Source organism: Pseudomonas sp. MF6394, from assembly GCF_002018845.1.
In the GTDB taxonomy this organism is placed as follows: domain Bacteria; phylum Pseudomonadota; class Gammaproteobacteria; order Pseudomonadales; family Pseudomonadaceae; genus Aquipseudomonas; species Aquipseudomonas lactis.
The window spans coordinates 1-57,671 of record NZ_MVOJ01000031.1; the positions used below are offsets into that span (position 1 = coordinate 1).

Annotated in this window: 45 protein-coding genes and 3 pseudogenes (1 of these 48 running past the window's edge); 18 read left to right on the forward strand and 30 right to left on the reverse strand. The window is 62.3% G+C overall.

Annotated features, from left to right (window positions below; all coding sequences use genetic code 11):
• Positions 1–79: 79 nt before the first annotated feature.
• From MF6394_RS25345 to MF6394_RS25375, 6 genes and pseudogenes are all read right to left on the reverse strand, one after another.
• Positions 80–373, reverse strand: a pseudogene (locus tag MF6394_RS25345) (DUF2946 domain-containing protein); the annotation flags it as partial.
• 10 nt (positions 374–383) lie between these two features.
• Positions 384–866, reverse strand: coding sequence for a copper chaperone PCu(A)C (locus MF6394_RS25350; RefSeq protein WP_069558192.1), 483 nt, complete (start codon positions 864–866; stop codon positions 384–386).
• A gap of 47 nt (positions 867–913) precedes the next feature.
• Positions 914–1,306 (reverse strand): DUF2946 domain-containing protein, encoded by a 393-nt coding sequence (locus MF6394_RS25355; protein ID WP_003188156.1) that lies wholly within the window; start codon positions 1,304–1,306, stop codon positions 914–916.
• Between the two features lie 96 nt (positions 1,307–1,402).
• Positions 1,403–1,689, reverse strand: a pseudogene (locus MF6394_RS25360) (addiction module antidote protein).
• A 332-nt stretch (positions 1,690–2,021) separates the two neighbouring features.
• Positions 2,022–2,741 carry a cobalt-precorrin-6A reductase gene (locus MF6394_RS25370; protein ID WP_078467807.1) on the reverse strand — a complete coding sequence of 240 codons (720 nt, stop codon included), beginning with the start codon at positions 2,739–2,741 and terminating at the stop codon, positions 2,022–2,024.
• A complete protein-coding gene (locus MF6394_RS25375; protein WP_069558194.1) occupies positions 2,738–3,943 on the reverse strand; it encodes a bifunctional cobalt-precorrin-7 (C(5))-methyltransferase/cobalt-precorrin-6B (C(15))-methyltransferase in 1,206 nt (401 codons plus the stop codon). The genes MF6394_RS25370 and MF6394_RS25375 overlap by 4 nt, the downstream gene beginning before the upstream one ends.
• 38 nt (positions 3,944–3,981) lie before the next feature.
• On the opposite strand from MF6394_RS25375, the gene cobG reads away from it, so the two are divergent.
• From cobG to MF6394_RS25400, 5 genes are all read left to right on the forward strand, one after another.
• Complete coding sequence (gene cobG / locus MF6394_RS25380) at positions 3,982–5,328, forward strand: precorrin-3B synthase (protein ID WP_078467808.1); 1,347 nt, start codon at positions 3,982–3,984, stop codon at positions 5,326–5,328.
• Positions 5,321–5,947, forward strand: coding sequence for a precorrin-8X methylmutase (locus MF6394_RS25385; RefSeq protein ID WP_044271083.1), 627 nt, complete (start codon positions 5,321–5,323; stop codon positions 5,945–5,947). The genes cobG and MF6394_RS25385 overlap by 8 nt, the downstream gene beginning before the upstream one ends.
• Positions 5,947–6,678, forward strand: coding sequence for a precorrin-2 C(20)-methyltransferase (locus MF6394_RS25390; RefSeq protein WP_032893769.1), 732 nt, complete (start codon positions 5,947–5,949; stop codon positions 6,676–6,678). Before MF6394_RS25385 ends, MF6394_RS25390 begins: the two co-directional genes overlap by 1 nt.
• Positions 6,678–8,315, forward strand: coding sequence for a precorrin-3B C(17)-methyltransferase (gene cobJ, locus MF6394_RS25395; RefSeq protein WP_078467809.1), 1,638 nt, complete (start codon positions 6,678–6,680; stop codon positions 8,313–8,315). Before MF6394_RS25390 ends, cobJ begins: the two co-directional genes overlap by 1 nt.
• Positions 8,316–8,552: 237 nt before the next feature.
• Positions 8,553–9,332 carry a hypothetical protein gene (locus MF6394_RS25400; RefSeq protein ID WP_032893767.1) on the forward strand — a complete coding sequence of 260 codons (780 nt, stop codon included), beginning with the start codon at positions 8,553–8,555 and terminating at the stop codon, positions 9,330–9,332.
• Here MF6394_RS25400 and MF6394_RS25405 read toward each other — a convergent pair.
• From MF6394_RS25405 to MF6394_RS25470, 13 genes and pseudogenes are all read right to left on the reverse strand, one after another.
• Positions 9,329–9,925, reverse strand: coding sequence for a MarC family protein (locus MF6394_RS25405; protein ID WP_003171467.1), 597 nt, complete (start codon positions 9,923–9,925; stop codon positions 9,329–9,331). The two genes, MF6394_RS25400 and MF6394_RS25405, sit on opposite strands and share 4 nt — an antisense overlap.
• A 698-nt stretch (positions 9,926–10,623) precedes the next feature.
• Complete coding sequence (locus tag MF6394_RS25415) at positions 10,624–13,395, reverse strand: hybrid sensor histidine kinase/response regulator (RefSeq protein WP_044271090.1); 2,772 nt, start codon at positions 13,393–13,395, stop codon at positions 10,624–10,626.
• Positions 13,396–13,511: 116 nt separating this feature from the next.
• Positions 13,512–14,804 carry a phosphoribosylamine--glycine ligase gene (gene purD / locus MF6394_RS25420; protein WP_014716727.1) on the reverse strand — a complete coding sequence of 431 codons (1,293 nt, stop codon included), beginning with the start codon at positions 14,802–14,804 and terminating at the stop codon, positions 13,512–13,514.
• Positions 14,805–14,974: 170 nt separating this feature from the next.
• Positions 14,975–16,582, reverse strand: a complete 1,608-nt coding sequence (gene purH, locus MF6394_RS25425) for a bifunctional phosphoribosylaminoimidazolecarboxamide formyltransferase/IMP cyclohydrolase (protein ID WP_003188169.1) — start codon at positions 16,580–16,582, stop codon at positions 14,975–14,977.
• Positions 16,583–16,664: 82 nt separating this feature from the next.
• Positions 16,665–16,985, reverse strand: coding sequence for a DNA-binding transcriptional regulator Fis (gene fis / locus MF6394_RS25430; protein WP_002555375.1), 321 nt, complete (start codon positions 16,983–16,985; stop codon positions 16,665–16,667).
• Complete coding sequence (gene dusB / locus MF6394_RS25435; RefSeq protein ID WP_078467811.1) at positions 16,982–17,995, reverse strand: tRNA dihydrouridine synthase DusB; 1,014 nt, start codon at positions 17,993–17,995, stop codon at positions 16,982–16,984. The genes fis and dusB overlap by 4 nt, the downstream gene beginning before the upstream one ends.
• Before the next feature lie 185 nt (positions 17,996–18,180).
• Positions 18,181–19,428 (reverse strand): DUF3426 domain-containing protein, encoded by a 1,248-nt coding sequence (locus MF6394_RS25440; RefSeq protein WP_078467812.1) that lies wholly within the window; start codon positions 19,426–19,428, stop codon positions 18,181–18,183.
• A 30-nt stretch (positions 19,429–19,458) separates the two neighbouring features.
• Entirely contained in the window at positions 19,459–20,337 is an 879-nt protein-coding gene (gene prmA, locus MF6394_RS25445; RefSeq protein ID WP_044271100.1) for a 50S ribosomal protein L11 methyltransferase, read from the reverse strand.
• Positions 20,338–20,621: 284 nt separating this feature from the next.
• Positions 20,622–21,983, reverse strand: a complete 1,362-nt coding sequence (accC, locus tag MF6394_RS25450) for an acetyl-CoA carboxylase biotin carboxylase subunit (RefSeq protein ID WP_003188188.1) — start codon at positions 21,981–21,983, stop codon at positions 20,622–20,624.
• A gap of 17 nt (positions 21,984–22,000) precedes the next feature.
• A complete protein-coding gene (gene accB, locus MF6394_RS25455; RefSeq protein WP_003188191.1) occupies positions 22,001–22,465 on the reverse strand; it encodes an acetyl-CoA carboxylase biotin carboxyl carrier protein in 465 nt (154 codons plus the stop codon).
• 24 nt (positions 22,466–22,489) lie between these two features.
• Entirely contained in the window at positions 22,490–22,945 is a 456-nt protein-coding gene (aroQ, locus tag MF6394_RS25460; RefSeq protein ID WP_014716732.1) for a type II 3-dehydroquinate dehydratase, read from the reverse strand.
• 263 nt (positions 22,946–23,208) lie between these two features.
• A pseudogene (locus tag MF6394_RS35265) lies at positions 23,209–23,724 on the reverse strand (methyl-accepting chemotaxis protein); the annotation flags it as partial.
• A 1,499-nt stretch (positions 23,725–25,223) separates the two neighbouring features.
• Positions 25,224–26,894: a response regulator gene (locus MF6394_RS25470; protein ID WP_019818274.1), complete on the reverse strand. Its 1,671-nt coding sequence runs from the start codon at positions 26,892–26,894 to the stop codon at positions 25,224–25,226.
• A 298-nt stretch (positions 26,895–27,192) separates the two neighbouring features.
• On the opposite strand from MF6394_RS25470, the gene MF6394_RS25475 reads away from it, so the two are divergent.
• From MF6394_RS25475 to speA, 4 genes are all read left to right on the forward strand, one after another.
• Entirely contained in the window at positions 27,193–28,260 is a 1,068-nt protein-coding gene (locus MF6394_RS25475) for a DUF2333 family protein (RefSeq protein ID WP_032893759.1), read from the forward strand.
• A 2-nt stretch (positions 28,261–28,262) separates the two neighbouring features.
• A complete protein-coding gene (locus tag MF6394_RS25480; RefSeq protein WP_078467814.1) occupies positions 28,263–28,799 on the forward strand; it encodes an NUDIX hydrolase in 537 nt (178 codons plus the stop codon).
• A 306-nt stretch (positions 28,800–29,105) separates the two neighbouring features.
• On the forward strand, positions 29,106–29,477 hold the full coding sequence (locus tag MF6394_RS25485; protein WP_003188201.1) for a translation initiation factor Sui1: 372 nt from the start codon (positions 29,106–29,108) through the stop codon (positions 29,475–29,477).
• 143 nt (positions 29,478–29,620) lie between these two features.
• Entirely contained in the window at positions 29,621–31,534 is a 1,914-nt protein-coding gene (gene speA / locus MF6394_RS25490) for an arginine decarboxylase (protein ID WP_003188203.1), read from the forward strand.
• A gap of 111 nt (positions 31,535–31,645) precedes the next feature.
• Here the strand turns inward: speA and MF6394_RS25495 are convergent, their stop codons facing one another.
• Complete coding sequence (locus MF6394_RS25495; protein ID WP_078467815.1) at positions 31,646–32,989, reverse strand: MATE family efflux transporter; 1,344 nt, start codon at positions 32,987–32,989, stop codon at positions 31,646–31,648.
• Positions 32,990–33,695: 706 nt separating this feature from the next.
• Between MF6394_RS25495 and MF6394_RS25505 the strand changes: the two genes are divergently transcribed.
• On the forward strand, positions 33,696–38,591 hold the full coding sequence (locus MF6394_RS25505) for an alpha-2-macroglobulin family protein (RefSeq protein ID WP_078467816.1): 4,896 nt from the start codon (positions 33,696–33,698) through the stop codon (positions 38,589–38,591).
• Between the two features lie 131 nt (positions 38,592–38,722).
• Here the strand turns inward: MF6394_RS25505 and MF6394_RS25510 are convergent, their stop codons facing one another.
• Positions 38,723–39,016, reverse strand: coding sequence for a hypothetical protein (locus MF6394_RS25510; protein ID WP_003188208.1), 294 nt, complete (start codon positions 39,014–39,016; stop codon positions 38,723–38,725).
• A gap of 224 nt (positions 39,017–39,240) precedes the next feature.
• Between MF6394_RS25510 and pbpC the strand changes: the two genes are divergently transcribed.
• The 6 genes from pbpC to MF6394_RS25540 all read left to right on the forward strand — a co-directional run bounded on the left by pbpC (position 39,241) and on the right by MF6394_RS25540 (position 46,210).
• The gene (gene pbpC / locus MF6394_RS25515; RefSeq protein WP_078467817.1) at positions 39,241–41,553 is read left to right on the forward strand and encodes a peptidoglycan glycosyltransferase PbpC; all 2,313 of its coding nucleotides are present in this window, start codon (positions 39,241–39,243) and stop codon (positions 41,551–41,553) included.
• A 169-nt stretch (positions 41,554–41,722) separates the two neighbouring features.
• Positions 41,723–42,031, forward strand: coding sequence for a MazG-like family protein (locus MF6394_RS25520; RefSeq protein WP_003188211.1), 309 nt, complete (start codon positions 41,723–41,725; stop codon positions 42,029–42,031).
• Complete coding sequence (locus MF6394_RS25525) at positions 42,024–42,773, forward strand: methyltransferase (RefSeq protein WP_003188212.1); 750 nt, start codon at positions 42,024–42,026, stop codon at positions 42,771–42,773. The genes MF6394_RS25520 and MF6394_RS25525 overlap by 8 nt, the downstream gene beginning before the upstream one ends.
• Before the next feature lie 23 nt (positions 42,774–42,796).
• Positions 42,797–43,399 (forward strand): DUF4136 domain-containing protein, encoded by a 603-nt coding sequence (locus tag MF6394_RS25530; protein ID WP_078467818.1) that lies wholly within the window; start codon positions 42,797–42,799, stop codon positions 43,397–43,399.
• Between the two features lie 43 nt (positions 43,400–43,442).
• A complete protein-coding gene (locus MF6394_RS25535; protein ID WP_069558855.1) occupies positions 43,443–44,000 on the forward strand; it encodes a DUF4136 domain-containing protein in 558 nt (185 codons plus the stop codon).
• Between the two features lie 266 nt (positions 44,001–44,266).
• The gene (locus MF6394_RS25540; protein WP_078467819.1) at positions 44,267–46,210 is read left to right on the forward strand and encodes a pilus assembly protein TadG-related protein; all 1,944 of its coding nucleotides are present in this window, start codon (positions 44,267–44,269) and stop codon (positions 46,208–46,210) included.
• Between the two features lie 476 nt (positions 46,211–46,686).
• On the opposite strand, the gene MF6394_RS25545 is transcribed toward MF6394_RS25540, so the two are convergent.
• Complete coding sequence (locus MF6394_RS25545) at positions 46,687–49,428, reverse strand: PAS domain-containing sensor histidine kinase (RefSeq protein ID WP_078467820.1); 2,742 nt, start codon at positions 49,426–49,428, stop codon at positions 46,687–46,689.
• Complete coding sequence (locus tag MF6394_RS25550; RefSeq protein WP_003188217.1) at positions 49,425–49,862, reverse strand: TadE/TadG family type IV pilus assembly protein; 438 nt, start codon at positions 49,860–49,862, stop codon at positions 49,425–49,427. Before MF6394_RS25550 ends, MF6394_RS25545 begins: the two co-directional genes overlap by 4 nt.
• 71 nt (positions 49,863–49,933) lie before the next feature.
• Here MF6394_RS25550 and MF6394_RS25555 point away from each other — a divergent pair, with 71 nt between their 5' ends.
• Positions 49,934–50,437, forward strand: a complete 504-nt coding sequence (locus MF6394_RS25555; RefSeq protein WP_078467821.1) for a prepilin peptidase — start codon at positions 49,934–49,936, stop codon at positions 50,435–50,437.
• A 71-nt stretch (positions 50,438–50,508) separates the two neighbouring features.
• Positions 50,509–51,294, forward strand: coding sequence for a response regulator transcription factor (locus MF6394_RS25560; protein ID WP_078467822.1), 786 nt, complete (start codon positions 50,509–50,511; stop codon positions 51,292–51,294).
• A 115-nt stretch (positions 51,295–51,409) separates the two neighbouring features.
• Here MF6394_RS25560 and MF6394_RS25565 read toward each other — a convergent pair whose 3' ends face one another.
• The 7 genes in view from MF6394_RS25565 to MF6394_RS25595 are tightly spaced (at most 10 nt apart) and all read right to left on the reverse strand, a layout consistent with a single transcriptional unit that may run on beyond the window.
• Positions 51,410–51,679 carry a DUF3613 domain-containing protein gene (locus tag MF6394_RS25565; RefSeq protein WP_047712481.1) on the reverse strand — a complete coding sequence of 90 codons (270 nt, stop codon included), beginning with the start codon at positions 51,677–51,679 and terminating at the stop codon, positions 51,410–51,412.
• Positions 51,680–51,689: 10 nt separating this feature from the next.
• Entirely contained in the window at positions 51,690–52,415 is a 726-nt protein-coding gene (locus MF6394_RS25570; RefSeq protein ID WP_044271138.1) for a tetratricopeptide repeat protein, read from the reverse strand.
• Between the two features lie 10 nt (positions 52,416–52,425).
• The gene (locus MF6394_RS25575; protein ID WP_078467823.1) at positions 52,426–53,313 is read right to left on the reverse strand and encodes a type II secretion system F family protein; all 888 of its coding nucleotides are present in this window, start codon (positions 53,311–53,313) and stop codon (positions 52,426–52,428) included.
• Between the two features lies 1 nt (position 53,314).
• Positions 53,315–54,196 carry a type II secretion system F family protein gene (locus MF6394_RS25580; RefSeq protein WP_044271143.1) on the reverse strand — a complete coding sequence of 294 codons (882 nt, stop codon included), beginning with the start codon at positions 54,194–54,196 and terminating at the stop codon, positions 53,315–53,317.
• A gap of 9 nt (positions 54,197–54,205) precedes the next feature.
• Entirely contained in the window at positions 54,206–55,477 is a 1,272-nt protein-coding gene (locus tag MF6394_RS25585) for a CpaF family protein (protein WP_044271145.1), read from the reverse strand.
• Positions 55,474–56,667: an AAA family ATPase gene (locus MF6394_RS25590; protein WP_003188228.1), complete on the reverse strand. Its 1,194-nt coding sequence runs from the start codon at positions 56,665–56,667 to the stop codon at positions 55,474–55,476. Before MF6394_RS25590 ends, MF6394_RS25585 begins: the two co-directional genes overlap by 4 nt.
• Positions 56,664–57,671: the 3' portion of a type II and III secretion system protein family protein gene (locus tag MF6394_RS25595; RefSeq protein ID WP_044271148.1), read on the reverse strand. 198 nt of this gene lie beyond the right edge of the window; 1,008 of the gene's 1,206 nt are visible here — the last part of the coding sequence; its start codon lies off the right edge, out of view; it ends in the stop codon at positions 56,664–56,666. The genes MF6394_RS25590 and MF6394_RS25595 overlap by 4 nt, the downstream gene beginning before the upstream one ends.

Genomic DNA, 57,671 nt, shown 5'->3' on the forward strand with positions numbered 1-57,671 from the left:
ATCGGTGATGTAGTTTGATGTATGTGTGTTGACTCCTAGATCTACGGGTCTCTATTGGGCGGCAGCGTCAGAGGTGTATAAGAGACGGGAACGACACACTGCCGGGCAGGGCCGGGCAGCTGAATAGCAGGTCGCAATAGCCGCACTTGGCCCAGAGTGCGTGGTGTTCGGCGGGGGCTTTGGTGTGATGGGAGTCGCCGTGGTCGCTTGGCATCTCCATGGGCATTTCCATGGACATACCGGCGTGATGATCCATCGGCATCGCCTGGGAAATCAGCGGACCGATAAAGATCATCAGCATGGCGAACAGGCTGATCCAACTGCCGCGCTTCACGCGGTAGTGGGGAGACAACCTGGCGCGAGGGGCGCCCATCGAGGTTGGCTTACTGAGCGTGCATATGCTCGTGGCCGGCCATCGGTGGCGCTTTGTGCACTGACACTTGCACTTCGACCTTGCCGGCTTTCTCGAAGGTCAGGGTCAGTGGGAATTGCTTGCCATCGGCCAGCAGGCTGCGGTCCTTGAGGCCCAGCAACATCACGTGATAGGCCATCGGTGCGAAGGTCAGCTCACCCTTGGCCGGTACGGCGACGCTGGGCACTTGTTGCATCTTCATCAAGTCGCCCTGCATTACATGTTCATGCAGCTCGGCTTTTTCGGCGACGCTGGTTTCAACGCTGAGCAGGCGATCCGGGGTAGCCCCGGTGTTATGAATCACAAAATAGGCCGCGACGGTGGGCGCATTCGGCGGCAATTCCTGGGACCAGGGATTGCTGACCTCCAAGTCGCCGGCCTTGTAGTCCTCGGCATTGGCAGCACTGAACACCGGCAGCAGCAACGCAGCCAGAAGCAGGGAAGATTTAAGCATGGCAGTTCTCCAGAACGGTTCTAAACGCAGTTCACTTGCGAAGAAAATCAGACCGTTGGAGAGGCGCGGGGGTTAAGGCTTGGCCATTGCTGGCGCGGGGTGGGATTGCGCAATAAGCGCGGCGGCAGGCTCTGCACCGCCTCGAAGCGCGTCACATACAACTGCGGCACATGCCCCGGCAACGCCACCAACGGCGCCGAACCCGAGCAACACCAGCAATGCTGCATAGCCGAGTGATCATCCGGCGGCGCCGGGATTTCCAGCTTGCCCAGGGCAATCGCCTTGAGGCTGGCACCATTGGACGAACAGAACCCGCCCCACATCAGACGCTTGATCGGGTCGTCCGTCTGCTGCATCGCACTGGCCAACGGCATGGCAAACGCATTGAACAGCACTGCAAGGCAGGCGATCCAGGCAATTGCAAAGCGTTGACGGGCCATGGCGGATAATCCGTAGGGTTAAACGATCAGGCGGGTATTTAGCCTGATCGAGGGGGATAAGTAAAAAGGGCGGGTGTGGTTTGGTGTCGCAGTGGTTCAGACGGCCGTGGCGCGGAGCTTGAGGCCCAGAGCCTTCATGACTTTCATGATAGTCGCGAATTCGGGATTGCCCGTGCTGGAGAGGGCTTTGTACAGACTTTCTCGTCCGAGGCCGGGTCGCGGGCTATTTGGGTCATGCCTTGGGCGCGGGCGATATTGTTAAGCGCTGAGCGAATCAGCAATCCGTCACCGGCGTCCTCCTCGAAAGAGGCTTCGAGATACTCCGCCATGTCCTCTGGGGTCGTCAGATGCTCGGCTATATCGAAATCTTTAAATTGAGTCATGGGTCACTCCTTTTTCTCAAATTCATCTGCAATTTCTTTAGCACGCTCGATGTCACGTTTTTGCGTTGACGAAATGTTGAGGATCATCGCCATGGGCTGCGTGTCTCAGTAGTCAGCGGGTTCCGGTGCGTCTGTAGGTAACTTCTCGTTGAACCGTTGCGCAGTTGATTGAGCTAACGCCTTTGCTGGCTGATCCACTACCGCCGTCTGATAACGCAGTTCCAAAGTGTGGGAGCGGGCTTGCTCGCGAAAGCGGTATGTCAGTCGCTGGATGTTTTGGCCGACGCACTGCCTTCGCGAGCAAGCCCGCTCCCACATTGGATAGGTGGTGTTTAGAAAAGGGTGATTGCCTGTAGCAACGCTGGCACTGCCGTAAACTCTCGATCCACTGCCGCCAACACCGGCCGCTTCAACACCAACACCGGCACCCCCCGCTCACGCGCCACTTCCAGCTTCGGCTCGGTGGCGGTGCTGCCGCTGTTCTTGCTGATCAGCACATCAATTCGCCGTTCTTGGAATAACGCCCGCTCCTCCTCGATGAGGAACGGCCCGCGTGCGCCGATCACTTCACAGCGCTCATTGCCCGGATACACATCCAGCGCGCGCAAGGTCCAGAACTGCTCGGCGGGGATTTCGTCGAGGTGCTGCAAGGGTTCGCGACCCAAGGTGAACAGCGGGCGCTTGAAGGGTTTGAGCGCTTCGACCAACTCGGCCCAGTCGGCGACCTCTCGCCAATCATCCCCCGGCTGCGGCTGCCAGGCCGGGCGGCGTAATGCCCAGCAAGGCACATCGCTCAATCGCGACGCCTGGGCCGCGTTTTGGCTGATCTGCGCTGCATACGGATGGGTGGCGTCAAGGATCAGGCTGATACGTTCGTCACGAATAAACTGCGCTAACCCTTCAGCGCCTCCGTAACCCCCGACGCGAACCTGGCAGGTGAGGTCGGTTGGCACACGGCCCACGCCGGCCAGGCTGTAGACGTGTTCCGGCCCCAGGGTGCGGGCGATGGCCAGCGCTTCGGTGACGCCGCCCAGCAGCAGAATCCTTTTCATAACGGTTTGACCACGTCCAGCAACGTGATCGGCAGTGCCTGGCGCCAGGTATCGAACTCGCCCAAGGGCTGCGCCTGGGCGACGTGGATGCGGGTCAGTTCGCCGCCATGTTGGGCGCGCCAGTTCATCAAGGTCATTTCGCTTTGCAGGGTCACGGCATTGGCCACCAACCGCCCGCCGGGGCGCAGGTGTTGCCAGCAGGTGTCGAGCACGCCGTCGCGGGTGACACCGCCGCCGATGAAGATGGCGTGCGGTGCTTCCAGGCCGAGCAAAGCAGCCGGCGCCTTGCCGCGCACCAGTTGCAGGCCGGGCACGCCGAGGGCGTCGCGGTTGTGTTCGATCAGGCCTTGGCGGCCGGTGTCGGCTTCAATCGCCAAGGCGCGACAGCTGGGATGGGTGCGCATCCATTCAATACCGATGGAGCCACTGCCCGCGCCCACGTCCCATAACAGTTCGCCCGGCATGGGCGCGAGGCGGGCGAGGGTCATGGCGCGGACATCGCGCTTGGTCAGTTGGCCGTCGTGTTTGAAGGCCGAGTCCGGCAAGCCGGCAAGACGCGAGAGGCGCGGTGCGTTGGCATCCGCCAGGCAGTCGATGGCGACCAGGTTCAAATCGGCAACCGCAGCGTGCTCCCAGGCTTGCGCGTGCCCGTCGATGCGCCGTTCAGCCGGGCCGCCCAAGTGTTCAAACACACGGATGCGGCTGGGGCCAAAACCGCGCTCGGTCAACAACGCGGCAATCAAGGCGGGGCTGCTGCCGTCATTGCTCAATACCAACAAGCGCACGCCACTGGCCAGGTGCGCGTTGATCGCCGCCAAGGGACGCGCCACCACCGACAATGTCACCACCTCCTGCAACGGCCAGCCCAAGCGTGCCGCCGCCAGGGATACCGACGAAGGCGCGGGCAAAATCGTCAACTCCTCAGCCGCCACGTGCCGGACCAGGCTGGCGCCGACGCCATAGAACATCGGGTCGCCACTGGCCAGGACGCACACAGGCTCCCCACGCCGCGACAACACCGGCTCCAGAGAAAACGGGCTCGGCCATAGCTGGCGCTCGCCACCAATACACTGCGGCAGCAGGTCCAACTGGCGCTGAGCACCTATAATCCGCGTGGCGCGCAGCAAGGCATGCCGGGCATTCCTGCCCAGGCCTTTGAAGCCGTCTTCACCGATGCCTACAACCGTCAGCCAGGGCGACATATCAATTCCTTGAACGACATCCGACGGGCAGGCTTTTCATGCCGCCGGACAAAGCAGGCATAATACCGCGCCTTTACCCGTCAACCGGTAGCCCCGTGAACCCAACGCCCGCTGTGAATACCTTGCGCCCCTCGGCTTGTCCGGGGTTGCTGCGTATTGTCCAGGCGTTGGACGGCGGCATTTGCCGGGTCAAATTGGCGGGTGGCGCGATCACCGCCGCCCAGGCCCACGCCGTGGCAGACGCGGCCCAGGCCTATGCAGGCGGGGTGATCGAGGCGACCAACCGCGCCAACTTGCAGATTCGCGGCATCGGCGCCGAGCAGGAAGCGTTGATCGCCCGGCTGCTGGCGGCGGGCCTGGGGCCTAGCAACGCGGGCGGTGACGACGTGCGCAATCTGATGCTCAGCCCCAGCGCCGGCATCGACCCGCAGATGCTGTTCGACACCCGCCCGCTGGCCGCGCAGATCCTCGCCACCCTGGAAAACCATCCGCGTTTCCATCAACTGTCGGCCAAGTTCGCGGTGCAACTCGATGGCGGCGAAGACCTGGCGATGCTCGAACATCACCACGATCTGTGGTTGTCGGCCTTCGTACGCCATGGCGAAACCCTGCTCGCGTTCGGGCTGGCCGGCTGTCCGGGTCTGGATGCGCCCCTGGCCGCCGTGCCATTGAGCCAAGGGCTTGAGTTGGTAGTGGCTGTGCTGGAAGCCTTTCTGGACCTCGCCACCCCTGAGCAAACGCGTATGCGCCATTTGCCTGTGGATAACGTGCTGAGCCATTTGCGTGTGCCATTGCTGCCAGTCGACGGCTTCACACGCCCGCCCAGCGACGCCTCGCTGCAGGTGGGCACTTATCCACAAGCGCAAAAGAATCAGTTCTACGTTGCCGCCCTCGCGCCCTTGGGCCGCCTGGACCCAACGATGCTCAAGGGCGCCGCACAACTGGCCAGCGACTTTGGGGACGGCACCTTGCGCTTCACCCCCTGGCAAGGCGTGCTGGTGCCCAACGTCGAAAAGCCTCACGCCGTGACCGAACGCCTGGCGCAACTGGGCTTTATCTGCTCCCTCGGCCACCCGCTGGCGCGCATGATTGCCTGCACCGGTTCCAGCGGCTGCGCCAAAGGCCAGGCCGACACCAAGGCCGACGCCGTGCAACTGGCCGCTCTGCAACCGGGCATCGAGGTGCACCTGTCCGGCTGCCCGCGCTCCTGCGCCGCCGCGCACACCGCGCCCGTCACTTTGCTGGCGGTGAGCCCCGGCCACTACGACCTCTATTTTCGCGAGGCAGCCCAGCCAGGTTTTGGCCGGCTGCACGCGCGCACTCTTTCCATTGAAGCGGCGGGCGCCCTGTTGCGCGCTCGTCCACGGAGCAACACCGATGATTGATTACATCCGCGACGGTCAGGAGATCTATCGCAACTCCTTCGCCATTATTCGCGCGGAAGCCAACCTGGACCGCATCCCGGCTGATTTGGAAAAACTCGCGGTGCGGGTGATTCATGCGTGCGGCATGGTCGAGGCCATCGACGGCCTGCAATTTTCCGAAGGTGCCGGCAAGGCAGGGCGTGACGCGTTGGCCGCTGGTGCGCCGATTCTGTGCGATGCGCGGATGGTGTCCGAAGGCGTGACCCGCGCACGCCTGCCGGCCAATAACGAAGTGATCTGCACCCTGCGCGACGATAGCGTGCCGGAGTTGGCGCGGGAGCTGGGCAACACCCGTTCTGCCGCTGCCCTTGAGCTGTGGCGCCCGTATCTGGAAGGCAGCGTGGTGGTGATCGGCAACGCGCCGACCGCGTTGTTCTACCTGTTGGAAATGCTCGACGCCGGCGCGCCGAAACCGGCGTTGATCCTCGGTTTTCCGGTGGGTTTTGTTGGCGCCGCTGAATCCAAGGCGATGCTCGCCGCTGACAGCCGTGGGGTGCCATTCGTGATCATGCAAGGCCGCCTGGGTGGCAGTGCCATGGCGGCCGCCGCCGTCAATGCCCTGGCCACGGAGGTCGAATAATGCAGGTGCGCGGACGTTTGATCGGCCTGGGCGTCGGCCCCGGTGACCCGGAACTGATTACCCTCAAAGCTTTGCGCCTGCTGCGTGAATCGCCGGTGGTGGCGTACTTCGTGGCCAAGGGCAAGAAGGGCAATGCCTTCGGCATCATCGAAGACCATCTGGTACCGCAACAGACCCTGATGCCGCTGGTGTACCCGGTGACCACCGAAGTGCTGCCGGCGCCGCTGTCCTACGAGCAGGTGATCAGCGACTTCTACGACAACGCCAGCCTCGACGTGGCTGCGCACCTGGACGCAGGCCGCGACGTGGCGGTGATTTGCGAAGGTGACCCGTTCTTCTACGGCTCCTACATGTACCTGCATGATCGCCTGGCCGAGCGCTACGACGCCGAGGTGATTCCAGGCGTGTGTTCGATGCTCGGTGGCGCCTCGGTACTTGGCGCGCCGTTGGTGTACCGCAACCAGAGCTTGTCGGTGCTCTCGGGCGTATTGCCCCATGAGGACCTCAAGCGCCGCCTGGCGGATGCCGATGCCGCCGTGATCATGAAGCTGGGGCGCAACTTCCCGAAGGTGCGCCAGGTGTTGGAGGAGTTGGGTCTGGCCGAGCGGGCGCTGTATGTGGAGCGTGCGACCATGGCCAACCAGAAGATTGTGCCGCTGGACCAGGTGGAGCCGATGTCTTCGCCGTATTTCTCGCTGATCATCGTGCCCGGTGAACGGTGGCAAGGTTGATGACCCCGGCGATTGTGATTCTGGGCCAGGGCAGCCTGGCGACTGCGCGCAAGCTCCAGCAGGTTTACCCCGGCGCGTTGATCCACGGCCTGGTCACTCGGGTTGAAGGTGCAGACCGTACCTACAGCGAATTCGGCGCGACCTTGCGTCAGCTCTATCAGCAGGGCACACCACTGATTGCCCTGTGCGCCGCGGGCATTGTGATCCGCACCCTGGCGCCGTTGCTGCTGGAAAAGGGCGAAGAACCCGCCGTGCTGGCCGTGGCCGAAGACGGCAGCGCCGTGGTGCCGTTGCTCGGTGGCCTGGGCGGTGTGAATGTGATGGCACGGGATATCGCCGCGGCACTGGGCGTATCCGCGGCAATCACCACCAGTGGCGAGTTGCGTTTTGGCACCTGCCTGCTCAACCCGCCGGCGGGCTATCAACTGGCCGATATCGAGTTGGGCAAACGCTTTGTCTCCGACCTTCTGGCCGGCGAAAGCGTGCGTATCGAAGGTGCGGCGCCATGGCTGGAGGAGGCTAACCTGCCTCAGGATCAACAAGCGCGCCTGGCGATCCATGTAGGCAGTGCCGAGCGCACACCGGCAGCCAACGAGTTGCTGATTTACCCGCAGAATATCTACGTCACTTGCCGGCCGGGTGCACAGTTGGCCGAGCGTGTGCGCACAGCGTTGCAGGAGGCGGGTGTGGCCGTGCAGTCCCTGGCCTGCCTGCTAGCCAGCGACCTGCAGATGGCTGACGCGTCCTTGCATGAAGCCGCGTCGGCCCTGGGCGTACCGCTGCGTTTTGCCGCGCTGACACCCGTTGCGGATATCAGCATTACCGTGGCCGAGCAGCCCTTGGACCTGTCACAGGTGGGGCGCCCGCGCGGGCGTCTGGCGGTGATCGGCCTGGGCCCCGGCGCCGCTGAACTGATGGTGCCGGCGGTGAAGGCGGAACTGGCGCGTTGCACCGATGTTTTGGGGTATGAAACCTACGTGCGCATGGCCGGGCCGTTCCGGGACGACCAAGTGCAACACTGCACTGACAACCGCGAAGAAATGCAGCGCGCTCGCCACGCTTTCGAGTTGGCTGCGCAGGGGCGTTCGGTGGTGGTGGTGTCGTCCGGCGACCCTGGCGTATTCGCTATGGCTGCGGCAGTGATCGAAGCGCTGCACGAGTCCAGCGAGCCGGCCTGGCATCAGGTCGACCTGGAAATCCTGCCGGGGGTTTCCGCCTCGCTGGCCACCGCCGCCCAGGCGGGCGCGCCGCTGGGGCATGACTTCTGTGTGATGTCGCTGTCGGATAACCTCAAGCCCTGGTCGATCATCGAAAAACGCCTGGACCTGGCTTCCCAGGCCGACCTGGCCTTGGCGTTCTACAACCCGATCTCGCGGTCGCGGCCTTGGCAACTGGGGCGTGCTCTGGAGATCGTCGCGCTGCATCGCACGCCACTGACGCCGGTGGTGCTGGGCCGTGACATCGGTCGTCCAGGCCAGACGCTGCGCGTCACCACCTTGGGGCAACTGACCCCCGAGCAGGTGGACATGCGCACCATGGTGCTGATCGGTTCATCCACCACCTGTGTGTTCCCGCGCGCCGGTGGGGGCGAGTGGGTGTACACGCCACGTTGGTATGGCGACAAACCCAACTCCTGAAAACAGCCCCGTTGGCTGCCGGAAAGCTCCGAATAACCCAGGGATTCCCCTGGCGTTGTTCGGGGCTTTTTCTTTTTTTTGCGATGAAAACCGCATACCTGCCCGCCGCGCCTTGTTATTGCTGGGCGCTGGTTTTGGGCGGGGCAGGCCAAGGGATGTTTGTCGCATGGAAAGCGAGCAGCTGCCTGGACTAGGGTGGAGACAAGCCCCATGTGGGGTGCTTGTGGAGAACAGAAAATGGAGCGACGTCACAGAAGGATCAACAGCAAAAAAAGGCGCAAGTTGATTGCCGCCTACAAATTGCCGGGCGCCCCTGCACGGCAGGCCATTTGCGCGTTGGATCGCGAAGATGATTGCAATGCGGCCGTGGTCAACAACGGGGTGATTTCGTTTGCCGAAGGGTTATCGGCGTTGAACCGGGAATACGTGCGCAAAAGCTATTTGCTGGCCAGCAGTTATGTGAGCGATGTGCTGAACGTCCAACGGGGTAGCGAGGCGTGGTACGAGGAATTTATCAAGGTCATGGTCAGCCTGGGCTGGCTGCCGCTGCGCAGTCGCTTTGAGCGGGTCTCGCGTGCGGGCAAGGGCCTGACCGTGCAACTGGCGGCGCTGAATATCATCGCCTCGATGCTGACGTCGACGGCGCTGTCCGGCCCGTTGCTCAGTGCATTGCCAAAACTGGCCGCCGATGCGCTGGACGCACTGAAGCGCCAGCCAGCGTCTTTCGAGCTGTTCAAGCGCAATTGCGCGGTGCGCGAGGGCGGCGATTTCGGCCTGGCCTCCTGCGCTGAAACAGACGGCGAATTGATCATGGTGCTGGTGACCTACAGCACCCATGGTGTGGATAAACAGGTGGGCCTGCCGTTCCTGGAGTGGGACAGCTCCTCGTTCGAGGCCTTCAGCGGGCAGACTTGCCTTGTGCTCAATACCTCGATGGTCAACGAGAAAACCATCCAGCTGATGCGCGAAAGCGCCGGTGACAAAGTCGAAATGGCGATCGCCAAATACCGGATCTAGGGCACCAGGTAGCCGCGTACCCCGGTAAAAATGATTTGCGCGGCCAGGGCGCAGACGAACAGGCCCATCAAGCGGCTGACAATCTGCAAGCCCTGGTCGCCGAGAATGCGTTCGATACGGTTGGACAGGTACAGCACCACGCCCACCGTCAGGCTGGCCAGGGCAATACTGAGGATGGCGGTGAGCTTGTCATCCCAGTGCGGTTGGCTGACGCCCATCACCAGCAAGGCGCCGATGGTGCCGGGGCCGACGGTGAGGGGGATGGTCAGCGGCACGATGGTCACGTCCTGCTGCACGTTGTCGGTCTGCACCGCCGACTTGCCTTGGGCCATGCCCAGGGCGGAGATAAACAACACGCTGCCGGCGCCGATGCGGAACGCGTCGACGGTAATGCCGAACACACTGAAAATCACCCGGCCAAACAGGTAGAGCAGCACGCTCGATACCAGAGTGGCCAGTGCGACTTTCCACGCCAGGCGCCGACGCTCCTTGCTGGAATAGCCACGGGTCAGGCTGATAAAGCAGGACAGCACAAAGAACGGGCTGTAGAGCACCAGCATCTTCAGGTAAACGCTGAATAACACGTGGAGCATGGGGGCGGCTCGCGGGCGGGGGAAGTGGGGAGGAGTCTATCTGACAGAGATCAAATGTGGGAGCTGGCTTGCCTGCGATAGCCATAGGTATCTACGCAACTTTGTGGGCAGTAGCAACAGACGGTAACCACGATGCGAAGCGAGCCGCTCTTGATCTTGCTTTTGATCTGCTTTTGATCTTAAGTGCCCCGTTAAACCACGCTGGCCGGAATTCGACAGGGATTTGGGGGGTAAACCGGCAGGGATGCCGGTTTAGCCGCCCCGCGCCATGGATGGCGCGTGGCGGCGGCCCCCCAAATCACTGGCGGATTACGGGCACACCGAGCCTAAGCGAGGTGCCGAGTGGTGGGGCAAGAGCGTTTTGCTTACTTTTGCGCTTTTCAAAAGTGAGCCGCCGTCAGGGCGGAACCCTAAGTGGCCGTTACCGCAGCAATGGATATGTACACAATCCAACTGTGTTGACTGCCAGGCCGTCTTCGCAGGCAAGCCAGCTCCCACAGTTTGATCGCGGGGCGGCAGGTAGATAAGTGTAGGCTGTCCGGCCGTCACGGGAGCAAGCTCCCTCGCCATAGGTTTAGCGTCGTACCGAAGTTGTGTAGATACCTATGCTGCGATAGCGGTGGGTCAGTTAACACATCAGTGACTGATACATCGCTATCGCAGGCAAGCCAGCTCCCACAGGGGATGGTATTTCAGGTTCAGGATGGGGCGTGTTCCGGGCGCTGTTGGCGCTGCGCCACCCAGTAGTCCACCAGCTCGCGCAGTTGCGACAGTTCCACCGGCTTGGCCATATGCCCGTCCATGCCTGCCTGGCGTGCGCGTTCTTTGTGTTCCGAGAGAATGTGCGCCGTGAGCGCCACCACCGGCGTGCGCACGCGTTGGTGGCTGACTTCCCACGCCCGCAGTTGCTGCGTGGCAGAGAAACCATCGAGGATCGGCATCTCGCAGTCCATCAATACCAGGTCATAGCGCTGGGCTTTCATCGCTTGCAGCGCTTCTTCGCCGTTGCTGGCGGTGTCCGGGTTAAGGTTGAGCTTGCCGAGCATGCCGCGAATCACTTTGGTGGAGATGCTGTTGTCTTCGGCCACCAGGATGCGGAAATCACTGGGTACGGTGATGGCTACCGGCGCGCTGGGGGCCGGGCGGGCAACGAGGGCGCCTTTGCTGCGCTGGGTCAGTTCATCGGCCAGGGTGGTTTTGAGGGTATAGCCCGCCACCGGTTTGGCGAGGATGCGCTTGATCCCGCAGTTGCGCGCAATGATCTTGCTCGGCGCGTTACTGATGCCGGTGAGCATGATCAGCAGGATGTCGTGGTTCAGGCTCGGGTCTTCCTTGATCTTCGCCGCCAGTTGCATGCCAGTCATGCCGGGCATGTTCTGGTCCAGCAGCACCACATCGAAGTAATCACGCAGGTGCGCCTTGGTGCGCAGCAGCGCCAGGGCTTCCTTGCCCGAAGGCGCGGCGCTGACGTTCAGGCCCCAGGCCGTGCATTGCTGCACCAGCACTTTGCGGCAGGTGTCGTTGTCGTCCACCACCAGCACGCGGGCGTCCTTGAGCGGGCCGTCGAGGTCGCTGGTCGGGTGCTCCAGGCGTTCAGGGTCCAGGGGCAGGGTCAGCCACAGGGTGCTGCCCTGGTGACTGCCGCTCTTGACGCCGAACTCGCCGTTCATCAACAGGATCAGTTGGCGGGCGATGACCAGGCCCAGGTGGCCACTCAAGCGCGTCGCCGAGAGGAAGTTTTTGCTGTGCAGTTCGCTGTGCAGCAAGGCGTCGCGTTCGGCGGCTTCCATGGGGATGCCGCTGTCTTGCACGGCAATACGCAGGCGCGGCTTGGTGCTGCGCTCATCCAGGGCGACAACGATCAGCACTTCGCCTTCATCGGTTTTGTGCAGGGCGTTTTCCAGAAGGCTCAGCAACGCCTGGCGCAGCCGCGTCGGGTCACCGCTGATCACCCGTGGCACCTGGGGCTGAATAAAGCTGATCAGCTCGACATTCTGTTGCTCGGCCTTGGCGCGGAAGATGCTCAGGCAGTCGTCGATCAGTGCATTGAGATCGAACTGCACATCATCGAGTTCGATCTGGCCGGATTCGAGCTTGGAAATGTCGAGAATCTCGTTGATCAGGGTGAGCAACTCATTACCGGCGCTGTGGATGGTCTGCACATAGTCGCGTTGCTTAACCGACAACGGCGTGCCCAGCAGCAACTCGGTCATGCCCAGCACACCGTTCATGGGGGTGCGAATTTCGTGGCTGATCTTCGCCAGGAACTCGGCCTTGGCGGCGATTTCGGCGTTGCTGGCCGCCAGGTCGCGGCTGAGGCTGAAGCGGGTTTCAACAATGGCGCGCTGGCGCTCGCCGAGGGCCAGGCTCATCAGCAGGCCGCTGAGGCAGATAAAGCTCAGCAGGGTGACGATCAGGCCTTGTGGCGCCACCAGGGTGAGGCCGAGCAGCGCGGGCAGGATGATCAGCGTGCCGATGTTGAACACCACCATGGCCGCCACGAACAAGCGCGCCGGGCGGTAGCCTTTTTGCCAGTGATAGGCCGAGACAAACAGCATGCTCAGGCCCGCCAGCGCGACCAGGGCATAGGTGATGATGTTCAACGGCAAGGTATTGACGAACAACAGCAGCAGGCCACACAGGATGATCAGCAGGATGTCAGCCATCAACACCTTGTTCAGCGGATGCGGGCCCAGGGGCATGAAGAAGCGGTAGGCAAACATCAGCCCGCAGGGCGCGGTCAGCAGCAGGGCCAGGTAGGCGCCAGGGGTCTGGATCGCGTGCCAGTTCGGCAGCCACGGCCCCACCAGGTTGAGTAGCAGCGCCAGGCTGAGCATCAACAGGAACTCGCACGCGGCCAGCCACAGGCTGCTGCGCGAGCGGTGGTAGGCGAAGCGCGTGAGGTTGTGCAGGATCAACATCGACAGCACGCCAAACAGCAGGCCGTAGATCAGCGTCTGGTTCTGGTTGGCGGCGGCCAGTACCGCAGGTTCCAGGGTGATGTAAGGGCGCAGTTCGTGTTCCGAAACCAGCCGCAGGTACACCTCCAGAGGCTGTTGGCTCTGGGGCATCGGTAACATGAAGTCGCTGCTGGGCAACGGACGCTCAGCCTGGGGTTGGCGAGTGCCGGTGATTTGTTGCTCCACCAGGGTGTCGCCGTCCAGCACGTACAGGCTCAGGCTGGACAGGTCCGGGGCGAACACCCGCAGCACTTGTTCGTGCTTGCCAGGCTGCAACCTGAAACGCACCCACAACGCACCGTCCGGCTGCGCGGCAGTGATGCGGTCCAGTTCGATGGGGCTGAATTGATTGGTGTAGCGGGAGGAACGGATGTCGCTCAGTTGCAGGTCGGCCTGTTCATCAAGCAATACCGCCCAGCCACTGCCTTGCGCGGCGGCCTGGGCCGGTAGCAAGCAGAGCAAAGTCAGCAGACTGATTGTGAAACCTATGGCGATCCTGAGCCAGCGCACGGCGAAATCCCTTCGGTAGTTGGATGCACGGGTTAACTATGCGCGGGGCGACAGGGTACGGCAAGGGCCAAAGGCCCTTACCTAACCGAACGGATAGCCACTGCAAGTGTAGCTGCTCAGTTGTTCTCACCACGTTCGCGGGCAATGGCACGGTAGCCAATGTCGGTGCGGTAGAAGCAGCCCTTCCAGTCGATTTTCGCCGCCAGTTTGTACGCCTGTTGTTGCGCGGCATCGACACTGGCACCCATCGCGGTGGCGCACAATACGCGGCCACCGGCGGTTACAACTTTGCCGTCCTTGAGCGCGGTGCCGGCATGGAAGACCTTGCCTTCCAGCGCAGCGGCCGCGTCGAGGCCTTCGATCACATCGCCCTTGGCGTAGTCGGCAGGGTAGCCACCGGCCGCCAGCACGATGCCGACGCTCGGGCGTGGGTCCCATTGCGCTTCGACCTTGTCCAGGGCCTGGGCGAGGGCGGCTTCCACCAGCAGCACCAGGCTCGATTGCAGGCGCAGCATCACCGGTTGGGTTTCCGGATCGCCGAAACGGCAGTTGAACTCGATGACTTTCGGGTTACCGGCTTTATCGATCATCAGGCCGGCGTAAAGGAAACCGGTGTACACGTTGCCTTCATCGGCCATGCCACGCACGGTTGGCCAGATCACCAGGTCCATGACGCGCTGGTGCACGTCGGCGGTGACCACTGGTGCCGGGGAGTAGGCACCCATGCCGCCGGTGTTCGGGCCGCTGTCGCCGTTGCCGACGCGCTTGTGGTCCTGGCTGGTGGCCATTGGCAATACGTTCTTGCCGTCGACCATCACGATAAAGCTGGCTTCTTCGCCGTCGAGGAATTCCTCGATGACCACACGCGAACCCGCGTCACCAAAGGCATTGCCGGCGAGCATGTCGCGCACGGCGTCTTCGGCTTCCTGCAGGGTCATGGCGACGATCACGCCTTTACCGGCAGCCAGGCCATCGGCCTTGATCACGATCGGTGCGCCTTTCTCACGCAGGTAAGCCAGGGCTGGCTCAATCTCGGTGAAGTTCTGGTAATCGGCCGTCGGGATCTTGTGGCGAGCCAGGAAGTCCTTGGTGAAGGCTTTCGAACCTTCCAGCTGGGCGGCGCCCGCGGTAGGGCCGAAGCAATCCAGGCCACGGCTGCGGAACAGATCCACGACGCCAGCCACCAGCGGCACTTCCGGGCCGACGATGGTCAGGGAAACATTCTTCTCGGCAAAATCTGCCAACTGCTCCAGGGCCAGCACGTCGATGGCGACGTTTTCGCACTTGGCTTCGATGGCGGTACCGGCGTTGCCGGGGGCCACGAAGACTTTCTGCACGCGTGGGTCCTGGGCTACTTTCCAGGCCAGGGCGTGTTCACGGCCACCGCTGCCAATGATCAAAACATTCATTTCAAAAACCTCGGATGGAGCAAATTCGTGGGGGCACTGTTGGCTGTTTTCCTGTGGGCGCTGGCTTGCCTGCGATGCGGGCACCTCGGTGTGTCAGTTGCACCGAGGTGATGCCATCGCAGGCAAGCCAGCTCCCACATGAAGCCAGTGCCCGCTAAAGATCCAGTCAATCAGTGGCGGAAGTGGCGCATGCCGGTGAAGACCATCGCAATGCCCGCTTCATCAGCGGCGGCGATGACTTCTGCATCACGCATCGAGCCGCCCGGTTGGATCACGGCAGTCACGCCAGCTTTCGCGGCGTTGTCCAGGCCGTCACGGAACGGGAAGAACGCATCGGATGCCATCACCGAACCCACCACCTGCAAGCCGGCGTGTTCTGCCTTGATCGCGGCGATACGTGCCGAGTTCACACGGCTCATCTGGCCGGCGCCGACACCGATGGTCTGGCGGTTCTTGGCGTAGACGATGGCGTTGGACTTGACGTACTTGGCCACTTTCCAGGCGAAGATCAGGTCGTTGATCTCTTGCTCGGTCGGCGCACGCTTGGTCACGACTTTCAAGTCATCGCTGCCGATCATGCCGATGTCGCGGCTCTGTACCAGCAGGCCGCCATTGACGCGCTTGTAGTCCCAGGCCGCGGCGCGGTCTGCCGACCACTCGCCACAGGCCAGCAGGCGTACGTTGGCTTTGGCGGCGACGATGGCGCGGGCTTCTTCGCTGACGCTTGGGGCGATGATCACTTCGACGAACTGACGCTCGACGATGGCCTTGGCGGTCTCGGCATCCAGCTCGCGGTTGAAGGCAATGATGCCGCCGAACGCGGATTCGGTGTCGGTGGCGTAGGCCAGTTCGTAGGCCTGGCGGATACCGCCTTCAGCGTCCGGGCTCACGGCCACGCCGCACGGGTTGGCGTGCTTGACGATTACGCAGGCCGGTTTGACGAAGCTCTTCACGCATTCCAGCGCGGCGTCGGTATCGGCCACGTTGTTGTAGGAAAGTTCTTTGCCTTGCAGTTGGGTCGCGGTGGCAATGCCCACTTCGGCAGGCTTGGCTTCCACATAGAACGCCGCGCTCTGGTGCGGGTTCTCGCCGTAGCGCATTTCCTGGGCCTTGATGAACTGGCTGTTGAAGGTGCGCGGGAACTGGCTGCGGCCTTCTGTGCTCAAGGTTGGCGCCGCCTGGTTCACGGTGCCCATGTAGTTGGCGATCATGCCGTCATAGGCGGCGGTGTGTTCGAACGCCTTGAGCATCAGGTCGAAGCGCTGGGCGTAGGTCAGGCCACCGGCCTTGAGGTTTTCCAGGACGCTGGCGTAATCGCTGGCGTTGACCACGATGGCCACGTCTTTATGGTTCTTGGCCGCCGAGCGCACCATGGTCGGGCCGCCGATATCGATGTTTTCGATGGCGGTCGGCAGGTCGCAACCTGGCTTGTTGATGGTGGCTTCGAACGGGTAGAGGTTAACGGCCACCAGGTCGATCGGCTTGATGCCGTGCTCGGTCATGATGGCGTCGTCGATACCGCGACGGCCGAGGATGCCGCCGTGGATTTTCGGGTGCAGGGTCTTGACGCGACCGTCCATCATTTCTGCGAAACCGGTGTAGTCCGCGACTTCTACTGCGGCCACGCCGTTGTCCTGCAGCAGTTTGAAGGTCCCGCCCGTGGAGAGGATTTCCACACCCAGGGCTTCCAGCTCCCGGGCAAATTCGAGGATCCCGGTCTTGTCGGAAACACTGATCAAGGCGCGGCGGATCGGCAGGCGGGTGGTCTGGTCGGTCATCTCAATTTCCATCAAAAGCAAAGGAAGTCAGCAAAAAAGGCGACCGGTTTTACGCGGGCGCCTTTCTGGTTTGATTGAATGCTTACAGCAAATCGTACTGCTTGAGCTTTTTGCGCAAGGTGCCACGGTTGAGGCCCAGCAGCTCACTGGCTTTGGTCTGGTTGCCCTTGACGTAGTTCATCACGCTTTCGAGCAAGGGCGCCTCGACTTCGGAGAGCACCAGGTTGTACACATCCGTGACGGAAGCGCCCTCAAGGTGGGCGAAATAATTGTGCAGCGCCTTCTCGACACTCCCGCGAAGGGTCTGGCCTTCTTCGCTCGGCGTGTTGAGGTGCTGTTTCAAATTGACGTTGTCGCTCACGGGTGTTGTTCCACTCACTAAAGTCTCGGTCATCATCGTCATGCGGCCACCCCTTCTCCATCCCCTGTTCCCAGGCTCTTGTCGCGTCCGGCGAAGAACTCACGAACGGTGGCGACCTGTGCCTGCGTTTCATCCAAACGATTGAACTGAGCGCGGAATTCCTTGGCGCCCGGCAAGGTGGCGAGATACCAGCCGACATGCTTGCGAGCAATGCGTACTCCCATCACGTCCCCATAGAAGGCGTGCAGGGCGGCCAGATGCTCTAGCAGAATACGTTCCACCTCGACCAACTCTGGTGCCGGCAAGACTTCACCGGTACGCAGGAAATGCTCGATTTCACGAAAAATCCACGGCCGCCCCTGGGCGGCCCGGCCAATCAACAAGCCATCGGCACCGGTCGCGTGCAGCACGCGCTGGGCTTTCTCGGCACTGTCGATGTCGCCATTGGCAAAGACGGGCATCGACACGGCCTGCTTGATCGCGGCAATGGTGTCGTACTCGGCTTCACCGGTGTAAAGGTCGGCGCGGGTGCGGCCATGCACCGCCAGCGCTGTAATACCTGCCTGTTCAGCGATCTTCGCCACTGTCAGGCCATTCTTGTTGTCCCGGTCCCAACCGGTACGAATCTTCAGGGTCACCGGCACATCCACTGCGCCGACAACGGCCTGCAGGATCTCGGCGACCAACTGCTCATCTTTCAACAGTGCGGAACCGGCGGCCTTGTTGCAGACCTTCTTGGCCGGGCAGCCCATGTTGATATCGATGATCTGTGCACCCAGCTCCACGTTGGCCCGGGCTGCATCCGCCAGCATCTGCGCATCGCCACCGGCGATCTGCACCGAGCGTGGCTCGGGATCACCTTCATGGATCATGCGCATCCGCGACTTGCGGGTGTTCCACAAACTCATGTCGCTGGTAACCATTTCAGAGACTACTAGACCCGCGCCCAAACGCTTGCACAGCTGACGAAAGGGCTGGTCGGTGACACCCGCCATCGGGGCGAGGATCAAGCCGTTTTGCAATGTGTATGGGCCGATGCGTACCGCCGACATAGGACTTCCCTGTTGTGGGGCCGGATCATTAGAGTTCGAAAAAGGGTTGGCATGATACCCGCTCTCGATGACTGGTTAAAGGCTGAATTGGATAAAATCTGAACAGTTACTTTTTTATCGCCATCGGTTTGGTCGACGGCGGCCAAGTCTGTAATCCGCCGTCAAACCTCGGTGGGCACGCCGTTTCACTCGGGCGAATGGAAGCTCAGGCTGTAATTCACGGCTTTGTTGCCGGGGTCCAGGATGTCCAGGGAGATGTGGATCGGCGTCTGCGAGGGCATTTCGCTCACGCCGGCCAACTCGCCGCTCAGGTACTCGGCGGGCTTGAAGCGACGACTGGCAATCAGGCCGCCGTTCAGGTCCGCAAAGCGTAGCTCCAGCAGCGGGAAGGGCTGGGAGAAGGTCGCGCGGTTATAGAGGATGGCATCCACCACCAGCGCCCCGGCGAACTCGGGATGGCTGCGCACCACCAGGTTGCTGCTCTTGATATGGGTAATGTCGACCCGCGATGGCACGGTGCATCCCAGTTTCGGGCACAGCGCCTGGAACCACGGGCGGTAGGCGTCCTGGCGGGCCAGATCGTCGAATTGGTAAGCGATGTACTGGCCGGCCAGGCCGGCGGCGGCCATTACCACCAGCACTATCCAGGCAAGGCGGCGGCCCCAGCCTGACGGACGCTTCTGCGCATACAAGTGCAGGGGGTCGTCTTCCAGGTCCTGGAGCAGTTCGTCATGTACGCCGGCCTCCGTTCGTGCGCGCTTGCGTCGTGGCTGCGCGCGGTCTTCGGGTTCCGGCTCGTCGAGGGTGGGCGTCAGCGGCGGGTCGAGATCTTCATCCCCGGCGGTGGTGTGCAGCGCCGGTTCGTCATCGAGGTCGTCGGTGTGGGCCGACATGGACGGTTCGGTGCGCTGTTTGGACGCAGGCGCGGCCGGCTCGGGCTCTTCCGCTGGTGCCTGGGTGCGCTCTTCGGGTGGCTCACTGAACAGGCTGGCCGCCCATTTTTCTTCCTCGGCCTTGACCGTATCGCGGCTGGCGCTGAAGGACTCTTCCTTTTGCCGACGGTCGGCACCTGGCTGGCGACGTTCTGCGCCCACGGCCTGGGTGTGCTGAATCTCGCGACGTTCCAGCTTGGCCAGTTCCTTGTCCAGGTTATCCAGGTCCAGCTCTTCGGCCGTCCACTGTTTCTGGCTGATGGCCCGCGGTGGTTCGGGAGGTGCTTCGCCAGTCGGTTCGACGGCCGGCTCAGCGGTGGTCGGCACTTCAGGTTCCGGCGCAGACGCCTGGGCCCGTTGCTCCAGCAACTGGCGAGCGGCGTTGAACACTTGCAGGCACGAGCCGCAACGCACCACGCCGCGGGCCACGCTCAATTGAGCGTGGTTGACGCGAAAGCGCGATTGGCAATGTGGGCACTGGGTGACGAAACTGTCGGTCATGCGGCCATCCGATTCAGGCAAGCGCTCATTCTAGCGCCGACGACCGCTGATGCGTACCCAGCCATCACGGTTGGCGATCGGGTCCAGCTCGAAGTCCTTGGCGTAGGCCGCCGCCACGTCTTCACCTTGCTCGGCGAGGATGCCCGACAGCGCCAGGCGCCCGCCCGGCTTGACCAGGCTCGACAGTTGCGGCGCCAGCGACACCAGTGGCCCGGCGAGGATATTGGCCACCAGTACATCGGCCTGAACCTGGGGCAGATCTTCAGGCAGGTAGAGTGGGAATTTGCCTTCGGCAATGTTGTTGCGCCCGGCGTTATCGCGTGAGGCTTCCAGGGCCTGCACGTCGATATCGGTGCCCACGGCCTCCTTGGCGCCCAGCAGCAGGGCGGCGATTGCCAAAATCCCCGAACCGCAGCCGAAGTCCAGGACGTTGCTGTCGGTCAGGTCCTGGCCGTCCAGCCATTCCAGGCACAGGGCGGTGGTGGGGTGGGTGCCGGTGCCGAACGCCAGGCCCGGGTCCAGCAGCAGGTTCACCGCTTCTGGCTCGGGAGCGGCGTGCCAGCTTGGCACGATCCACAGGCGCTGGCCGAAGCGCATGGGCTGGAAGTTATCCATCCAGCTGCGTTCCCAGTCCTGGTCTTCGATGACTTCGCTGTGATGCTCGGGCAGCGGGCCGCCGGTGAGCAGTTCCATATGGGCCAGCACGGCAGCGGCGTCGGTGCCGTCTTCGAACAGGGCCAGCAAATGGGTGTGGGACCACAGCGGCGTGGTATTGAGTTCCGGTTCGAAGATCGGCTGGTCTTCGGCGTCCATGAAGGTCACCGACACGGCGCCCACTTCGAGGAACGCGTCTTCGTAGGTTTCGGCTTGTTCTGGGCTGATGGCGAGACGGACTTGCAGCCAAGGCATGGCGGGCACCTTTGAAAAAAATGAATGTGCGGCGGGCAGGCCGCGAAAGCGCGCAAGTTTACGCGAGCAGCGGGCAGAAGACGACACCACTGACTGCACCCGGTCAAAATGTGGTGCTTGTGTGGGAGCCGGGCTTGCCCGCGATGCAGGCACCTCGGTTTTTCTGCCAGACCGAGGCGATGCCATCGCAGGCAAGCCAGCTCCCACACAAGCCAGCTCCCACAGGGTTTCGGTGGCCCACAAACAACAAAACCGCCCGAAGGCGGTTTTGTTGGGTGGAGCACTTACTGGTTGGCCAGCTTGTGTTCCAGGTAGTGAATGTTCACACCACCTTCGCAGAAGCCTTCATCACGAACCAGGTCCCGATGCAGCGGGATGTTGGTTTTGATGCCGTCTACCACGATTTCGTCCAGGGCATTGCGCATACGGGCCATGGCCTCGTCGCGAGTGGCGCCCCAGGTGATCAGCTTGCCGATCAGCGAGTCGTAGTTGGACGGAACCTTGTAGCCGCTGTACAGGTGCGAATCCACACGTACGCCGTTGCCGCCGGGCGCATGGAAATGCTTGACCAGGCCAGGGCTTGGGATAAAGGTTTTCGGGTCTTCGGCGTTGATGCGGCACTCCAGGGAGTGGCCGTGCATCTTCACGTCGTCCTGGGTGAAGGACAGCACGTTACCGGCGGCGATGCTCAGCATCTCCTTGACGATGTCGATACCGGTGACCATCTCCGATACCGGGTGCTCTACCTGCACACGAGTGTTCATCTCGATGAAGTAGAAGCGGCCGTTCTCGTAGAGGAACTCGAAGGTGCCGGCGCCACGGTAGTTGATGTCGATGCACGCCTTGACGCAGCGTGCCAGCACTTCCTGGCGGGCTTTCTCGTCCAGGCCCGGAGCCGGAGCTTCTTCCAAAACCTTCTGGTGACGACGTTGCAGCGAGCAATCGCGGTCGCCCAGGTGGATGGCGTGGCCCTGGCCGTCGGACAGCACCTGGACTTCCACGTGACGTGGGTTGGTCAGGTACTTCTCCAGGTAGACCATCGGGTTGCCGAACCAGGCGCCCGCTTCGGAGCGGGTCTGCTTGGCGGCTTCGATCAGGTCTTCTTCCTTGTGCACCACGCGCATGCCGCGACCACCACCGCCACCGGCGGCCTTGATGATCACCGGGTAGCCGACTTCGCGACCAATGCGCAGAGCGGTTTCTTCGTCTTCAGGCAGCGGGCCGTCGGAGCCTGGAACGGTTGGCACGCCGGCCGCGATCATGGCGTCCTTGGCCGATACCTTGTCGCCCATCAGGCGAATGGTTTCGGCTTTGGGGCCGATGAAGGCAAACCCGGATTTTTCCACCTGTTCGGCAAAATCGGCGTTTTCCGCGAGGAAGCCGTAGCCTGGGTGGATGCCATCAGCGCCGGTCACTTCTGCCGCGGCGATGATGTTCGAGACTTTCAGGTACGAGTTCGTGGCCAGTGGCGGGCCGATGCAGATGCTTTCGTCCGCCAGTTTCACGTGCATCAATTCGGTATCGGCCGTCGAGTAAACAGCGACGGTCTTGATGCCCTCTTCCTTACAGGCGCGCAGGATACGCAGCGCGATCTCGCCGCGGTTGGCGATCAGGACTTTTTGCAGTTTCTTCGCAGGTTTCAACATCGAAGGCGCTCCGCGGTTCAAACGATGGTGAACAGCGGCTGGTCGTACTCAACCGGCTGACCGTTTTCTACCAGGATGGATTCAATGACGCCGGCTTTTTCCGCGGTGATGTGGTTCATCATTTTCATCGCTTCAACGATGCAGATGGTGTCGCCCACTTTCACGGTCTTGCCCACTTCAACGAAGGCTGGCGAGGTCGGTGCCGGGGTGCGGTAGAACGTACCGACCATTGGCGACTTGACCACGAAGCCGTTCAGCGCAGGCGCGGCTGGGGCGGCAGGCGCAGCGGCGGCGGCAGGTGCGGCAGCCGGAGCAGCAGCGGCTGGAGCCGGCGCTTGCATCTGTGGCGCGTAGAACTGTTGGGCCGGGGTCTTGCTGTGACGGCTGATCCGTACGGACTCTTCGCCTTCCTTGATTTCCAGCTCGTCGATACCGGATTCTTCCAGCAGTTCGATCAGTTTCTTAACTTTACGGATATCCATGAATCATCAACTCCCAAGGGTCGGTCAGGGGCGTTTAGCCTGTTCTTCAATGTGTTCCAGGGCGGCCTCCAGGGCCAGTCGGTAACCGCTGGCGCCAAGGCCGCAGATCACTCCTACCGCTACGTCGGAGAAGTAAGAGTGATGGCGGAAAGCTTCGCGTTTGTGCACGTTCGATAAATGCACTTCGATGAATGGGATGCTCACCGCCAGCAGCGCGTCACGTAATGCAACGCTTGTGTGCGTAAAAGCGGCGGGATTGATCAGAATAAAGTCCACGCCTTCGCCGCGCGCGGCATGGATGCGATCAATCAATTCATACTCGGCATTGCTTTGCAGGTAGAGCAAATGGTGGCCGGCTTCACGTGCCCGTCGTTCCAGGTCGAGGTTGATCTGGTCGAGGGTCACTGCCCCGTAGACGCCCGGTTCGCGGGTGCCAAGCAGGTTCAGGTTGGGTCCGTGAAGAACCAGTAAGGTCGCCATTGGCTGTTCCTTGTTATTGGTGTGGGTGTGTCAGAACCCGGCGACTATGCCGCAAAGCCTTTGTGACTGTCCAGTTCTATGCAGTAGCCGGCACGATTAGCGAGGATTGCGCAAAATTTGTGACCAAGAGCCTGCGTTCGGTCAGTGTGGGAGCTGGCTTGCCTGCGATGACGGTGTATCAGTGGGGGATGAGTTGGCTGATCCACCGCTATCGCAGGCAAGCCAGCTCCCACATTTTGGTCTTCATGGAACATCAGATCGGGTCAGACGCGAAAGGCTTGCACGGCGGTAGTCAGTTGCCCGCCCAGCACCAGCAGGTGCTCGCCCTGGCTACGGCCCTGGCCAATACGCAGCAAATTGTCCTCACCCAATTGATGTATCCGCTCACTGTTGTCGCGTATCTCGCTCACGGCTCCACTTTGTTGCGCGGTCACATCGGCAATACGTACGGCAGTGTCGGAGATGGTCTGGATCGCCCCGACGATTTCATCCAGCGCGCCATCCGCCGCCTGGGCTTGCTGGGCGGTGGCTTCGGCGTGTTCGACCTGGGCGCGCATGCCTTCTACCGACTGGTGCGCGGCGGTTTGCAGGCCGGCGATCAGGCCCTGGATTTCGGCGGTAGCACCGGCAGTACGCTGGGCCAGGGAGCGTACTTCGTCGGCCACTACGGCGAAACCACGCCCGGCCTCACCGGCGCGGGCGGCTTCGATGGCGGCATTGAGCGCCAGCAGGTTGGTCTGGTCGGCAATCGAGCGGATCACCGTGAGCACGCCGCCGATGGTGGCGGACTCTTCGGCAAGTTTCTCGATCATCTGCGCGTTTTGCTGCACTTCGCCCACCAGCGCATGCAGCCCGGTGAGGCTCAGGCCGATCACGCGCTGGCCTTGCTCCACGGCCTGGCCCGCACTGCGACTGGCGCCGGCGGCCTGGCTGGCATCGCCTGCGACTTGCTGGATGGTGGCTTCCAGCTCGCCCAGGGAATCACGGATTTGCGCGGTGTCGCCGGCCTGGCGTTCGGCGCCGTCGTGCAGGCCGCTGCTCAGTTCGGCCAGGGCGCGGCTGCTGCCCGCCACTTCTTCGGCATTGCCACGGATGGTGCCGACCAGGTCCACCAGGTAGGCGCGCAGGCGGTTGAGGGAGGCCTCGATATCGTGCAGCTCGCGGTTGGTCTTGCCCAGGGCGATCGGTTGGCTGAAGTCGCCTTCGGCCCAGGTCGACAAGGCCGGCGCCAGGTTGGTCAACACGCGCGCCAGGCGCCGTTGCAAGGTGTCGATCAGCAATGCGATCAGCAGGATCAGGCCAATCATCACGCCTTGTATCACGCGCACTTCGCCCTGAATCTTCGCATGTTGCGCGCGCACCACGGGTTCGAGGCCGGCGATGGCTTGTTGCACGTTGGTGATTTTCAGGTGGGTGCTGGCGGCAAGGTCAGTGCGTTGCTGAATCTGCTCACGGGTGCGCTGCAGCTCGGCGGGGTAGCGGGTCAACAGGCTGTTGAGCTCGCGCTTGAGGTCAACGCCGGTGTCCTGGGCTTCGGTTTTTTCGGTGTTTTCCAGGCCCATCAACGCGGAAAAATCGTCGGTGTTGGATTCTGCGCTGGCCTTTATTCCCAATAAGGGCAGTTGCACGAGCAGGTCGGCCTGGGTTCTCAGGTGGGTCACTTCGCGCTCGACATCCGCAGCCAACTCGGCGCGCCCGCTGCTCACCAGCTTGTCGCGGGCCAGGGACAGTTTGCCCAGATGCTGCGAGGCGGCGAGCAATGGCGGCATATAACGCGCAGCCTCCGCAGAATTGATGCCGCTGGCGTACTGGCTCAGTTGTTCCAGGTTCGCGCCCAGTTCACGTTCGGCTTGCAGCAACAGGGCTTGCGGGTCGCCAGCCAATTTACCGGCGGCCAACAGGTCGGTCTTGCTGAAGGTCTCCAGGTCCATAAGGCTGGGGCGCAGGTTTTGCGCCAATTCGGGCGGCAGTTGCGCTAGCTGCAGTTGCAGGCTTTCCAGGCTCTGGGTGGCACTGCTCAGGCGCAGGGCATCGCCGCTGGCCAAGTAGTCCTCGATGTTACGGGCAGCCTGGTTTTGAAAGACCTGGGACAAACCCAGGTAGCGCTCCATCAACAAGTACGGGCGCTCCAGTGCCCGTTGCGACCACCACAGCGTCGCCCCGAGCGCCAGGCACACGGCCACCAGCAGAAGGGTATTGAGATTGGTCAGCAGCTTCAGGCGCATGCGGGGTTTCAACCGACGGCAAGAGATAAGCGCCTGAATTTATTGCGTTTGTATTACAGCGTTATGACCGAATCGGTGGATTCTGGTGAAAAGATGGCACTTTGCTTTGATGTGCGAGCGGCTTGCACGCGGTTGCGTCCGGCGTCCTTGGCGCGGTACAGCGCTTCGTCAGCCTGAGCAGCCATCATCAGGCTGTCGGAATCGTCGCACAGCTCCACCAGGCCGGCGCTGAAGGTGCACCACAAATCCTGCGGTTGGGCGGGGTAGTGGATTTCTGCAAAGCGCCGGCGAATGTCGTCCAGCACCTTGCAGGCCGATTCCAGGTCGGTGTCGGGCATCACGATGGCGAACTCTTCACCGCCGTAGCGGCCGATGTAATCGGTCTTGCGCAAACGCTGCTTGAGAAACAGTGCCAGGCTCTTGATCACCCGGTCGCCCATCGGGTGGCCGTGGCTGTCATTGACGCGCTTGAAGTGGTCGATATCGAGCATGGCAAAGCTAAGAGGCTTGTTCTCGCGGCGGGCGCGGAAGCTGCAATCTTCGAGCAGTTGCAGGATATGCGTGTGGTTGTACAGCCCGGTGAGGCTGTCGCGCACCATCCGTGCCTTCAAGTTGCGCGCACGCGAGGCACGGTTACGCACAGTGGTGATCAGGTGACGCGGCTTGATCGGTTTGGTGAGGAAATCGTCACCGCCCTCGCTCATCGCATCCAGCTGTTTATCCAGGTCGTCCTCAGCCGACAGGTAGATGATCGGCACGCTGACGTAGCGGTCGTTGTGGCGAATCACCTTGGCCAGTTCGGTGCCGGTACAGGCAGGCATGTACATGTCGAGGATGATCAGGTCGGGCTGGAAATCCGCCAGCTCGGCCATGGCCTGGATCGGTTCGATCAAGGTGCGGGTGATAATCCCGGCACTGTTGAGCAGGCGTTCGGTGTGCAGCGCCTGGGCCCGCGAGTCGTCGATGATCAGCACTTTATATGGTTCGTACTGGGCCGCGCAGGTCAGCACTTCGATCTTTTCCAGCAGGCTTGAAGCTTCCAGGGTGCCGGTCAGGAACTCTTCGCCACCGGCGCGCACGGCGGCCAGGCGCGTCGGGGTGTCGGTTTCGTGCAGGCTGAAAAACAACAGCGGCAGCTTGTGCTCCAGGCCCTCTTGGGCTTCTGCGGCGAGCTTCAGGCCCAGGCCTGTGCCGCAGAAGTCCACGTCCATCACGATCGCCGACGGCAAACGCTCGGCCATGGCCGCGCGAAAGGCGGCGACGCTGTCCAGAGCGTGGGCGCTCATGCCAAAGAATTCGAGCTGCTTGGCCAGGCGCTCGGCGCGGTCATGGTCGGCGAGCATCACGTAGATCGGCTTGCGCATCGGTGGCAGGAAGGTTTGCTCAAGCTGGTCGCCCTGGCGCAGGCCGGTGCGGGACAGGCGTTGCATCAAGCGGTTGAGCTCAGTGATCAGTTGGCTGCTCAGGCGGCCACGGTTCTCGTCCACGGCTTGCAGGGATTCACTGATATGCCGTGCCAGTTGCGTGTGTTCGGGCTGTTCGAAGCGTTCGGCGAAGCGCTGCAGGCGCAGGTTGGCTTCGCTGAGTTCGGAAAAGTCGGCGTTCGACCACTCGCTGCGCTGCAGGCGCTGCCAGATCTCAAGAATTTGACGTGCCTGATGAATTACCCGCTGGGCAAAGTGCTGCTTGAGACGCTCGCGGCTGGGGTCTTCTGACTCGGTCATATCCTGACTACTGTGAGGGTGCATGCTGAGGTCGACTGATGGCGCTATGCTAGCACCTCTTTTCTGATAGATGAGTGTCATACGTCAATTAAGTCTGCATGCCAGAGATTCAGTTATTGACCGGCTGGTCGCCCAGCGTAAAAGGTGTGCATCCTTTATAGTCCAAGCGGCCCGGTGCGCCACTTTCGTGTAAAAGCCCCGCACCGATGGGCACGATGGGGTAGGGTTGTGGTCGGAATGTCTGAACGCACCCGGACAATTGACGTGCATGAACTCAAGGGATTGAAAGGATATCGCCATGCTGGACTGGAAAAACCGCGAAGGCAGTGCCAAAGGCCCCGCCCCTGAGCCCAAGTCGGCCAACCGCAGCTATTTTCGCAACCTGCTGATGAGCCGAGCTTTGCTCAGCATCATCGGCTTGTACCTGCTGGTCACCGGTGGCCTGGGTTGGTACTGGAGCCAGGAGCCGGCGCTGTTTCCGGTCCAGCAAACCGCCCAGCTTGCCGCTGAGAAGGAAGGCAAGCAGATAGTGGTGGGCTACACCACCGTCGAAACCCTCAAGACCGTGGTCGGCACCTTGCTGAACAAACCGGGCGGTTATATTTCCAACGACCGTTTCCCGCCGGGCTTGTGGATGGACAACATGCCGAGCTGGGAATATGGCGTGCTGGTGCAGGTGCGTGACCTCACCCGTGCCCTGCGTAAAGACTTTGCCCGCTCCCAGTCGCAGTCGGCTGAAGACGCGGACCTGGCCAAGGCCGAGCCGCGCTTCAACTTCGATAACAAGAGCTGGGTGCTGCCGTCCAGTGAGTCGGAATACCAGGAAGGCATCAACTCCCTGAGCCGCTACGAAGCGCGCCTGTCTGACCCGAACCAGCGCGGCGCGCTGTTTTATGCGCGTGCTGACAACCTCAACAACTGGCTGGGCGATGTGGCCACCCGTTTGGGCTCGTTGTCCCAGCGCCTGTCGGCCAGCGTGGGCCGGGTCAAGCTGAACACGGCGCTGAAAACCGAGGCGCTGGCGCCGGGTGAAGTGCCGCAGGTTGATGAAGAAGTGGTGGAAACCCCATGGATGCAAATCGACAACGTGTTCTACGAAGCGCGCGGCCAGGCGTGGGCTCTGTCCCATCTGTTGCGTGCCATCGAAGTCGACTTTGCCGACGTACTGGCCAAGAAAAACGCCACCGTCAGCGTGCGCCAGATCATTCGTGAGCTGGAGGCCTCGCAGGAACCGGTTTGGAGTCCTATGATTCTTAATGGCAGTGGCTTCGGCGTACTGGCGAACCATTCGCTGGTGATGGCCAACTACATTTCCCGGGCAAACGCTGCAGTGATCGACTTGCGTCAGCTCCTCAACCAGGGTTGATGATGGACGCTACTCAAAAGGAGGCCGCACACCGAGCGGCTTCCGATGCTGAACTGATCTGCTGGGTCGACGAGCAGGACCACCTGCTCGGCCACCTGGTCAGGTCCGACCTGCGCCAGCGCGGCTTGATTGGCCGCTGCACTTTTATCTTCCTGTTCAATTCCAGAGGCGAGCTGTGTGTGCACCGGCGCACGCTGAGTAAAGCCCTGTATCCGGGGTTCTGGGATACGGCGGCGGGCGGGATGGTGGCGGCGGGAGAAAGCTATGCCCTGTCGGCACAGCGGGAATTGGCCGAAGAGCTGGGCGTGAGTGGCGTGGAGCTGCTCGAGCACGATCATTTTTACTTTGAAGATGGCGACAGCCGTCTTTGGTGTACTTCCTACTCTGCCGTCTGGGACGGCCCGCTGTGCTTGCAGCCTGAAGAGGTCATGGAAGCGCGTTTTCTAACCATCGAAGCGGTGCTTGCAGAGGCCGAGCAAAAGCCTTATTGCCCGGACGCCCAAGAGGGCTTGCGGCGCTATCTCGACTCACGTCGCTAAAGTTGCATAAATTGGCGCCATTTGGCTCTTAGCAACTTTGCTTTTTGCCGTTACACTGCGCGCCTTTTCACCCGAACCGCTATTGTTTCACCCTGTAGGAGCGAGCTTGCTCGCGAAAAACGCCAAGACACCGCGTGCTGCCTGAATGCCCGCGTTATCGTTGACGCTCTTCGCGAGCAAGCTTGCTCCTACAGTGGATGTTACTTTGACGGTTCGGTAGCGCTGCCCCTGCCTGAGTGGGGCTTCGCGGTCGGTTACTGCCTTGTGCGGCGCCGATCAGTCTTCATCCTCCCAAGAGGATTGCCGGTGGCCAAAAAAGCCGCATCCTTCGCCGCCCTTGGTGGCCTGGTATTTTCCACCGACGCAGGTCGACACTGCCCGGACTGTCGTCAGCCCGTGGATTCGTGCACCTGCAAACAGACCCTGATCCCCGAAGGCGACGGTATTGCCCGCGTGCGTCGCGAGAGCAAAGGCCGTGGCGGCAAGACGGTGACCACCATCACCGGCGTGCCCCTGGCTGAAGAGGCCCTGAAGGAATTGGCCACCTCGCTGAAAAAGCGTTGTGGCACCGGTGGCGCGTTGAAAGACGGGGTCATCGAGATCCAGGGCGATCACGTCGAGTTGCTGTTGGCCGAGCTGATCAAGCTCGGGTACAAGGCCAAGAAGTCCGGCGGCTGAAAGCCTCTTCCCAACCTGTGGCTAAACTCTGTCCTGCCAGTGGGGTCTACTTCCCTTGCAGGCAAATCGTCATTTTCATTCTTTAGACTGCGCCAGCCTCGAACGAGAGGTGGCGCCTTCGCCTTCATTTATAGGGGACTTCGATGTCCGTACGACGCACACGCAAAGACGATGGCAGCCAATGGACAGTTGCGGACAGCCGCAGTGTTTACGGGATTCGCCATTGGGGGGCCGGGTATTTCGCGATCAATGAAGCCGGTCGCGTAGAAGTTCGTCCGAACGGCCCGAACAGCACGCCCGTCGACCTGTACGAGCAAGTCGATGAGTTGCGCAAAAGCGGCCTGTCGTTGCCGCTGCTGGTGCGCTTCCCCGATATCCTGCAAGACCGCGTGCGCCAATTGACCGGTGCCTTCGATGCCAACATCGAGCGCCTGGAATACCAGAGCAAGTACACCGCGCTGTACCCGATCAAGGTGAACCAGCAGGAAGCAGTGATCGAGAACATCATTGCTACCCAGAACGTCTCCATCGGCCTGGAAGCCGGCTCCAAGCCTGAGCTGCTGGCCGTGCTGGCCCTGGCGCCGAAGGGCGGCACCATCGTCTGCAACGGTTACAAAGACCGTGAGTTCATCCGCCTGGCGCTGATGGGCCAGAAGCTCGGCCACAACGTGTTCATCGTGATCGAGAAAGAGTCCGAGGTAGGGCTGGTGATCGAAGAGGCGGCGAGCCTCAAGGTCAAGCCGCAGGTGGGCCTGCGTGTGCGCCTGTCGTCCCTGGCATCGAGCAAGTGGGCCGACACCGGTGGCGAAAAATCAAAATTCGGTCTGTCGGCGGCGCAGCTGCTGTCGGTGGTCGAGCGCTTCCGCGCGGCCGGCCTGGACCAGGGCATCCGATTGCTGCACTTCCATATGGGCTCGCAGATCGCCAACCTGGCCGACTACCAGCACGGGTTCAAGGAAGCCATTCGTTACTACGGCGAACTGCGCAACCTCGGCCTGCCGGTGGACCACATCGACGTTGGCGGTGGCCTGGGCGTGGACTACGACGGTACCCACTCGCGCAACGCCAGTTCGATCAACTACGACATGGACGACTACGCCGGCGTGGTGGTGGGTATGCTCAAGGAATTCTGCGACGCGCAGAGCCTGCCGCACCCGAACATCTTCTCTGAAAGCGGTCGCTCCCTGACCGCTCACCACGCCATGCTGGTGGTGCAGGTGACGGACGTCGAGAAGCACAACGACGAAATCCCGACCATTGAAAACAAGGAAAGCCTGCCGGAAACCGTGCAATGGCTGGTGGACCTGCTGGGCCCGACCGACATCGAGATGGTCACCGAAACCTACTGGCGCGCCACCCACTACATGAGCGACGTGGCGGCCCAGTACGCCGATGGCAAGCTGACCCTGGCGGAAAAAGCCCTGGCCGAACAGTGCTACTTCGCGGTGTGCCGTCGCCTGCACAACTCGTTGAAAGCCCGCCAGCGCTCGCACCGCCAGGTGCTGGACGAACTCAACGACAAGCTGGCCGACAAGTACATCTGCAACTTCTCGGTATTCCAGAGCTTGCCGGACACCTGGGCTATCGGCCAGGTCCTGCCTATTCTGCCGCTGCACCGCCTCGACGAAGAGCCGCTGCGCCGCGCCGTGCTGCAAGACCTGACCTGCGACTCCGACGGCAAGATCAAGCAATACGTCGACGAGCAGAGCATCGAGACCAGCCTGCCGGTTCACGGTTTGAACGAAGGCGAAGACTACCTGCTGGGTATCTTCCTGGTCGGCGCCTATCAGGAAATCCTGGGCGACATGCACAACCTGTTCGGTGATACCGACTCGGTGAACATCTACCAGCGTGAAGACGGCTCGGTGTACAGCGCCGGGATCGAGACCCACGACACCATCGAAGACATGCTGCGCTACGTGCACTTGTCGCCGGAGGAGTTGATGACGCATTACCGTGACAAGTGCGCGAGCGCGAAGATCTCGGCGTCCGAGCGTACCCAGTTCCTGGATGCGTTGCGTCTGGGCCTGACGCGTTCTTCGTACCTGTCCTCGTAATAAAAATGTGGGAGCGGGCTTGCCCGCGATGGCGGAGTGTCAGGCAACAGTTAAGGGGCTGACACACCGCGATCGCAGGCAAGCCAGCTCCCACATTGGGTCTGCGTTCCTTCAGGTTGTTCCCAGCCACAGTCCTTGCCGATTCAGGCGCCAGGCTATCGCCCACAGCGTCAGGCTGCGCACCGCCATGAACAGCAGGAAGGTGATCCACAACCCGTGGTTGCCCAGCCCCTGCAAGGCCCAGGCAACCGGCAGTACCAGCAGCACCGTCAGCAACATTCCATTGCGCATCTCCCGCGCGCGCGTTGCGCCGATAAACAAGCCATCAAGTAGATAACTCCACACTGCAATCAACGGCAATACCGCGAGGTAAGGCAGGTAGATGTCGGCGGTTTCGCGCACGCTGGGAATATCGGTTTGCATGGCGATAAACAGATGGCCGCCGAAGGTGAACAGCAGGGCGAAGCCGACGCTGGCGATCAGTGACCAACCGCAGGCCACCACCAATGACCGCCGTAACGCTTGCCGGTCACGGGCGCCGATGGCGTGGCCGCAGAGGGCTTCGACCGCGTGGGCCAAGCCATCCAATGCGTGAGCCGTCAGTAACAGGCCGTTAAGCAGCAGCGCATTGGCTGCCACGGTGGCATCGCCCAACCGTGCGCCTTGCACCGTGATCATGAAGAACACCGACTGCAGTGCCAGGCTGCGGATGAAGATGTCGCGGTTGACCGCCAGCAATGGGCGCCAGCTTTGCCACAGTTTCAAGGCGGCCCAAGCGATATGCCCGGGGTAGGCACGCAGGGCTTTTTGCGTGAGCGCCAGGCCGAGCAGGGCGCCGGTCCACTCGGCGATTACCGAGGCGCGGGCGGAGCCGACCACGCCCCAGTCCAGGCCGAGTACAAACCACAGGTTAAGCGCGATGTTCACCAGGTTGGTGGTCAGCAAAATCGCCAACGGCGCCCGCGCGTTCTGGGTGCCGAGGAACCAGCCGACCAGTGCATAGCTGGCGAGGGCGGCGGGCAGGCCGAACAGGCGGGTGTGGAAAAACTCGCGGGTCAGTTGGTTCAGTTCGGGCGAGGGCTGCATCCATTCCAAGGCCAGGTGGCTCAGGGGAATACCCACCGTGCCCAGCAGCATTGCCAGGCCCAGCGCCAGCAACAAGCCTTGCAACAGGATCTGCCGCAACGCCGCCCCATCGTTGCGCCCGGCGGCTTGGGCGGCGAACCCGGTGGAGCCCATGCGCAGGAAGCCCATGGCCCAGGCGAGGAAGGTATACAGGCTGGCACCGACAGCCACGGCGCCCAGTTGGTGGGCGTGGGGCAGGTGGCCGATGACCATGCTGTCTACGAGGGCGACCAAGGGCACGGAGATATTCGACAGGATCATCGGCGCGGCCAGGGCCCAGACGCGGCGGTGGGTGGGGCGGTGGCGCCAATCGGTCAATAAGGTGGACATGCAGTCTCCTTCGGGGGAGCGGCATTGTACCCGGCCAATGTGGGAGCTGGCTTGCCTGCGATGGCGGCCTCCCAGCCGACGCCTATCTACCTGACACCCTTCGATCCTACTGTGGGAGCGGGCTTGCTCGCGAAGGCGGCCTGGCAGGCGACACAGTTGGATTGGGTATATATCCATTGCTGCGGTAACGGCCACTTAGGGTTCCGCCTGACGGCGGGTCACTTTGGAAAAGAGCCCCAAAGTAACCAAAGGGCTCTTGCCCCACCACTCGGCACCTCGCCTAGGCTCGGTGTGCCCGTAATCCGCCAGTGATTTGGGGGGCCGCCGCCACGCGCCATCCATGGCGCGGGGCGGCTAAACCGGCATCCCTGCCGGTTTACCCCCCAAATCCCTGTCGAATTCCGGCCAGCGTGGTTTAACGGGGCGCCTGAGATCAAAAGCAGATCAAGAGCAAGATCAAGAGCGGCTCGCTTCGCATCGTAGTTACCGTTGAGCGCTACAAATTTGTGTAGATACCGATGGCTATCGCAGGCAAGCCAACTCCCACATGTTGATCTTGATCGCCAATGGTTGTGGGATTTGGCTCGGCTTCATGCCCACCAAGAACCAACCGCCCCTCCGTCGGTCAATGTGACCGGCACCGCAGCGGCTTGGTCGGCGCTGATATATAGTTCACCCCTCGGTTCCCTCTGACTATGAGTGCCCCATGCTTAACAAAGGACTGTTCCTGGCCTGCGCGCTGGCCCTGCTGAGCGCTTGCGATTCTTCCGATAAACCCGCCGCACCGCCTGCGCACACCGTGGCGGCAGCGCCGAAGCCGGTGAAAGCCGCGGTAGATGTGGCAGCGCTCAAGCAGCGTTATGCCAGGCGTGAGCTGAGCGTGGTGGACGTGTCCGAGGTGCAGTTGGACGGGGCCAGCACCTTGTCGGTGAGTTTTTCCATCCCCTTGGACCCCGATCAGAAATTCGCCGACAAGCTGCACTTGGTAGACAGCACGTCCGGCAAGGTCGATGGCGCCTGGGAACTGTCCGATAACCTCATGGAATTGCGCCTGCGCCACCTTGAACCGCAGCGCAAACTGGTGCTGACCGTGGACGCCGGGGTGAAGGCGGTCAACGGCAACAGCCTCGCCGCCGAATACAGCGCCCGCCTGGAAACCCGCGACCTGCAAGCCACCGTTGGCTTCGCCAGCCGTGGCACGTTGTTGCCGACGCGCCTGGCCGAGGGCCTGCCGGTGATCGCGTTGAATGTCGACAAGATCGACGTGGAATTCTTCCGGATCAAACCCGAATCCCTGCCGTCGTTCCTGGCGCAGTGGGGGCGCAATACCAGCCTGCAAAGCTATGAGTCCCGTGAACTGCTGCCGATGGCCGAGCTGGTCTACGGCGGGCGTTTCGACCTGAACCCGGCGCGCAACACTCGCGAAACCCTGTTGCTGCCGATTGCTGGCCTCAAACAACTGCAGCAACCCGGCGTGTACCTGGCGGTGATGCGCGCTTCAGGCACCTACAACTATTCGCAACCGGCCACCCTGTTCACCTTGAGCGATATCGGCCTGTCGGTGCACCGCTACGCCAATCGCCTGGATGTGTTTACCCAGGCCCTGGAAGGCGGCAAGGCACTGAACGGCGTCGAACTGGAAATCCTTGATGCCGAAGGCCGCGTGCTCGGCCAAGGCAAGACCGAAGACGGCGGCCACGCCGAGTTGCCGCTGCCGAAAAAAGCCCAGGTGTTACTGGCCAAGCAGGGCGAGCAAACCAGCCTGCTGCGCCTGGACAGCGCCGCGCTGGACCTGGCCGAGTTCGATATCGGCGGGCAACCGTCCCACCCGTTGCAGTTCTTTGTGTTCGGCCCGCGTGACCTGTATCGCCCTGGCGAAACCGTGCTGCTCAACGCGCTGTTGCGTGACAAGGATGGCAAGGCGGTGAAGCCGCAACCGGTGAGCGTCGAAGTGCGGCGCCCGGATGAACAGGTGAGCCGCAAGTTCGTGTGGGAGGCCGACGCGTCCGGCCTGTATCAATACCCCTTGCAACTGTCTGGCGAAGCGCCGACCGGGCGTTGGCAGTTGGTGTTCGACCTCGGCGACGGCAAGCCGCAACTGTATGAATTTCTCGTTGAAGACTTCCTGCCCGAGCGCCTGGCGCTGGAGCTCAAGGGCAGTGACACGGCGCTGAGCCCAGAGGAAAACCCGGTCATCCAGGTCAACGGTCGTTACCTCTACGGCGCGCCCGCATCCGGTAACCGCGTCAGTGGCCAGGTGTATGTGCGCCCGCTGCGTGAGGCGGTCAAATCTCTGCCGGGCTATCAGTTCGGTTCCGTCACCGAAGAAGAGTTGAGCCAGGATTTCGAACTGGACGAAAGCGTACTCGACGCTAACGGCGAGCAAGCGCTGACCCTGGAAAGCAAGTGGGCCGAGGCCAAGTCACCGTTGCAACTGATCGTGCAAGCCAGCCTGCAAGAGTCCGGCGGGCGGCCGATCACTCGGCGCCTGGTGCAGCCGATCTGGCCGGCCGAGCAACTGCCCGGCCTGCGTGGCCTGTTTGACGGCAAGGAAACCAACGGCGATGGCCCGGTGGAATTTGAAGTGCTGGTGGCCAACCAGGAGGGTCAGAAGCTGGCCGCGCAAGACCTCAAGGTGCGCCTGGTGCGTGAGCGCCGAGACTACTACTGGAACTACTCGGAGAATGACGGCTGGAGCTACCACTTCAACGAGAAATTCCTCAACCTCGATGAGCAGAGCCTGAACATCAAGGCGGGCGACACCGCCAAGGTCAGCTTCCAGGTGGAGTGGGGCCCTTACCGTGTGGAGGTTGAAGACCCGCAGACCGGGCTGGTCAGCAGCCTGCGCTTCTGGGCCGGCTACCAGGCCCAGGACAACACCGAAGGCGGCGCCGTGCGCCCCGACCAGGTCAAGCTGGCGTTGGACAAACCCGCCTATGGCGATGGCGACACCGCCAACGTCACCGTCACGCCACCGGCGGCCGGTAAAGGCTACCTGTTGGTGGAGTCTGCCGAAGGGCCGCTGTGGTGGCAGGAAATCGACGTGCCGGCCGAAGGCAAAAGCTTTGCGGTGAAGCTCGACCCGAAATGGTCGCGCCACGATCTGTATGTGAGCGCCCTGGTCATTCGCCCCGGCGAGCGCAAAGCCAATATCACGCCTAAACGCGCCGTGGGCTTGCTGCACCTGCCGCTGGATCGCACCCAGCGCAAACTCGGCCTGACCCTTACCGCGCCAGAAAAAATGCGCCCCAAACAACCGCTGACGGTGAAGATTGCCGCCAAGAACGCCGATGGCAGTGTGCCTCAACAGGTGCACGTACTGCTGGCGGCGGTAGACGTGGGCATCCTCAATATCACTGAATACCCAACGCCCGATCCGTACGCCAGCCTGTTTGGCCGCAAAGCCTATGGCGTCGACCAATTCGACATCTACGGCCAGTTGATTGAAGCCGGCCAGGGCCGTCTGGCCAGCCTGGCATTTGGTGGCGACGCGGCGTTGGCCAAAGGCGGCAAGCGCCCGGACACCAGCGTGACCATCGTCGCCCTGCAAAGCGCGCCGGTGACCTTGAACGAGAAAGGCGAGGGTGAAGTCAGCGTCAATATCCCCGACTTCAACGGCGAACTGCGCCTGATGGCCCAAGCCTGGAGCGATGACCGCTATGGCATGGCCGAAGGCAAGACCGTGATCGCCGCCCCGCTGATTGCCGAATTGTCGGCACCGCGCTTCCTGGCAGGAGGCGACCAGACCACCTTGGCCCTGGACCTCTCCAACCTGTCGGGCAAGGCCCAGAAGCTCGATGTGCAATTGACCGCGCAAGGTCAGTTGCAGTTGGTCAACAGCGGCGCGCAGTCGGTTGAGCTCAAGCAAGGCCAGCGCACCACGTTGCGTATTCCGGTACAAGCCTGGGGCGGGCTCGGCCAGGGCAAGGTCACGGTCACCGTCAACGGCCTGGACTTGCCGGGTGAAAACCTGCCGCCGTTCAGCCGCGAATGGACCTTGGGCGTACGCCCGGCGTACCCGGCCTTGCTCAAGCATTACCGCGCCGTGCTCAAGGATCAGCCGTGGAGCTTGCCGTCGGGCGCACTGGACCAATTCGATGCCTCGGGGCGTGAGGCATTGTTGAGCCTGTCTAGCCGGCCGCCGTTGAACCTGGGCGCGCAGATCAGTGCACTCAAGGCTTACCCCTACGGTTGCCTGGAGCAAACCGCCAGTGGCTTGTACCCCTCGCTGTACGCCGACGACGCGCTGCTCAAGCGCCTGAGCATCAAGGGCGAGCCGGATGCCGAGCGCAAGCGCAAGATCGAGTTGGGCATCGAGCGCTTGCTGGGCATGCAGCGCTACAACGGCAGCTTCGGTTTGTGGGGCGCCGATGGCGAGGAAGAATATTGGCTGACTGCCTATGTCACCGACTTCCTGCTGCGCGCCCGCGACCAGGGTTTTGCCGTACCGCCTGAAGCCTTGAAGAAGGCCAGCGAGCGCCTGTTGCGGTATGTGCAGGAACGTAACCTGATCGAGGTGGGGTACAGCGACAACGCCGAACACACCCGGTTTGCCGTGCAGGCCTATGCCGGCATGGTGTTGGCGCGCAGTCAGCAGGCGCCGTTGGGTGCGTTGCGCAGCCTATTCGAACGGCGCAGCGACGCACGCTCCGGTTTGCCGCTGGTGCAGTTGGCCATTGCGCTGCAGAAAATGGGTGACCAGCCGCGTGCGGATCAGGCGTTGTTGGCCGGGTTGGCGGCGCAGCGCAATGCCAATGAGTGGCTGGCTGACTACGGCAGCCCGTTGCGCGACCAGGCGATGATCCTGGCATTGCTGGAGGAGAACGACTTGGCCAAGGGCCAGCGCGAGGAGCGTTTGTTCACCCTGTCGGACCAATTGGCGGCCAGCCCGTACCTGTCTACCCAGGAGCGTAATTCGCTGTTCCTGGCTGGGCGCCTCGGGTTCGCCAAGCCGGAAACGAACTGGCAAGTGTCGCTCACCGGCAGCGGCGGTGTGCGTGAGTTGAACAACCAGCAATCGACGTTGGAGTTGGACGGCAAGTTGTTGTCCAGCGACCTGGCCTTGAGCAATCAGGGTGAAGCGCCGGTGTACCAACAATTGACGGTTTCGGGTTACCCACAAGTGCCGCCAGCGGCCGGTGGCAACAACCTGAGTATCCGCCGCGAATATCTGGGCATGAACGGCCAGCCGTTGAACCTGCGTAACCTCAACAGCGGTGATCTGGTACTGGTGCACTTGGCGGTCAGCGCCAAGCAACGCGTACCGGATGCTCTGGTGGTTGACCTGTTGCCTGCCGGCCTGGAACTGGAAAACCAGAACCTGGCCCAAAGCGCGGCGAGCCTTGAGAACGCCAGCAGCCAAGTGAAAGAGTGGCGTGAGTCGATGCAGAATGCCTCGCTCAAGCATCAGGAGTTCAGGGATGATCGCTATGTGGCGGCGATGAATCTGGATGGCTATGGCACCACGCACTTGCTGTACCTGGCGCGTGCGGTGACACCGGGAACCTACCGCGTGCCGCCGCCGCAGGTGGAGTCGATGTATCGGCCGAACTGGCAGGCAGTGGGTGAGACGCCAGTGGATATGGTGATCAAGGGCCGCTGAAAGCCACTGTAGGAGCGAGCTTGCTCGCGAAAAACGTCAACGATAACGCGGGTTTCCTAGATTAACGCGGCGTCTGTGAGTTTTTCGCGAGCAAGCTCGCTCCTACAGAGGAGAATCGAGTGGTTGTAATGTCAGTGCACGACCCAGCTCAGCAACCACAGCCCCAGCATCAGCCAGATGATGCCCACGATGATAGAGGCCCGCATAAAGGCGCGTACCGCCGAGTAAAGGAACAACAGGCCGACGATCAGGGTGATGATGCTGATGATCGACGTGTCCATGCCCAGGGTGCGTGACAGGCCGTCGATAAAGTTGCCGCCGGCGTGGGTCAAGGCCCCGAACAAACCGCTGAGCCCGTCGACGATAAAACGGATGACGGAACCGAGCGCCTGGCCCAACCATTCGAAAAAGCTTTCTACCTGCATGTGCGTGTCCTGATGAGAAGGTGGGCGTAACTGTGCCTTTGGTTGTCGATAACGCAGGCGAGTTCCCTGCAAGCATAGAGGTTTGCCCGTTTGAGTTTTAGTTTAATCACCTGCGGATGTACTCAGTCCAATGTGGGAGCGGGCTTGCTCGCGAAGGCGGCGTGCCTGTGACATCTCTGCCAACTGACCCACCGCGTTCGCGAGCAAGCCCGCTCCCACAGTTATTGCGCTGGGCTTTGGGTGGTGTGGTGTTGGTGGTTGCCCTGCTATGGCTGGCCGATCGCATCTGGCCCTTACCCCTGCCCCAGGACGACCTGGCCCGAGTGGTGCTGGCCGAAGATGGCACGCCCCTGTGGCGATTTGCCGATGCCAATGGCGTATGGCGCTACCCGGTACACACCCGCGAAGTTTCGCCTTATTACCTCGACGCGCTGCTCACCTATGAAGACCGTTGGTTCTACCAGCACCCCGGCGTAAACCCGTTGGCGCTGGTGCGGGCAACCTGGCAAAACCTGAGCGGCGCGCGGGTGGTCTCCGGCGGCAGCACCTTGTCGATGCAAGTGGCGCGCTTGCTCGACCCGCACTCACGCACCCTGCACGGCAAGTTACGCCAGCTGTGGCGTACCGCGCAGTTGGAGTGGCACCTGTCCAAGGACGAAATCCTCAACCTGTACCTGAACCGCGCGCCTTTCGGCGGCACGCTGCAGGGCGTGGCGGCGGCGAGCTGGGCGTACCTGGGCAAGTCGCCGTCACAGCTGACCCACGCCGAAGCCGCGTTGCTCGCGGTGTTGCCCCAGGCGCCGAGCCGTTTGCGCCCGGACCGTCATCCGCAGCGCGCCCAGGAGGCCCGCGACAAAGTGCTGCGCCGCCTGGCCGAGTTTCAGGTGTGGCCACAATCGGCGGTTGATGAAGCCCTGGAGGAACCCCTGTTGCTCGCCCCACGTCTGGAGCCAAGCCTGGCGCCCTTGCTGGCACGCCGCTTGAACCGCCCCGACAGCCCGCCGCTGATCCGCACCACCCTGGATGCCACCTTGCAACGCCGTCTCGAAGACCTGCTGTTGGGCTGGCGCGCACGCCTGCCGGAACACACCTCGGCGGCCATTCTGGTGGTGGAAGAAGAAAGCATGGCGGTACGCGCCTACCTGGGGTCGGTGGATATCAATGACACCAAGCGCTTTGGCCATGTGGACATGATCAGCGCGCTGCGTTCGCCCGGATCCACCTTGAAGCCCTTCCTCTACGGCATGGCGTTGGATGACGGCCTGATCCACTCCGAATCGCTGTTACAGGACGTGCCTCGACGTTATGGCGATTACCGCCCTGGCAACTTTTCCATGGGCTTTACCGGGGCGGTGCCGGCGAGCACGGCGTTGTCCAGCTCGTTGAACCTGCCGGCGGTGCAACTGCTGGAAGCCTACGGGCCCAAGCGCTTTGCCGCACAGATGCGCATCGGTGGCATGCCGTTGGCGTTGCCGGCGTTGGCCGAGCCGAACCTGGCGCTGATCCTCGGCGGCGCGGGCAGTCGCCTGGAAGATCTGGTGAGCGGCTACAGCGCCCTGGCCCGCGATGGCAAGAGCGCCACTCTGCGGTTACAGCCGGACGATACGCTAAGGGAGCGGCCGTTGCTGTCGCCCGGCGCCGCATGGATTGTGCGGCGCATCCTCAGCGGCCAGGCGCGGCCCGACCGCGACCCGCGCGCCGAGTTGGTCCAACGCCCGGTGCTGGCGTGGAAAACCGGTACCAGTTACGGCTTTCGCGATGCCTGGGCGATTGGCGTGGGCCCGCGTTATCTGATCGGCGTATGGATCGGCCGGCCCGATGGCACGCCGGTACCGGGGCAGTTCGGCCTGGCGTCGGCAGCGCCGTTGATGTTGCAGGTGCATGACGTGCTGACCAACCGCGACAGCCAGCGCGGCATCAGCGCGCCGGTCAAACCGGTGCCGGCCAATATCGGCGTGGCGGCGATCTGTTGGCCGCTGGGCCAGCCCATGAGCCGCAGCGACCCCAATTGCCGCCGCCAGCGTTTTGCCTGGACCTTGGACAACACCACGCCGCCGACCTTGCAGGCATTGGATCAACCCTTGAGCGTGGGCTTGATGGAAAGCATCTGGGTTAACGCCAAAGGCTTGCGGGTCGATGTCCGTTGCCCTGGCGCAACCCCGCAAAACATCGCCCTCTGGCCGGCGCCGTTGGAGCCCTGGTTGCCCAGGGTCGAGCGCCGCGAAGCGCGCATCCCGGCGGCTGATCCGGACTGCCCACCACCGGCGCTGGCCGCGTCATCGCCGTTGTCCATCGTGGGGGTACGCGAAGGCGACCAACTGCGCCTGCCCGCCGCCAGTCAGCAAGCCTTGCGCCTGAAAATCTCTGCGTTGGGCGGCAGTGGCCGACGTTGGTGGTTCCTCAATGGTGCGCCGTTGGGCGACAGCGCCAATCAGGACAGCATCAATGCCAGCTTTGAACGGCTGGGCCGCTATCAGCTCAGCGTATTGGATGAAGCCGGTCAAACCGCCAGGCTCGAGTTTAACGTCGTCAACTAGCCCTCACTGTAGGTGTAGGAGCGAGCTTGCTCGCGAAAAACGTCAACGATAACGTGTGCAGCCAGAAAGCACGCGGTGTCTTGGGGTTCTTCGCGAGCAAGCTCGCTCCTACAGAGGCTTGCGTTCATCCCGCATCCCCCTGAAGCTATACCCATTCAGGAGTCCCCGCATGAACCTCGAACACCTCACCGAACGCCTGCACCGCATCCGCGATACCAACGACTGGAAGCAGTTCCACAGCCCGAAAAACCTGGCCATGGCCGCCAGCGTGGAAATGGCCGAGCTGGTGGAGATCTTCCAATGGCTCACCGAAGACCAATCCCGCCAACTGCCCGCCGATAAACTCGCGCATGCGGGCCAGGAGGTCGGCGATATCGTCTTGTACCTGCTGTTGTTGTGCAGTGAACTGGGCCTGGATATGAACGAAGTGGTGCGCGCCAAGCTGGCCGATAGCGAACGGCGGTTTGCCCATGAGTGATCGTCATTTCGACCAGTTGGCCACGCGCTTTGCCGAAAAGATCTACGGCGGGGCCAAGGGCGCGATTCGCCTGGCGGTGCTCCAGGCCGATCTGGTGGAAGCCTTGCCGCAGCGGCCTCTGCGCGTGCTGGATATCGGTGCAGGCCTGGGGCATATGTCGTTGTGGCTGGCGGAGCAGGGCCATGAGGTGACATTGGCCGAACCCGCCGCGCCGATGCTTGAAGGGGCGCGCCAGCGCTTCGCCGACGCGGGCCAAAGCGCGACTTTTATTCATGCACCGTGGCAGGACTTGCTCGGCCAACTCACCGAGCCTTACGATCTGGTGCTGTGCCACGCCGTGCTGGAGTGGTTGGCCGAGCCCCACGCCATCCTGCCGGTGCTGCACCAACTGACGCTGCCGGGTGGCTGGTTGTCCCTGGCGTTCTACAACCGTGATGCGTTGATTTACCGTAACTTGCTCAAAGGCCACTTCCGCAAAATGCGCAAGAACGACATGGCCGGCGAAAAGCAGAGCCTGACGCCGCAACAACCCCTGGACCCACGGGAGTTGGCGGCGCAACTCGAAGGGTTGTGGCAGGTCGAAAGCCAAAGTGGCGTGCGAGTGTTCCACGACTATATGCCGGTGGAATTCCAGGCGCGCGCCAACTTGCAGGACTTGTTGGAGATGGAGCTCGCTCACCGTCGTCACCCAAGCTTTGCCGGGCTTGGGCGATATTTGCACTGGATCTGCCGCCCGGTTTAAGCGGCCCAGCGTGGGAGGTCGACATGCGTCGTCTCGGTTTAATCCTGTTGTCTTTAGCGCTTGGGGCGTGCTCGAGCCCCAACCCTTACGTGGCCAGTTCGGCACCGATGCCACCGGCGCCCGCCCAGGCGGCCACCACCTTTGATGCCAGCGCCTACCCCGCGCCGGTGCGCGACTATGGCGCCTACCGCAGTTGGGGCTGGCTCAACGGCCAGTTGCCGGCGGGCACGGCCTGGGCCGATTCGGCGCAGATTGCCGAGGCGGTCAGCGGCGCTCTCGACCAGCGTGGCTTGCGCCCCTTGCATGACAAGCGTGCGCCTGACCTGCTGGTGAGCGCCGATGTACGCCTGGAAAAACGCCTGCGCCAGGTCCAGGACGATTATGGTTACGGTTACGGCGGCTATAACCGCTATGGCAACGGTTACGGCATGTACAACAGCGTGCCGGTGGTGCGCACCTATGAGGTGACCGTGGCCGTGGCGCGTATCAGCCTGTTCGATGCGCGCACCCGCCAGCCGGTGTGGAGCACCAGCGCCGAAACCACCAGCCAGGGCAGCCTGAGCGAACGCGCCGATAGTTTGCGCAAGGCGATGCAGAAGGCAATGGCTGCCTATCCGCCCAGTTAGCAGCTATTCTCATTACAAGCCCACGTTGTTTTTGGAGAACACCATGCTTCGTCGCATCGCTGCACTTGCTGTTGTCATGTTGCTGGGCGGTTGCCAGAGCAACCAGGTCAACCACGATTTCGACGCCAGCCGAGACTTCGGCGCCTACCGCAATTGGGCTTGGAAAGACCCGGCGTTGCAGTATCGCCCCGATGACCCGCGAATCAAGAGCGACCTCACCGAGCAACGCATCCGCCAGGCCGTGGGCGAACAGCTGGATCAGCGCGGTTTGCGTCCTGCGGCGACGGGTACCAAGGCTGACCTGAATGTACAGGCCTACCTGATCGTCGAAGACCGCCAGCAGCAAGTCACCACCAACTATGGCGGTGCCTGGGGCGGCCCGTGGAATGGTTACTGGGGCGCGCCGATGTACAACGAAACGCGCAACATCACCTACAAAGTGGCGACCATCCAGATCGACCTGCTCGACGGCAAGGACGGCAAGCTGGTGTGGCGCGGCAGCGACGAGCAAATGATGGCCAGCACGCCGAACCCCGAGGATCGCAACAAGGCCATCCGCAGCACTGTGACCAAGATCCTCTCCAACTACCCGCCGCGCTGATCACCCCCTCTCACCCCTGTGCGGGCTTGCTCGCGAAAGCGGTGTGTCAGTCACTGCCTCAGTGACTGCCCTACCGCTTTCGCAGGCAAGCCAGCTCCCACATTTGATCTTCAGTGTGTTGAGCATAGCGTTCGCTTAGCTGAGTTGTATTAGGGGGCCGACATTTACGGCGCCTCCGCCAGTCGCCAATGTGGCGAGTTGCCAGCAACCTGCCGAAGCCTTGTCTACACTCCAGTGCAACGGAGAGTTAGCGCAGGAGTGCTTCGATGTCTCCCCGATTCGGCTCCAGGCAGCGTGGTGCAATTGGCTTGATGGCGGCAGGCACCTTGGCCTTGGCCCTGGTGTTTACGTTGCTGGCGGTCGATAGCGGGCGCTTGTATTTGGAAAAGCGCAAGTTGCAGTCCGTCGCCGACACCTCGGCGTTGGAGGCGGCAGGTCTGGGTGGCCAGTGCGGTACCAACACCACGGCCAACGCCTATGCCACGCAAAATGCCGCGCGCAACGGGTTTGTGGTCGGTAATGGCAACACCCTGGCGGTGACGTGCGGCACCCTGGCAACCAATGCCCTCAACACCCGCGTATTTAGCGCCGATGCCACTAAGAGCGACGCGATCCGCGTGGTGGCCTCGCGCACCGTCCTGACCAGTATTGCCAATGGCCTGTGGAACCTGTTCAGCGGCGCGCCGATCACCCCGCAAATCAACTTGAGCGCCACCGCCGTCGCCGCGACACCGCCGCCCGTGGCGCAGCTGTCGATCCGCAGCAGCCTGGCCAGCGTTGATTCAAGCAAATCCCCGCTGCTTAACCTGGTGATCGGCAACCTGCTCGGCGGTAACCTGTCGCTCACGGCGGCGGGTTGGAACGGTTTGCTGCAGACCAACGTCAACCTGCTCAGTTACCTGGACCAACTGGCGATCAACCTGAACGTGAAGGCCGGTGACTATGACGCCTTGCTCAGTACCGCGGTCTCGGCGACTCAACTGATCGACGCTGCGGTGAAGGTCTTGCAGAAAAACGGTGCGGCGGCCACGGCGGTCATCAATGACGTGATATCGATTCAAGCGATTGCGCCGAACAGCAAGCTGTTGACGGTGGGAGACCTGGTCGACATCGCCACCGGCACGCCGACAGCGGCGCTGAATAGCAACGTGCAGTTGTTTCAACTGCTGGAAGCGGTGGCGCAGTTGTCCAGTAGCAAGAATGCGGTGAGTGCGGCGGCGCAGGTCGCGATTCCGTTGGTGGGCAATGTGTCGATCCAGACCAAGGTCATCGAACCGCCGCAGCTGTCGGCGATTGGCAATCCTGTATTGGCCAAGAAGGGCTTGCAGAATACCCCGCCAACCGATCAGATTTTTGTACGCACCGCGCAAGTGCGCACGTTGGTGACCGTCCAGGCGCCAATCATCAAGGCGGTCTCTGGCGTGGCGTCCATATTGACGGGCCTGGGCACGCCGGTGTCCCAGGTGGTCAAAGGGTTGTTGAACCTCAACCTGCCGGCGGTGGTTGGCGGGGTGTTGTGCCTGGTGGCCTGCAATGTGGCTGACGTCGATGTCACGACGTCGCTGGCCATTTACATTGAAGCCGGCAGTGCGCAAACCAATGTCACGGATTTCAATTGCGACTCGCCGGCCTCTAAATCCTTGACGGTGAAAACCACCACGTCCCTGGCGACCCTGGCGGTCGGTACGGTGGATCCGGTGGCGGCTTTTTCTTCCTCGGCTGCAGTCAATGTGCAGCCGGTGAGGTTGATTGATTTTGGCGAGCGCTACTGTGTCGTTCTAACGCTGCTGTGCAGTCCCAACCGTACACCGAATGTGGGGGGCGGTTTGCTGTTGAAAGCCAACTCCACCATTGCCGGGCAAACCAGCACCATGGTATTTGCGCCGGTGGCCGAGATGAATGCGCCGCCCACCTACAAGTTTGCGCCGGGCACGGCCAATATCGTCGGCAGCCTGGTGTCGACGCTTAATGGCTTGCAGGTGACTTACGCACCGCCTAGCGGCACTGTCTCCAATGGTGCGTTGGCTGGGGTCGCCGGGTTGTTGGCGACTATCACTACGGCGGTGGTGGGGCTGATCCAGAATGTGTTGTCGCCGATTCTCGACCCCATCGTTAATACCTTGCTGAGTGCCTTGGGCATCAACCTGGGCAATGCCGAAGTCGGTGCCAACCTTACTTGCCATATGGGTCGGGCTTATCTGGTGATTTAGCTGACCCCCCGAGTTCCAAATGTGGGAGCTGGCTTGCCTGCGATGGCTGCCTGTCAGCCGACACTTCTCTAGCTGACACCCTACGATCCAACTGTGGGAGCGGGCTTGCTCGCGAAGGCGGCCTGGCAGTCAACACAGTTGTGTTGTGTACATATCCATTCCTGCGGTAACGGCCACTTAGGGTTCCGCTCTGACAGCGGGTCACTTTTGGAAGGACCCAAAAGTAACCAAAAGGTCCTCGCCCCACCACTCGGCACCTCGCTTAGGCTCGGTGTGCCCGTAATCCGCCAGTGATTTGGGGGGCCGCCGCCACGCGCCATCCATGGCGCGGGGCGGCTAAACCGGCATCCCTGCCGGTTTACCCCCCAAATCCCTGGCGAATTCCGGCCAGCGTGGTTTAACGGGGCGCCTGAGATCAAGATCACAAGCAGATCAAGATCAAGAGCGGCTCGCTTGGCATCGTGGTTAGCGTTGAATTAGTTCTGCGCGACGGGGAGTTCGATGCAGAATCTCGCGCCGGCCTCGCCGTTGGTAACGCTCAGGCGTCCGCCCATGTTTTCCACAATCCCATAGCTCACCGAGAGGCCCAGCCCGGTCCCCACGCCTATCGGTTTGGTGGTAAAGAACGGCTCGAAAATCCGCTCCAGCAGGCGCGGGTCTATCCCGCCGGCGTTGTCTTCGACCCAGATGCGTACATGGCGGCTGTCGTGCTCGCTGTGCAGGGCAATCCAGGGGCGCAGGGCAGGGTCTTTTTCTCGCTGGCTGAGCAGGGCGTCGCGGGCGTTGACCATCAGGTTGATCAGTACTTGTTCCAGTTGGTCGACATAGCCTTTGACCTGTACCGAGAAGTCGGTAGGGCTGATGCGCACGTCTACACCTTTGCCGCGCAGGCCTTCGCTGAGCAGGGAGAGGGTGCCCTCCAGTGCCTGCGCCGGGTCGAAGGGTTGCTGCTCGATTTCCGGGCGGCGGCCGAAGACGCGCATGTGGTCGACCACTCGTGCGGCGCGTTGTACCTGGGCGTCGATGCGTTGCAGTTTTTCCGTGAGGTAGTCGATTTGCGCGTCGCCATTGCCCAGGCGTTTGAGCACATTGGCGATGGCCATGCGCATCACGTTCAGCGGCTGGTTGATTTCATGGGCCAGGCCGGTGGCCATTTCGCCGAGGGTGGCCATTTTTGCGCTTTGGGTCAGTTGTTGCTGGGAGCGACGCACTTCGGTGTTGTCGCGGCCCACGGCTTGCACTTCGATCAGGGCGCCTTGTTCATCGAAGACGCCGCGGTCCGACCACACCCACCAGGCATGTTCGCGCCCCGGCAGTTGCAGGCTGATTTCCGCGGTGCTCACCGGGAATTCCGGGGTCAGTTGCTGGATGCGCTGCACAAAGGCGGCGCGTTGTTCATCCGACAGCCACTGGCCCAGGTTGATGCCTGGCAATTGCTCGGGCCGGCATTCCAGGTAATTGGCCAGCGGCGTGTTGCCGAAGGTGAGGATCAGGTCGGGGCGGTAGCGGCAGATCATCGCGGGCGAGTCTTCCACCAGGATGCGGTAGCGCTCCTCGCTCTGGCGCACCTGCTCGGCGGCCAGGGTCGCCTCGGTGACGTCCAGCCACAGGCCTACGGCTTCCACCGGCAGGCCGAGGTCGTCGCGCAACAGCTTGGCTTCGTCGAGCAGCCAATGGTAGTTGCCTTGTTTGTCGCGCAGGCGGTAGCGGCTGCGCACGTTGCCTTCGCGCAGCAGTTGGCGGGTGCGTTCGAAGTAGTGTTCACGGTCGTCGGGGTGGATCAGCGCTGCCAGGGTGTCGTGGTTGCAATCGGCCAAGGTCCAGCCCAGCAACGGCAACAGGCTGGCGCTGAAGAACGCCGGGTGCAGCGCGCCGTTGACGTAGCGCTGCACGTAAATAACGGCCGGTGAGCTGGCGATCAGGTTGTCCAGGCGCGCATGGGCGGCGGCGGCTTGCAGTTGTTGGTTCTGGATGTCGCTGATGTCGAGCATGAAGCCGATCCAGCGTCGTTCATTGCCGGCGCCCAGTACTTGGCCTTGTATGCGGTACCACAGGGGCGACTGCTCGGACTCGGTGCGTTGCAGGCGCACGCTGGTCAGCAACGGCTTGCCCAGGGCTTGCAGGTCTTGCAGGCGGCTGTTGAGGGCCTGGCGGTCGGCGGGGTGGATGAGTTCGAGCCAGGTGCCGAGGGGTTGGCGGGTGGGGCCGTCGTCCAGGCTCAGGTTGCGCAGCAATTGTGGCGCCAGTTGGATTTCCTGGGTGACGGGCAACAGTTCCCACCAGCCAGTGCCGAGCAGGCCTTGCAGGGCTTCCACGCGTTCCAGTTGCTGGTGGTGACGCTGTTCGCGCAGGCGGCCCAGCAGCGGCGCGGCGAGTGCTGCGCACAGGTTCAGCCAGTCACGCTCGCCGGTGTGGTGTGCCTGGCCGTTATAGAAACCACACAGCAGCCACGCGGCGGCGCCATGGCTGTCGCGGTACGGCACCAGGAAACCGTCGGCATTGCCAAACACACTGCGCAGGCGCGGGTTGTCGCTGCGGCCCTGGGCAATGTCCAGGCTCAGTGGCGTGTTGCCGTTGATGCTGTCCAGGCTGGTGCCCAGATGCTGCCCGGTTTGCCACAAGGCTGGGGCGTCGTGGGCAGCGTATTGGCTGTAGATGCGCCAGCCCTGGTCATCCTCATCGAGCAGTGCCATGGCGACGCAGGGGATGCTCCAGCGCTGGGCCACGCTGCGCAGGTGTTCGCTGAACACGTGATGCAGGCGGCTGAAACTGCAAACGCGCAGCTGTTCGCTCATCAGGGCGGCGAGTTGGTGGTTTTGTTCGCGTTGCTGCACCCGTGCCCGGTCGGCAAGCAGGTCAGTGATGTCCAGCAGGTGCAGGGCCCAGGCGTCGCCCTCCGGCTCGAGCCAGCCGCGGGTATGCAGGACCTGGCCGGCGGCGCCCTGGAAGTCCAGATCCAGGCCGTGTCGTTGCCACTCCTGCGGCGTGCCCTCGACACTCAGCGCGCTGTCGGCACACAGCAAGGTCTGCAAGGGTGGGTTGGGCGCATTGGCAAGATGCTGGGCAAGCAAAGGCCTCAAGGCGCCCGTGATGCTCAGCACCCGGCCCAGGTTGTCCAGTTGCACTTGCAGGCCCGGCGCGGGCGTCGTTGGCGCGTCCAGAGCCAGGGCGCTGGTAAGCCCGCGCAGGCGTGCGAACAATTTATCCCCTGTCGTCAAAACTGAAGGCTCGAGGTGGCGGTGAGGTTGGTGGGCAGGTTGGGTACGGTACCCACCCCAGGCAACACCAGGGCCGGCAAGACCGCTTTGATATTGGCCGAGGGGTAGGTGATCTTCACCGTCAGCAAATTATTGGTGTAGGTGGCGGTGATATAGCCGGGCAAGAACTTCAATGAGCCGGGGATCCAGTTCAACTGGGCCTGGGCTGCATCCTTGGCGCGTTGCACAACCAGGGCCGAATAGCCGGCGGTGCTGGGGTCCAGGGACACACTGCGGCGTACCCCTTCGGCGGCCGCTTGGTGAAATGACTGCATCAACAGCAGCGGCAAGCTGTAGCTGAGCATGCCGTAGAACACCGCAAAGAAAATCACGAAGACCAAGGCAAACTCGATCGCCGCAGCACCTTTTTGCTTTCTCGGGAGGCTCGATTTCATGACTGCGTCTACCCTGAGGCGAGTACTTGATATCAGCATAGAATCATTCAGCCAAAAGGGATGTTTTTTACGTGATCCAGACGCTAGTGATTGTGCTGTGGTTGGGCGTATGTGCCGTGCAGGATATTCGCCAGCGCCAGATTGCCAATACGTTGACCCTGGGCGTCGGGATGCTGGCGTTGATTTACCTGCTGTGGGCGGGGTCGACGTGGCTGGGCGCGCCCCGCAGCGAGGGCGGCCTGGCCCTGGCTTTGGCGCTGGTGCTGACCTTCCCGGGCTATGCGTTGGGCCGCTTTGGCGCAGGGGATGTGAAGTTGCTCGCCGCCCTGGCGCTGGCCTCCAATATCGAGTACCTGCTCGGGGCGCTGATCGGTGCGGGCATCGCCATGGTGGCCTGGACACTTATGCATCAAGGGCTTAGCTCAAACCGCGTTGAACGGGCAGGGCCAGCGTCAACAAAACAGCCCTTTGCGCCCTTCGTTTTGACAGGTTTTGCTGGCAGCTGGTTTTGGATCCATCAGTCGCACGAGTTGATTAATGCTATGTACATAGTCGGAAAGTACGTCTACGTTTAATGAGTAGTTGTGTAGGAATTTTCGTCAGAAAGGATAGGTCATCATTTGGCTTGCCAGGCATGGAGTAGCGCGTGAACAAGCTTACGTCTGCAGTAAAAGTGCTCGTAGTCGACGATCAACCTTTAATCGTAGAGGAGCTCTGTGAATTTCTTGAAAGCAGCGGGTACCGTTGTGTCCCGTGCGAGTCCAGTGAGCAAGCTGTCCAGCGTTTCAAGGAAGACCTTCAGATTGGTTTAGTGCTGTGTGACCTGCATATGCCGGACATGGACGGCATCGAGCTGGTGCAGGCGCTGCAACGGATCGCCGGTAAACATCGTGCGTTCGAAGCGATCATGCTCACCGGGCGCGCCGACAAGCAGGATGTGATCAAGGCCCTGCGTGCAGGTATCGCCGATTACTACCAGAAGCCGATCAACCTCGATGAATTGCTCGAAGGCCTCAAGCGCCAGGAAGCGGCCTTGGAGGAACGGCAAAAAGACCTGCAACTGGGCACGCTCAACCAGAAGTTGCAGTACCTGTCCGAATCCATCAACGACTTGTATATGGACTTGGACAAGGTGCGCCGCAACCCGACGCCCCAGGACCATGACGGGGACCCTTCGGCCGATGACGCCGGGCCGGTGGAGATCCCGGCGATCTTCAATCAACTGTCACCGCGCCAGTTGGACGTGGCCCGCCTGGTGGGCAAGGGCCAGACCAACTACCAGATTGCCTGTGAGCTGGGGATTACCGAGAACACGGTCAAGCTGTATGTGTCCCAGGTATTGCGCCTGACCCATATGCATAACCGCACGCAGTTGGCGCTGGCGTTGTCACCGAACAACTCGGCGATGCGCCAGCGGGTCACGGCGCACTAGAACCGCCCTACTGTAGGAGCGAGCTTGCTCGCGAAAAACACCTAGACAACGCGGTTACCCAGGATGCACGCGTTATCGTTGACGTTTTTCGCGAGCAAGCTCGCTCCTACAGTGGTCATTTGCTGCCCTGCGCAGTGCCGCCGACTTTCTGATCAAAGAACTCCGGGATCGGGTGCTTGTTGCTGTCCAGCCAACGCTTGAGCGCCTGCTCGCGTTCTGCCGGCGTGGTTTTTTGCGGGTTGGCCGAGGCTGCTCGACCGCTCAGTTGCAGCGCCATCCAGTTTTCCGTTTCTGCCTGCCGGGGTGAAGACGGCCCCGCTTCGATGGCCGAAGCGAGAAGGGGCAGGGCCAGGCAGGCAAGGCCGGCGAGGTAATGGAATTTCATCATCGACTCCTTATTTCACAGAGGCCGGCAGCGTGTCGCTGACCACCGCTACCTGATCTTTGACTGGACGCTGCGGTGCCGTGCCAGCCTCCTTGAGGTGTTGCGCCCGCGCCTGGGCCCGGGTCACCTGCTCGGGGCTCAAGCCGAGTTGGCCGACCACTTTCGCGGCTTGCTCCCAGTTGTCTTGGTAGATCAGTAACGTCACCAGGTTGACCGCCGCCAGTTGATCGCTCTGCTTGAGCTCGATGGCGGTCATGAATTCAAAGCGTGCGTCTTCCAGGCGCCGTTGGTCGAGGTAGACCACGCCCAGGTCATTGCGGATTTTTTCGTCGGTGGGCGCCAGCCGTGCCGCGCGTTGCAGGTGGGCCATGGCCTGGCCGTTGTCGCCCTTGGCCGATGCCAGTTGCCCCAGGCCGTGCTCACCGTCGGCGGCCAGGCAAGTGCCCAGCAGGCTGCGGTACAACGGCTCGGCGTCAGGGCGGCCCAGCAAGCGATAGGCACGGGCCTGGCGTTGACGAACCTGGGGCAGGGTGCTGGGTAGGTTTTGCAGGTTGGCGAGGCTGGCGTGCAGCTTGCCTTCGTTGGCCATGTCATCGGCCAGGTTCAGCGACAGCTCCTGGTCGGAGCTGGGCTTGGGGCAACTGCCCGGTGCCAGCAACCCGGCCCACGGAACCTGGCCATTGCTGGCACAGCCGCCCAGCATCAGCAGGCTCAAGGCGACGATCAGTGGTTTCATGGCAGGCTCCTCAAAAGTTATTCAAGGCTCGGGAAATGGCGATCATCGCCGGCCCCCCAAGCACGATCAGCAAGGCGGGAAACAGGAATACCATCATCACCACGGACATCTTCGCGGACATCTTCGAGATGTATTCCTGCAGACGGGTCAGGCGGCGGTCGTCGAGCAACTGCTTGAGGGCCAGCAAGGATTTCATCGCGCCGCCGCCCTGGTGGATCAACTGCTGAAGAATGATGCAGGTGTCGGTGAACTCATCCACGGCCAGCAGGCGTGCGGTCTTGCCCAACTCTTCGGACAGCTCCAGGCCAGAGTCGACCCTTACCAGGATCAGGCGCAGTTCATGGGTCAGGTCCGGCAGCAAGCGCTGGGCTTCGGTGCTCAACACCCGCAGCGATTGCTCAACCGCCATACCGGACTCGAACAGGATGCGCAGCAACGGAATGAAGGTGGAAATTTCCCGCGCGATGCGCTCCTGGCGGTATTTCGCGCTGAGGGCCAGGATGCGCTTGGGCAGCAGGTAACCGATGCCCAGGGCAATCGCCGGGGCAATCCAGGGCGAGCCAGCATGGGGAAACAGCAGTTGCTGGCCGAGCAGGGTCGAGCCCAGCAGCACGACGGGCACGCCGATCTGGAAAGCGGCAAACATGGAGCGCTGGTTGGCTTTGCGCCAGCCGACGCGGTTGAGCAGGGTCTGGGTTTCGTTGTCCAGGCTGACCGAGCGCTGGGCCACGGCGCGGGCGCCCAATTGGCGCATCAGGCTGCCGAGCTTGTCCTCGCGGGCCAGTTGGCCTTGCAGGCGTTGGCTGACCAGGCGTTGACGGCGCCGTTGCTCCAGCAGGTTGCCGACGATCAGGGCGACGGCGGCGAGCGACAACAGGATGCAGATCAGGATGGCCATCTCAGATACTCCGCAGCATGCGCCACATGACGAAGGTGCCCGTGATGTCGAGCGCCGCCGCGGCCAGCAGCAGGTAGCGCCCGGTACCGTCGTTCCACATGCTCATCAGGTAGCCCGGGTTGACCATCAAAAAGTAGCCGACCATGGCGATGGGCAAGCCCGCCAACACATAGGCGGTCATGCGCGTTTCGCCGGTCATGGCCTTGAGTTGGCGCGCACCCTGTTCGCGCTCGCGGATCATCTTGATCAGGTTTTCCAGCAGCTCGCTGGCGTTGCCGCCGTAGCGGTGGTTGACCTTCAGGCCCAGGGCAAACAGGCGGAACTCATCGCGCTCGTAAAACTCGGCAAAGTCGCTGACCGACTCCGGCAGGCTCACGCCCATTTGCACGTTGCGCTGGATGCGGCTCATGGCCTGTTTGAGCGGCGCTTCGGTGCTGTCGATCGCGCCCAGCACGGCGTCCGCCAGGGTGCGCCCGGACTTGAGGCTGCGCACGCTGTGGTCCAGCAGTTGCGGTAATTGTTCGATCATGCGCTGCACCCGCCGTTGGTAGCGCCAGGCGATATACACTCGCAGCAGCAACGGCGGCATGGTCAGCATCACCAGCAGGCCCAGCCCGCCGGCCAGCAGGTAACCCAGCAACATGCCCACCGCCCAGCCACTCAACCACAACCCCAGGCGGTCGGTGGGCTTGCCCAGGCCGGCGCGCTGGAACATGCGCTCCAGCGCGACCCAGCTGCCGTTCGGCTCCTGGGGCACCGGCTGACCATCGGAGAGCCGCTCCAGCACCCGGTCGGTGCCGGCCTGGCGCAGCCCGCGCTGGAACAGCCAGACGGACAGGCTGATCAGCAGGACGCAAATGAGCAGCAAGACAAGTCCGGTCATGAGGCCTCTCTACAACGGCAATGCCGATTCGCGCCGCAGCTTGTCGCCGGCCGGGTTGAGCGCTTCGCGCAGGAAGCCGAAACCGGTACGGCGGTCGAGGCGGAACAGGGTGTTGGTGACATACACGTCGTCGCGCACGCCCACCACTTCCACCACCTCGCTGACGCAACGGCGCCCATCGGGCAGGCGCGTCAGTTGCACCACCACATCCAGTGCGGCGCAGATCATCTGCCGCAGGGTTTTCTCCGCCACCACACGGCCGGTCAGGCCTACCAGGGTTTCCAGGCGCAACAGCGCGTCCTGGGCATTGTTGGCGTGCACGGTGCTCATGGATCCGTCATGCCCGGTGTTCATGGCCGTCATCACGTCGAGCACTTCGACGCCACGGATCTCGCCAAGGATGATGCGGTCCGGGCGCATCCGCAGGGCGTTGCGGATCAGGTCGCTGGCCTTGACCTCGCCATGCCCTTCGGCATTGGGCGGGCGGGTTTCCAGGCGCACCACATGGGGGTGGCCCAGTTGCAGCTCGGCCACGTCTTCGATGGTGACCAGGCGTTCGTGGGGGTTGATCAATTGGCTGAGGATATTGAGCAACGTGGTCTTGCCGGTGCCGGTGCCGCCACTGATGAGGATATTGCAGCGCTTGCCCACCGCCTCCTGGAAGAACTCGAAGATGTTGTGGTCGATGGTTTGCATCGCCACCAGGTCGCTGCTCTTGAGCATGTCCTTGCGAAACTTACGGATCGACAGGCACGGGCCGTCCAGGGCAATCGGCGGGATGATCGCATTGACCCGGCTGCCATCGGGCAAGCGCGCATCGACCATCGGCGACGACTCATCCAGGCGCCTTCCGAGGGGCGCGAGAATGCGCTGCATCACGCGTTCTACATGGTGCGCATCGATAAAACGCAGGTCGCTCTGGTGGAGCACCCCGTCACGCTCGATAAACACCCGGTGCGGGCCGTTGACCAGAATCTCGGTGATCGACACATCGCGCAGCAGCACTTCCAGCGGGCCGAAGCCGGTCAGCTCATCGACGATTTCCTCAGCCAGGCGCTCCATCTCATAACGCGAGATCGCCAGGTGCATGCGCGTGATGTACTCGGCCACTTTGTCGATGACAAATTGCGCCAGGGATTGGCGCGAGCCTTCCAGCAGGTTCTGGCCCGACTCTTCGATGGCATCGATGATGTAGCGATGCAGCACCAGTTTCAGGCCGTCGTGGTCGTTGTGCGCGGCTGCCCCACGGGCCGGGGCGCCGAAGAGTTTTTCGCTGTTCATCGACTCGTCCCCAGCAAGCGTTCGAACCAGCGTGTCGAAGGTTTATCCAAGCCTTCGGTGCGTTTGGCCAGGCGCTCGCCCAGGTGGCGCAGGGCTTGGGTCAAGGCTTCACGTGGGGCCAGGGTGAACAGGCTTTGCCCCTGGTTCTTGGCGTTCAGGCGCACTTCTGGGCTCAGGGGCAGCACGGCGATGCACTCCAGGCCGAAGCTTTTTTCCAGGGCTTCGGTGTCGGGGGCACAGCCTTTGATGTAGCGATCGACGAGCAGCTTGGCATGGTCGAGCTTCATGCCTTTTTCGCGCCACAGGTTCAGCACCGCCAGGTTACGCCGACAGTCGAGCACGCCCTGGTCGGTGCACCACAGCAACTTGTCGCAGTGGCTGACAAAGGTGCGCAGGGCTTCGCTGTCGGCTTGCCCGGTGAGGTTGACCACGATGTGCTGGAAGTGCTGGCGCAAGGCGCTGAGCAACATGTACAGCTCGGCGGCGCTGGTCATTTCCAGGGGCTCATCGCTGGCGGCGTAGGCGAGGATGCGCAGGCCATCGTCGGTGCTGGTGAACGCGCTGTTGATCAGGGTGGCGTCCAGGCGGCGCAGGTGGCGCAAGGCGTCGCCGAAATTGAAGGTGCTGTCCAGGCCCAGCAGCGCCAGGCTGTCACCCTTGGGCAGGCCGAGGTCGAGCATCAGCGTCTGCTGGCCACTCTTTTGCACCACCATTGCCAGGTGGCTCGCCAGCAGGGCGCCATCGGTATTGCCCTGGGCGCCGTAGAGCACGGTGAGGCCGCCGAGATGGGCGTTCGGCGCCGTGGGCGGCAAGCGCTTGCTCAGGCGTCGCACCAGCCCGGCCACTTCGCTGGAGCGCGAGCCATAGGCGACAAAATCCCGGGCGCCGGCACGCATGGCGTTGAGTACCAACTGGTTATCCATGCCGTCGCCCAAGGCCACCACCGCCAACATCGGCTTGGCTTCCAGGGCGCCTTCGATCAAGGCGCTCTGGGCCACCAGGTGTTCACGGTCCAGACCCACGAACACCAAGTTGGCGAAGGTCACGTCCACCAGTGCCAGCAATTCATCCAGGCTGCCGCCGCCCACGCTGATCACTTGGCCAAGGGGCGCCAGCGCGCCCTGGAGCCATTCCAGGTCGGTGCTGTTGCGGGTGATTGCCAGGAAGGTCTGGCTCAGGCTATCGCTCATTGGGAAAGTCCACTGCGACGGTCGAAGTTGCCGTTTTCCAGGAAGAACAGGCGGAACCAATTCGGGTCGTAGGTGCGCAGTTTTTCGCCGGGCAGCGACGGCAACTGCGCATTGGCGGCCAGTGGCTGCACCAGATGCGGCGTGACAATCATCAGCAGTTCTTTTTCCTCACTGTTGATATTGGAGTCGCGGAAGAAAGCACCAATGATCGGGATGTCGCCCAGGCCCGGCAGCTTGGCGATGGTGGAGCGGTTGGTGCTGCTGATCAGGCCGCTGATCACGAAGCTTTCGCCGTCGGCTAACGACACGCTGGTGTCGGTGCGCCGGACGGTGAGGGCGGGTACCTGGATGCCCTGGATCCGGATCGCGTTGTTGTAATCGAGCTCGCTGACTTCCGGGGCGACTTTCAAGGCGATGCGGTTGTGGTCGATGACGGTGGGCGTGAGGGTCAGGCGAATGCCGAATTCCTTGTACTCGATGGTGATGGTATCGCTGCCGGCACTGGGCACCGGAATCGGCACTTCGCCGCCGGCCAGGAAGGTCGCGCTCTGGCCGCTCATGGCCACCAGGCTCGGGCGTGCCAGGGTGTAGGCAAAGCCGCTGCTTTCCAGGGCGTTGATCAGTGCCTTGACTCGGCCACCGCCAAACCCGATGTTGAAGTTTTCGGCGCTCACCGGCAATTTGAAGATGCCCTCTGAAGGGGACAGCAAGCTCGGGCTGCCGAGGAAAAAGTTGTTGCCCATGCCGAGGATCTTGGTGCTGGCCTCCTTGAGCTTGGTGCGGCTGACTTCGACGAAGCGGATATCGGTCTGCACCTGGCTGGGCAGCGTCGGGTCTTCGGAGGGCGACAGCGATTGGCTGGTCAGCGCCGAGGTGGCCTTGCCCTTGACGAACACCATGCTCTGGCGCGGCGTGGTCGAGCAGCCGGTCCACACCATCAGGCTGGTGGCCCCGCTGCCGACACCGGTGAGCAGGAAGTGGCGGTCGCCGTTGACCCGCACGTC

Bases quoted from the DNA above. Each gene is read 5' to 3' on its own strand.
- MF6394_RS25530 (WP_078467818.1), top strand. From the start codon at position 42,797: ATGCGTCGTCTCGGTTTAATCCTGTTGTCTTTAGCGCTTGGGGCGTGC.
- MF6394_RS25505 (WP_078467816.1), top strand. From the start codon at position 33,696: ATGCTTAACAAAGGACTGTTCCTGGCCTGCGCGCTGGCCCTGCTGAGC.
- MF6394_RS25570 (WP_044271138.1), bottom strand. From the start codon at position 52,415: ATGAAACCACTGATCGTCGCCTTGAGCCTGCTGATGCTGGGCGGCTGT.
- cobG (WP_078467808.1), top strand. From the start codon at position 3,982: ATGCCGCCGGACAAAGCAGGCATAATACCGCGCCTTTACCCGTCAACC.
- MF6394_RS25525 (WP_003188212.1), top strand. From the start codon at position 42,024: ATGAGTGATCGTCATTTCGACCAGTTGGCCACGCGCTTTGCCGAAAAG.
- MF6394_RS25375 (WP_069558194.1), bottom strand. From the start codon at position 3,943: ATGTCGCCCTGGCTGACGGTTGTAGGCATCGGTGAAGACGGCTTCAAA.
- MF6394_RS25580 (WP_044271143.1), bottom strand. From the start codon at position 54,196: ATGACCGGACTTGTCTTGCTGCTCATTTGCGTCCTGCTGATCAGCCTG.
- MF6394_RS25390 (WP_032893769.1), top strand. From the start codon at position 5,947: ATGCAGGTGCGCGGACGTTTGATCGGCCTGGGCGTCGGCCCCGGTGAC.
- prmA (WP_044271100.1), bottom strand. From the start codon at position 20,337: ATGCCTTGGCTGCAAGTCCGTCTCGCCATCAGCCCAGAACAAGCCGAA.
- purH (WP_003188169.1), bottom strand. From the start codon at position 16,582: ATGACCGACCAGACCACCCGCCTGCCGATCCGCCGCGCCTTGATCAGT.
- dusB (WP_078467811.1), bottom strand. From the start codon at position 17,995: ATGTCGGCGGTACGCATCGGCCCATACACATTGCAAAACGGCTTGATC.
- cobJ (WP_078467809.1), top strand. From the start codon at position 6,678: ATGACCCCGGCGATTGTGATTCTGGGCCAGGGCAGCCTGGCGACTGCG.
- MF6394_RS25495 (WP_078467815.1), bottom strand. From the start codon at position 32,989: ATGTCCACCTTATTGACCGATTGGCGCCACCGCCCCACCCACCGCCGC.
- accB (WP_003188191.1), bottom strand. From the start codon at position 22,465: ATGGATATCCGTAAAGTTAAGAAACTGATCGAACTGCTGGAAGAATCC.
- fis (WP_002555375.1), bottom strand. From the start codon at position 16,985: ATGACGATGATGACCGAGACTTTAGTGAGTGGAACAACACCCGTGAGC.
- MF6394_RS25575 (WP_078467823.1), bottom strand. From the start codon at position 53,313: ATGGCCATCCTGATCTGCATCCTGTTGTCGCTCGCCGCCGTCGCCCTG.
- speA (WP_003188203.1), top strand. From the start codon at position 29,621: ATGTCCGTACGACGCACACGCAAAGACGATGGCAGCCAATGGACAGTT.
- MF6394_RS25440 (WP_078467812.1), bottom strand. From the start codon at position 19,428: ATGACCGACAGTTTCGTCACCCAGTGCCCACATTGCCAATCGCGCTTT.
- MF6394_RS25480 (WP_078467814.1), top strand. From the start codon at position 28,263: ATGGACGCTACTCAAAAGGAGGCCGCACACCGAGCGGCTTCCGATGCT.
- MF6394_RS25590 (WP_003188228.1), bottom strand. From the start codon at position 56,667: ATGAGCGATAGCCTGAGCCAGACCTTCCTGGCAATCACCCGCAACAGC.
- MF6394_RS25370 (WP_078467807.1), bottom strand. From the start codon at position 2,741: ATGAAAAGGATTCTGCTGCTGGGCGGCGTCACCGAAGCGCTGGCCATC.
- accC (WP_003188188.1), bottom strand. From the start codon at position 21,983: ATGTTGAAACCTGCGAAGAAACTGCAAAAAGTCCTGATCGCCAACCGC.
- MF6394_RS25355 (WP_003188156.1), bottom strand. From the start codon at position 1,306: ATGGCCCGTCAACGCTTTGCAATTGCCTGGATCGCCTGCCTTGCAGTG.
- MF6394_RS25520 (WP_003188211.1), top strand. From the start codon at position 41,723: ATGAACCTCGAACACCTCACCGAACGCCTGCACCGCATCCGCGATACC.
- aroQ (WP_014716732.1), bottom strand. From the start codon at position 22,945: ATGGCGACCTTACTGGTTCTTCACGGACCCAACCTGAACCTGCTTGGC.
- MF6394_RS25540 (WP_078467819.1), top strand. From the start codon at position 44,267: ATGTCTCCCCGATTCGGCTCCAGGCAGCGTGGTGCAATTGGCTTGATG.
- MF6394_RS25400 (WP_032893767.1), top strand. From the start codon at position 8,553: ATGGAGCGACGTCACAGAAGGATCAACAGCAAAAAAAGGCGCAAGTTG.
- MF6394_RS25405 (WP_003171467.1), bottom strand. From the start codon at position 9,925: ATGCTCCACGTGTTATTCAGCGTTTACCTGAAGATGCTGGTGCTCTAC.
- MF6394_RS25585 (WP_044271145.1), bottom strand. From the start codon at position 55,477: ATGAACAGCGAAAAACTCTTCGGCGCCCCGGCCCGTGGGGCAGCCGCG.
- MF6394_RS25350 (WP_069558192.1), bottom strand. From the start codon at position 866: ATGCTTAAATCTTCCCTGCTTCTGGCTGCGTTGCTGCTGCCGGTGTTC.
- MF6394_RS25510 (WP_003188208.1), bottom strand. From the start codon at position 39,016: ATGCAGGTAGAAAGCTTTTTCGAATGGTTGGGCCAGGCGCTCGGTTCC.
- MF6394_RS25475 (WP_032893759.1), top strand. From the start codon at position 27,193: ATGCTGGACTGGAAAAACCGCGAAGGCAGTGCCAAAGGCCCCGCCCCT.
- MF6394_RS25565 (WP_047712481.1), bottom strand. From the start codon at position 51,679: ATGAAATTCCATTACCTCGCCGGCCTTGCCTGCCTGGCCCTGCCCCTT.
- MF6394_RS25470 (WP_019818274.1), bottom strand. From the start codon at position 26,894: ATGACCGAGTCAGAAGACCCCAGCCGCGAGCGTCTCAAGCAGCACTTT.
- MF6394_RS25550 (WP_003188217.1), bottom strand. From the start codon at position 49,862: ATGAAATCGAGCCTCCCGAGAAAGCAAAAAGGTGCTGCGGCGATCGAG.
- MF6394_RS25535 (WP_069558855.1), top strand. From the start codon at position 43,443: ATGCTTCGTCGCATCGCTGCACTTGCTGTTGTCATGTTGCTGGGCGGT.
- purD (WP_014716727.1), bottom strand. From the start codon at position 14,804: ATGAATGTTTTGATCATTGGCAGCGGTGGCCGTGAACACGCCCTGGCC.
- MF6394_RS25385 (WP_044271083.1), top strand. From the start codon at position 5,321: ATGATTGATTACATCCGCGACGGTCAGGAGATCTATCGCAACTCCTTC.